Genomic DNA, 45274 nt, shown 5'->3' on the forward strand with positions numbered 1-45274 from the left:
GCGCCGGCCGCCCTGCAGCTCCTGGATGCCTTGCTCAAGAACGAGCCCGCGCTGGCTGAAGCCTGGCGGCTCAAGGGCGATATCGTCTTGGGTGGCATCAAATCGGCGGTCGAAGGCGTCAAGGACATGGACGCCGCAGAGGGCGTGGCAGCCTATCGGCAGGCGCTGGTCTTGAATCCCAAGGATCTGGGAGCGCATGCGGGGCTGATCAATCATTGGATCGAGGCCGGTGAGCTTGACAAGGCTGCTGCCGATCTCGAGGGGTTGAAGAAGGCGGTGCCCAAAGACCCGCAGGCTTTTTACTTCGAGGCGCTGCTGGCATATTCCCGCAAAGACTACGCGGCCGGACATGGCCCGGCCCAGGAGCTGGTCAAGCTCGCGCCTGAAAGCCCATTGGCATTGCAACTGGCCGGGGCGATCGAGTACGAGCTGAAGTCTTTTGGCCCGGCCGAGGAAATGCTGGCCAAGGCGTTGAAGCTGGCGCCTAACTTGTCGGCGCCGCGGCGCATGCTGACGCAAATTTATCTGCTGACGTCCAGCCCTGCCAAGGCCGTGACGGCGATCCAGCCCCTGCTTTTGAACGGCACGCCCGATGCGCAAGTCTATTCGCTGGCCGGCGAAGCCTATCTGCAAAACGGCGATCCGAAGAAGGCCGAAACCTACTTCGCGCAAGCCGCCAAATTGAACCCCAAGGACAGCCGCAGCCGCACCCAGCTGGTCTTGGGCAAGGCGGCCACCGCAAAGCCCGAGGACATCTTGGCCGATCTGAAGGCAATTTCGGACAGCGACCCCAGCTCGGTCGCCGATATCGCCATCATCCGCGCGCACCTTCAGCGCCGTGATCTGGACAAGGCCTTGGCCGCCATTGATGTGCTGGAGCGCAAGAGCCCGAAGCGCCCGATCGCTGCCAATCTGCGCGGCTTGGTGCAGCTGGCCCGCAAGGATGTGGCCGGCGCGCGCGTCAACTTCGAGAAGGCCTTGGCCTTGGACCCGAGTTTCTATCCGGCGGCCGCCTTGCTGGCGTCTTTGGATATGGCCGACAAAAAGCCCGATGCCGCCAAGCTGCGGTTCGAGACCTTGCTGAAGGCAGCGCCCGATAACGTCAAAGCCCACCTGGCTTTGGCCGAGCTGAAGGAGATCGGCGGGGCAAGCAAAGAGGAAGTCCTTGCGCTGATCGAGAAAGCCGTGTTGATCAAGCCCACCGACGCCGCGCCGCGTGTGGCCCTGGTCGATCATCATCTGAAAAACCGGGACCTGAAGGCGGCCCAGATTGCGGCGCAAAAAGGCATCGCCGCGCTGCCCGAGGCGCCCGAATTGCTGGAGGTGCAGGGCCGCGTGCGCATGCTCGCGGGTGAGTACAACCAGGCGACCGAATCATTCAATGCGCTGGCCCGGGTGATGCCGCGCTCGCCGATGCCGCATATGCGCTTGGCCGAGGCCTATGTGTCCTTGAGGAATTTTCCTAACGCCACGGCCAGTCTGAAGCGGGCTTTGGATTTGGCGCCCGACTATCTGGTCGCCCGCAAGCGACTGGGCGAGGTGCAGTTGGCAGCGGCCGACTACAAGGGCGCCCTGGCCAGCGCCGCTTTGATGCAAAAGCAAGAGGCCGGCAAGCCGGCAGGCTTGAGTCTGCAGGGTGATGTGTTGGCGGCCCAGAAGGACTGGGCCGGTGCAGCATCAGCTTATCGGCAAAGCTTGGCGGCCGGCGCGGAGGCGAATGCCGATGTGGCGGCCGGCGTGGCCAGCAAATTGCATCATGCGCTGGTGCTGACTCCAAACAAGGCCGAGGCCGAGAAATTTGCCGCCGGCTGGATCAAAGACCACCCCAAGGATGCGGTGTTTCAGTTCTATCTGGGCGGAGAGGAATTGCTGCAAGGCCAGTTGGCCCTGGCCGAAACCCGCTTTGCCGCAGTGTTGAAGTTGCAGCCCGAGAATGCCCCGGCACTGAACAACATGGCTTGGTTGCTGATGAAGCAGGGCAAACCGGGTGCCTTGCCTTTGATCGAGAAAGCCAATCAGCTGCTGCCCAAGCAAGCCGAGTTCCTGGATACCCTGTCCTTGGTGCTGGAGGCCGAAAAGCAATTGCCCAAGGCGATTGAGGTGCAGAGCCAGGCGCTGGATTTGCAGCCTGACAACCATGAAATGCGCATGCGTTTGGCCAAGCTCTACTTGGCCAGCGGCGACAAGACCAAGGCCAGCGCCGAGTTGCAACGGCTGGCCAAGGCCGGCAAACAGTACGGCGGCCAAGCCGAGGTGCAGCAGTTGCTGCGTGCGCTCTGATTCAGAACGTCCTCAGGTCTTGGCGATTTTGGCTGGTTTCAACCAGTCCAGCATTTGCTGAGTCAGCAAGGGGCTGCTGAGCAACTCCATATGGTTCATGCGGTAACAGACCAGTTGCTCTGACTTGGCAAAGCCCAGATCACGGCGCGGGTCACTGTGTTCGCCCAAGGCGCTGTGCAAGGGCACCAGGCCGTCGCCGATCAGCCGGTTGGCGAGCGCGCCTCGTTTGGCTGCCATCGTGGCCGCAACCGCAAAGCAGTTGACGCTGGCCGGCAGCGGCGTGATCAGGCGTTGATCGGGCAGGCGGTGGAAGCGATTGTCGCCCTGCCAGTCTTCGTCGCGCACATGACCATGGCGCAGGTCGGTGATGCCGGCGCTGCGCAAATGACCGAGCTTGGCCAGCGGCGCGGTGTAGGGTGTGCTGCCCAAGAGCACATCGATCCAGTTGCCGGCCCGCTCCAGTGGTGCGCCGTGATGCGGTGTGCCCAGGAAGACGATGTTCTTCAACAAAGGCAACCAGTTCGATCCCTGTTCAGACGCCAGATGGCAGGCACTGCGCGTCAAGAGGCCGCCCATGCTGTGGGCGACGATGCTGATTTCTTCGAGCGGAGTCGGCCAATGCCGCGCCAGCAATTCCAATTGAGCCGCCAACTCGCGGCCGTTTTGTGAGGTGTGCAGGCCCGAGTTGTAGCGCAGATAGATGGGGGTGTAGCCCAGCGCCAAGGCCAGTGCCTGGCCGTGATCGACCGGCTGCCCCTTGTTGTCGGCTTGCCATTGCAGATCATTCATACACAGGCCGTGGATCAGCAGCAAGACCTTGCCGCTCGGGGCGAACTTTGGCGGCAGGTCTTGCCAGTCCAAGACCTTCCCTTGCCAGCGCAGGCTCATCGCCGTGGCCAGGGGGTTGTGGGTCGCCAGCAAGTGGTCGCCCATCACGCCATTCAAGGCCGCCAGCAGGGCGGCTCGCTGCGGGCTTTCTGTTGAGCTGTCGGTGCCGGACGCCAACATGGGTTCGAGTCGCTTCAACAGTGCTTGCAGGCCAAGCCCAACCAGGCGATTGACGCCGTGCACGCTTTTGTAGGCCAGGCCGGTGATGCCGCGCGTTTGCCCGGCCACCTGCCCGCCCGGAACGCCGAGGCGATCCCAAATCGATTGATGCACGCCTTCAACAATGCGTGCAATGCCCTCGGTTGCTTGGTTGCCCAGTTGGGCGATGCCACGCAGATCCGAAGGCAATAAATGTTTGGCGGTGCGCTTGGGAGTCTTTGAGTTCATGCTCGCTGGGCCGGCGATAAAAAGTCGCAAGGAGGCTCGATTGTGCGGCCACCCACCTAGACGCGCCGCTCTATTCAACTCACCAGGGTCAACACCGCGAAGCTGGAAAACACAAAAACGATGCTGCTGAAGTTGAGTACAAGGAGTGCAAAGGCGCGCGGCAAGGTGCTCCACCAGCGGCAGCGGTAGACGCGCTGCAGGGCAATGACGGGATAGACCAGGGCGGCCGTGCCGGCGATTGCCGACAAGGGCTCCCATTGAATCAACAGCAGCATCACCATCACAAACCAGAAGGCGTGCAGGTGCAGCGCGAACGTCAGATGCTCGGTGTAGCGCATGCGCTTGTCCCAAAAAATCAATTTCAACCAGAGCGCAAAGCAGGGCAGCAGTACAAACATGGTGGTGCCGATATTGCCCAGGGCCCGCTCGGACAACTGCACCATCTCCTTGGCCATGCCGGCGTGATCCAGCGTTAGGCGGTGTTCCAGGCGTTTGCACATTGATTCGGGCAATTTGTCGCAGAAGAACACGCCGTCTTTCAAGCCGGCCTTGAAGCCGCCCAGCCCGCCGATTTGGATGTTCTTGGTGTCGCCGTCTTCCAACTGAATGACCTTGGACGAGCTTGGGCCCTTGATCTCCGGGGCATTGGCTTCGATTTTGCTGCTGGCTACCAGGCGCAACGACAATAAAGCCAGCACGCTGATGGTCAGGTATAGGCGCAGTGGCAGCACATAGCGGCGCCGCCTTCCGGCCAGGTATTCCAATGTCAACTGGCCCGGCAACAAAAGCAGGCGCCACAGCGTGCGCCACAGCGCCCCTTCGGTCGAGATATAGGCGCCGCCGAATTGCTGCATGAACTCCAGCAGCGTCGGCGCACGCAGGTTCGATTCTTGACCACAGGCACCGCAGAACTTGGGCCGCGGAGCGGGGAAGGGTGTGCTGCAGTTCGCGCAGCAATCCTGTGTGGGGGTTGGTTGGCCATTGTGGCCCGGCAAGATAGTCATCGCATGATTGTCTGAGCAAACGCAACGTCATATCGAGTGTCCGGGTTCATACCGCCTACACACTATTCAGTTAGGCTGAGGGATCGCCAATCAAGGCGCACCTTGGCTGCTTGTTCCGCATTTCCAGCTTGACCGCAGGCGCTACCATTGCGCTACAAAATTGAAAGGTTTGAAGAATGAAAGTAACTGCCATTGGCACCGGCTATGTCGGCCTCGTGACCGGCGCGTGTTTGGCCGAGATGGGCAATCATGTGGTCTGCCTGGACGTCAATGCTGAAAAGATCCGGGTGCTCAACGCGGGGGAGATCCCGATCCATGAGCCGGGCTTGTTGGAGATCGTGCGCCGCAACGTGGCGGCGGGGCGTTTGCAGTTCACCACCGATGTAGATTTGGCCGTCAACCACGGCACCATTATGTTCATCGGTGTGGGCACGCCGCCGGACGAAGACGGCTCGGCCGATCTGCAATATGTGCTGGCGGCGGCGCGCTCGATAGGTGCGCGCATGACCGACTACAAGGTGATCGTGGACAAAAGCACGGTGCCCGTGGGTACGGCGGACAAGGTGCGGGCTGCGGTGGCCGAGGAATTGGCAAAACGCGGTTCCACATTGGCCTTTTCGGTCGTGTCCAACCCCGAGTTTCTGAAGGAAGGCGCGGCGGTCGAGGACTTCATGAAGCCCGACCGCATCATCATCGGCTCTGACGACGAGCAGGCAACGCTGTTCATGCGAGCCTTGTACTCGCCCTTTACCCGCAACCATGACCGCATGATAGTGATGGACCTGCGCAGTGCTGAGTTCACCAAATATGCGGCCAATGCGATGCTCGCCACGCGCATCAGCTTCATGAATGAAATGGCGTTGTTGGCCGAGAAGGTCGGCGCAGATATCGAGTTAGTCCGTCGGGGCATTGGATCCGATCCGCGGATCGGCTACAGCTTTTTGTATGCGGGCGCCGGTTATGGCGGTTCCTGCTTCCCCAAGGATGTGAAGGCCTTGGTGCAAGCTGCGCAGAGCGAGGGCATTCCATTGCAGGTTTTGACAGCCGTGGAGGCCGCCAACGAGCGTCAGAAGCTGTTGTTGGTGGACAAGGTGGTGGCGCGCTTCGGTGCCGATCTGAGTGGCCGGCATTTCGCCATCTGGGGGCTGGCATTCAAGCCCAATACCGACGATATGCGCGAAGCGCCTGCCTTGGTGATCCTGCGCGAACTGCTTCGCCTAGGCGCTACGGTCGCAGCCTACGACCCGGTGGCCATGACCGAGGCCAAGCGACAGTTGGGCGAGCTGCCGGCCTTGAGTTATTGCCAAAGCGCGGAGCAGGCGCTGGAGGGCGCCGATGCTTTGTTGCTGGTGACCGAGTGGAAGGAATTCAAAAGCCCGGACTTTGACGTCATCAAATCGGCCTTGAAGCAGCCGGTCGTGTTTGACGGCCGCAATCAGTACGAGCCTTCATTGATGAAGGTCTTGGGCATTGAGCACCACGGCATCGGCCGTGGCACGGCCTAGTCAAACAGCCTTGGGGCATCGGCCAGCAAAGGCGCTTTGGCGTCTTTGTCGGCCAGCAAAGCCGGTACGCCAGTGGCGGGCCAGTTGATGCCGATGGCGGGATCATCCCAGCGCACCGCGCCCTCGCATTGCGGGGCGTAGTAGTCGGTGGTTTTGTAGAGGAAGTCTGCTGTTTCGCTCAAGACCAAAAAGCCATGTGCAAAACCTGGCGGCACCCAGAGCTGACGTTGGTTCTCTGCACTCAGCTCGACGCCTTCCCAGCGACCGAAGTTGGGGCTGGAGCGGCGGATATCGACCGCCACATCAAACACCGCGCCGCTGACCACGCGCACCAGCTTGCCTTGTGTGTGCGGCGGCAACTGGAAATGCAGACCGCGCAGCACGCCGCGTGCCGAGCGGGAATGGTTGTCTTGTACGAAGCGGACCTCATGTCCGACCGCCTTGTTGAAGCTCGCCTCGTTCCAGCTCTCGGTGAAAAATCCGCGTGCGTCGCCGAACACGCGCGGCTCGACGATCAGGACCTCGGGCAGGCTGGTAGGGGTAATTTTCATTGTCAGAATGCTTTTTCGCTTAGCAACTTTTGCAGGTATTGGCCGTAGCCATTCTTGGCCAAGGGTTTGGCCAGTGCGGCCAGTTGATCGGCCGTGATCCAGCCCGAGCGGAAGGCGATTTCCTCGGGGCAGGCCACCTTCAGGCCTTGGCGTTTTTCCAGCGTGGCGATGAACTGGCCGGCTTCCAGCAAGCTGTCGTGGGTGCCGGTGTCCAGCCATGCATAGCCGCGCCCCATGATTTCGACCTGCAATTGCTGCTGCTTCAGGTACTGGGCGTTGACATCGGTGATTTCCAACTCACCGCGCGGGCTGGGCTTGATGGCAGCGGCAATATCGCAGACCTGCTCGTCGTAAAAATACAGGCCGGTGACGGCGTAATTGCTCTTTGGTTGCAGCGGTTTCTCGGCCACCGAGAGGGCCTTCTTTTGCGCATCGAACTCGACCACGCCGTAGCGCTCGGGGTCGGTCACATGGTAGGCAAACACGGTCGCGCCGGTTTGATTGGCATTGGCATTGGCGAGCAGACCTTGGAAGTCATGGCCGTAAAAGATGTTGTCTCCCAGTACCAAGGCGCTGGGGCTGCCATTGATGAAATCGCGGCCGAGGATGAAGGCCTGCGCCAAGCCGTCCGGGCTGGGCTGCACACAATAGCTGATGTTCAGGCCCCAGCGCGCACCGTCGCCCAGCAAGGCTTCGAAGCGCGGGATGTCCTGCGGGGTGCTGATCAAGAGAATGTCACGGATGCCGGCTAGCATCAAAGTCGCCAGCGGGTAGTACACCATCGGCTTGTCATAGACCGGCAGCAACTGTTTGCTCATGGCCAGGGTGGCGGGATGCAGGCGGGTGCCGGAACCACCGGCGAGGATGATGCCCTTGCGATTTGTGGTCATGAAGTCTTCCTCAGAGGATTTCGGTCAGCATGCGCTCAACGCCCACTTGCCAAGCTGGCAGCTTGAGGCCGAAGGCGGCTTGCAGCTTGATGGTGGACAGGCGGGAGTTCAAGGGGCGTTGCGCGGGTGTGGGGTAGTCGCATGTTGGGATCGCCAGCACTTGGTCTGGGCTGACCTTGATCGGCGTGCCCCGGGCTCTGGCGAACTCGATCACATGCTGTGCATAGGCATGCCAGCTGGTTTCGCCATTGGCCACCGCATGGTAGGTGCCGCTCAGGGCGGGATTGGCCCGCGTGGCCCTGAGCATATGGGCCGTCAGGTCGGCCAGCAGATCCGCGCCGGTAGGGGCGCCGATCTGGTCGGCAATGACTTTCAGTTGCTCGCGCTCGGCAGCCAGGCGCAGCATCGTCTTGGCGAAATTGCCGCCGCGTGCCGCATAAACCCAGCTGGTGCGCAGGATCAGGTGTTCACATCCGCTGGCACGAATCGCGTCCTCGCCGGCCAGCTTGCTGGCACCGTAGACGCTCAAGGGCGCAGTGGACGCGGCTTCAGCGCGCGCTTGCTCGCCGCTGCCGTCGAACACGTAGTCCGTGCTGTAGTGGATCAGCAAGGCACCCAGGGCCTTGGCCTCCAGTGCCAGCAGACCGGGCGCAGTGGCGTTGATCTGGTGGGCCAGTCCAGACTCGGTTTCAGCCTTGTCGACGGCGGTGTAGGCGGCGGCGTTGACAATCACTTGCGGCGAGATGGCCTGAACAGTCGCCAGCAATGATGCGCTGTCGGCCAGATCGCCTCCGCTAGCCCTATCCAGCGAAATCAGCTCGCCCAGCGGCGCCAAGGCTCGCTGCAGCTCCCAGCCGACTTGGCCGTTCTTGCCCAGTAGCAGAATTTTCATGCCGTGTACTGTTGTGCTACCCAGTCCCGGTAAGCGCCGCTTTGCACCCGTGCCACCCATTCGGGGTGGTCCAGATACCACTGCACGGTCTTTCGGATGCCGGTCGCGAAGGTTTCGGCCGGGCGCCAGCCGAGCTCGCGCTCGATCTTGCGGGCGTCGATGGCATAGCGCCTGTCATGGCCGGGTCTGTCCTTCACGTAGCTGATCAAGCGCGCGTAACTGCCGGCAGCATCGGGCCGCAACTCGTCCAGCAATGCGCAAACGGTGTGCACGATGTCCAAATTGGTCATCTCGTTCCAGCCGCCGATGTTGTAGACCTCGCCTACCTTTCCACCGGCCAGCACAGCCCGGATCGCCGAGGCATGGTCGGTCACATACAACCAGTCCCGTACATTCTTGCCGTCACCATAGATGGGCAGCGCTTTGCCGGCCAGCGCGTTGACGATCATCAGCGGGATCAGCTTCTCGGGGAAGTGCAGCGGCCCGTAGTTGTTCGAGCAGTTGGTGGTCAGCACCGGCAGACCATAGGTATGGTGCCAGGCCCGCACCAGATGATCGCTGGCAGCCTTGCTGGCCGAGTAGGGGCTGTTGGGCTCGTAGGTTTTGGTTTCGGCGAAAGGGGCGTCGTCCAGGCTCAAAGAGCCGTAGACCTCATCGGTCGAGACATGATGAAACCTGAACGCAGCCTTGTCCGTCTCGCCCAGCTCGCTCCAGTAGCCGCGCGCCGCTTCGAGCAGGGTGTAGGTGCCCTCGATATTGGTGCGCATAAAGGCGCCGGGGCCGCTGATCGAGCGGTCTACATGGCTTTCGGCGGCGAAGTGAACCAAGGCTCTTGGCTTGTGTTCGGCCAAGAGCTTGGCCACCAGCGCGCCGTCACAAATATCGCCTTTGACGAACACATGGCGTGCATCGCCGTCCAGCGCAGCCAGGTTTTCCAGATTGCCGGCATAGGTCAGCGCGTCCAGTGTCACCACCGGCTCGTCTGACTGAGACAGCCAATCCAAGACAAAATTGCTGCCGATAAAGCCGGCGCCGCCGGTGACGAGAATGGTCATATCAATCCAGAATTACAGACGCCAGACGCGCAGGCCGGCTGCTTGCAAGGCTTGCTGGTCAAAGGCCGCCTTGACGTCGATGAAAGCGCCGCCCGGCAGCAGTTTAGCGGCCAGGTCGGCGGCGCTCAGGGCTTTGTAGCTCTTGTGCGCTACGGCCGCGACGATGGCGTCGGCCCGGGGCAGTTCCGCCCAAGTCACCGGCCGCACGCCGTACTCATGTACAGCCTCGTCAGCGTCGGCATCCGGGTCGGTGACGATCACCTCGACCCCGTAGGTCTTCAGCTCGGTGATGATGTCGATCACCTTGGAGTTGCGCAGGTCGGCGCAGTCTTCCTTGAAGGTCAGACCCAGGACGTTGACCTTGGCGCCCTTGATGGCGCTGCCGGCCGCAATCATTTGCTTGATGGTCTGCTCGGCGATGAACTTGCCCATGCCGTCATTGATGCGCCGGCCGGCCAGAATCACCTGCGGGTGATAGCCCAGCATATCGGCTTTGTGGGTCAGGTAGTAAGGATCGACGCCGATGCAATGGCCACCGACCAGGCCCGGCTTGAACTTCAAGAAGTTCCACTTGGTGCCGGCCGCTTCGAGCACTTCGGAGGTGTCGATACCGATCTTGTCGAAAATGATGGACAACTCATTCATCAGCGCGATGTTCAGATCCCGCTGGGTATTTTCGATCACCTTGGCGGCCTCGGCGACCTTGATGCTGGCGGCACGGTGGACGCCGGGGATGATGATTTTTTCGTAGACCTTGGCAACGGTGTCCAGCGTCGCGGGCGTGTCGCCGGAGACGATCTTGAGGATCTTGGTCAAGGTGTGCTCTTTGTCACCCGGGTTGATGCGCTCGGGTGAATAACCGATGAAAAAGTCCTGCTTCCACTTCAGACCGGACTCGCGTTCCAACACGGGAATGCAAACCTCTTCGGTGGCACCCGGGTAGACGGTGGATTCATAGACCACGATCGCACCCTTCTTGAGGTTGCGGCCCACACTGGTGCTGGCGCCAATGAGTGGGCGGAAGTCGGGAATATGGGCGCCGTCAACCGGCGTGGGTACGGCCACGATGATGACGTCGGCTTCACGCAGGCAGGCCGGATCAAAGCTGTATTCGGCATGCGGCGACTGGCTCATTTCCTCGTCGCTCAACTCGCGCGAAGGGTCCACACCAGCCTGACATTTGGCGACCTTGTCCTTGGCGATGTCGAAACCAATGGTGCGGCCATGCTTGCCGAACTCGATCACCAGTGGCAAGCCCACATAACCCAAACCCACCACGGCAATCACGCTCTTTTCGCTCATTTCCTATTCCCCAAAATTGAAAGTTCTCAGAACTTAACTGCGGCCGTACGTGTCTTCAAAACGCACGATATCGTCCTCGCCCAGGTAGGAGCCGGACTGCACCTCGATAATTTCCAGCGGCACCTTACCCGGATTGGCCAGCCTGTGCGTTTGGCCCAGGGGGATATATGTGCTTTGGTTCTCGCTCAGCAGCAAAACCTTGTCGCCATTGGTGATCTCCGCGGTGCCGGAAACAACAATCCAGTGCTCGGCGCGGTGGTGGTGCATCTGCAGGCTCAAGGTCGCACCCGGCTTGACCATGATGCGTTTGACCTGAAAGCGCTCACCCGAGTCCACGCTGTCATACCAGCCCCAGGGGCGGTGGACTTTGCGATGCAGAGTTTGCTCACCGCGTTTCTCGGCGTCCAGTCGGGCGACGATTTTCTTCACCTCTTGGCTGCGGGAACGGTCGCTGACCAAGATGGCATCGGGGGTTTCCACCACGACCACATCGCTCAGGCCCACCACGCTGACCAAGCGGCTGGTGGCGTGCACCAAGGTGTTGTGGCTGTCGCTGAAGATCGCGTCCCCAATGGCTGCGTTGCCGTTGGCGTCTTTGTCCGCCACTTGCCAGACGGCATCCCAGGCACCGAGATCGTTCCAGCCGGCGTCCAGGGCCAACATGCGCAAGGCAATGTCGCTGCCGGGGCAGCGTTCCATGACCGCATAGTCGACCGACTCCGACGGCACGGCGGCGAATTCGGCCTTGCCGGGACGAATGAATTTGGCATCGACCGAGCGCGCGGCCCAAGCGGTGCGGGTGGCTGCTGCAATATCGGGCCGGAAACGCTCCAGTGCTTTTATCCAGACGCTGGCGCGCAGCACGAACATGCCGCTGTTCCAGAAGTAGTTGCCCTCCGCGACATAGCGCTCAGCCGTCGCGGCATCGGGCTTCTCAACGAACTGGGCCACGGCCAAGCCTGACCCGTCTGCCTCGGTGCGGATATAGCCGAACCCGGTCTCGGCGCGATCGGGCGTGATGCCCAAAATCACGATCGATCCTTCGGCCGCTTGCCGGATCGCTTGTTGCAGGGCGGCTGTGAAAGCCGGGCCGTTGGTGACGGTTTGGTCAGATGGCGTCACGACCAAGACCGGGTCAGCGCCATTCTCCAAGGCGTGCAGCGCGGCCAGCGTCAGCGCAGGCGCGGTGTTACGGCCCATGGGTTCGAGCAAGACGCCGCTGGTTTCCAAGCCGGTTTCGCGCAGTTGATCCAGCACCAGAAAGCGGTGCTCTTCATTGCCGATGATGGCTGGACCTGCCAGCGCGATGTCGGCCGCGGCGAGAGCGCCCAAGCGTTCGGCGGCTTGCTGAAACAGGCTGGTATTGCCGGACAAGACCAGAAACTGCTTGGGGAAACCAGCGCGCGAGAGGGGCCACAAGCGGGTGCCGCTGCCGCCGGCCATGATGACCGGTTGAACTTGGATCAGGGACATTTGAGGATTCCAAAAAAATTTAAAACTTACGCAAAACCCTGCGGATTCATGCTCTGCCAGCGCCAACTGTCCTGGCACATTTGCGCCAGGTCATGGCGGGCCTGCCAGCCCAGGCGCTCGCGGGCGAGTTGGGGGTCGGCATAGCAGGCCGCTACATCGCCAGCACGTCTGGGCACGACGGCGTAGGGCACGCTGCGCCCGCTGGCCACTTCATATGCCTTGACCAGATCGAGCACGCTATAGCCTTGACCGGTGCCGAGATTGGCGGTGATTGATTCTTGGCCGCCCAGCAGGAAACGCAGCGCCGCCACATGACCCTCGGCCAGGTCAACCACATGGATGTAGTCGCGCACGCCGGTGCCGTCAGGTGTTGCATAGTCATTGCCGAAGACCTGCAGGCGCTCGCGCCGCCCGACGGCGACCTGCGCCACATAGGGCATCAAATTGTTCGGTGTGCCGCGTGGGTCTTCCCCGATCAGCCCGCTGGCGTGGGCGCCTACCGGGTTGAAGTAACGCAGCGCGGCGGTCTGCCAGGCCGCATCAGCCGCACCCAGGTCGCGCAAAATTGTTTCACCCATCAGCTTGGTCGCGCCGTAGGGGTTGACGGCCGACAGCGCCGCGTCTTCACGCAGGGGCAGGCTTTCTGGTACACCGTAGACGGTAGCACTCGAGCTGAAGACCATGCGCTTGCAGCCAAAGCGGAGCATGGTCTCGCAGGTGTTGATCAGGCCCCCGAGGTTGTTGCGGTAGTAGCTGAGTGGCTGAGTGGTTGATTCGCCGACTGCCTTGAAGGCGGCGAAGTGCACGACCGCGTCTGGCCGATGGCGCTCAAAGACGGCGTTCATCGCAGCAGCGTCGCAAACATCGGCACGCTCGAACACGGGCTCTTGGCCACTCAGGGTCTTCAGGCGGTTCAACACCTCGGGTGAACTGTTGGAGAAATTGTCGATACCGACCACCTCAAAGCCGGCCGCCTGCAGGGCCAACCAAGTGTGCGAGGCAATATAGCCGGCAGCGCCGGTCAGCAAGATGCGTGCAGTCATGATGTGGGCTCAATCAGTACAGCAGGATTTGGCCGTAGCAGCCGTAGCTGTTGGCATCAAAGGTGTAAATTTCTTGCGAGCTGTTGCGCGATGACTTGTTGTATTGGCAGCCCATGGTGATGCCGCGCGAATATTGCCAGCGCGCACCCAGATTGAAGGCGTTGTCGCGATCGGTGTCTTCGGAGCGCCGTCCCGCAGCATCATTGATGCGGCGGCTTTTGGAAGTGCTCAGGCCACTGGTGAGAAAGACCTTGCCGGTCAACTCGTAAGTCGCATTAACTTGCAGGCCATTGGTAATGCGGTCCTGCTCGGAGCTGGTATTGGCGTTGCTGAATGAGGATTCCAGGCCCGTGTCGCGGCTGACGCTGCTGGAAATATTCCATTTAGCGCTAGGCTGCCAACCCCAGGTGATTTGGCCGGTCACGCCCGAGAAATCATTCCCGACGCCTTGCTTGATCTTGGAACGGCCAGTGCTGATGCGGCCCTCCAAAGTGCTGGCCCCGCTGGCAACCCAGCGGCCGGTGAAGTCGATGTCTTTGCGTTCGAACTCGCGGGCTTCAACGGGCTTGGAGATGGGCACCCCGTTGAAGGTCGGCGTATAGGTTGGGTAATTGTCGGTCGTAACGCGGCCGGCGACGCCCAGCCGCAAATCGGTGCTGGGCTGCCACACAGCGCCGAGTGAAAAGCGATTCTGATCAAACTCGAATTGCGCATATTCATCGGCACTGAAGCGACGCGTACGGTGTCCCGCCCCGACTTCAAGCGAATACTGCGTCACCAAGCCAACCCGCACCACACCGTTCAAATTGGTGTTGTTCTCGGTGTTCTTTTTGCGTATTGCCAGTGCCGTACGCTCGGTATAGGTGCTCAGCGCCTGACTGTTATCGATGTTGATGGTGCCGGACAGCCGCTCCAGCGTCGACCAGTCCAAACCGCCCTTGACGCTGTAGCCGACGTTGTTGAGGTCGGTGTTCTTGCTGTAGCGGTTGGTGTTGACGTTGACGTCCGCATAGACGCGCTGGCGACCTATGGGTTGATTGACGCCGGCCAACAGACTCGCGGTGGCGACGGTATCGTCGTTAGGGCTGTAGACCGAGCGGTAAATGTTCGAAACCCGGTTGATGCCGAGTGAACCGCCATAGTAATAGGGATTTGACTCGGCCCAGGCCGGTACGGCGCCAGCCCAGGCAGCTAAGCAGGCTGTGGCCAGAAACAATCGACGTTGCGCGTGAGGCATGAATATCCTAAAGAGAATGGGGTCAGCGAAACTGAGCTGATCGAATCAATATGCGTTGCGATCAAACAGCATCAAACGGGCGGTGCGAGCGATGATTTGCAAATCCAGGCCCAGCGACCAATTGCGCAGGTATTCCAGATCATATTCAACGCGGGCTTCCATTTTATCGATGGTATCGGTCTCGCCCCGCAGGCCATTGACCTGTGCCCAGCCGGTGATACCGGGTTTGACCTTGTGCCTGACCATATAGGCCTTGATCAGCTTTCGATACTCTTCGTTGTGCGCGACGGCATGGGGCCGAGGACCGACGATACTCATTTGACCCTGCAAGACGTTGACGAACTGAGGCAACTCGTCCAGCGAGGTGCGCCGAATGAAGGCGCCGAACTTGGTAATGCGTGGGTCTTCCTTGGTCGCTTGCTTGACGACCTTGCCATTGTCCTGGGTGCGCATGGAGCGGAACTTGTAGACAATGATTTCCTCGCCGTCCAGACCGTTGCGGCGCTGCTTGAAGATGATGGGGCCGGGAGAGCTGTACTTCACCCCTATAGCCACCGCCAGCAAGATCGGCGAGATCAATACCAGAATCAAACTGGCCAGAACAATATCGCTGATGCGTTTGACCAACTCATTGGTGCCGGTAAACGGGGTTTCGCAAATTCCCACCACTGGCACGCCATTCATGTCTTGCAAACGGCCTTGGATGATGCTGATGCCGAACACATCGGGCACAAAAAACAAAGAAGCCGTCGTGCCTTGCACTTGCTCCAACAATTGCACGATGCGGGGCTGAGAACCCAAAGGCAAGGTGATATAGACCTCGCGAATATTGTGGGTGCGCACATACTCGCTCAGTTCGCTGAGGCGACCCAAGAGCTTGTTGCGAGAGTCCTCATGCAGGCGGTCGTCTTGCCGGTCTTCGAAATAGCCGAGGAAATCAATGCCTTGGTCCGCGCCCGCATTCAAGGCTCTGGCGACCTTGGCGCCGAGCGGTCCGGCACCGACGATGACGGCGCCGCGCCTTGCACTACTGGCCCGGCGGGCCCGCTCCCAGCGACCGGCTTGGATGGCCAAGACCTGTAAAACCGGCGTCAAGCCCGCCCACCAATACAGCACACGATCTTCGAAATAGCCCATGCTGTTGGTGGCGTACCCGCACAGCGCAAGAATCACCAACAAGGCGCCCCAGGAACTCAGGACGTCAACGGTCGCGCTGACGCTGCTGCTGCCGGAGAAACGGTTGCGTCCGGGAAAGGTCAAGGCGAACACCAGCAAACACAGCGTCAGCCCGGACCGGAGAATCGGTTCGCCAAAAAAAGCACTGACGGCCAAAAAGCACAGCACGATGATGCTGGGCTCCATGAAGGCAGCGATCAATGATTCGACGGACTGCGGCGCGCTGTAGAACGTTCTCTTGTAACTTCGGTCCTCGAACATCGATCTCCCTTGTTCCTTACTGCCGCATCGGCGTTGTTCTGCATGGCATAGCAAATTGCACTGAGTCGCTGCTGGCGGGCAGGACAGTCCGGCTGACCATTGTTTCCTTTCCCAACCAAATTCCCGCGACGGGATTTTGGCGTGGATTCTCTCTCAATTCGATGTGGGTTTTGAATCGCCCCCCTGATTCGAACTTTCACCGCGACTGCCTACAATCCGCTCATGCTGAAATATTGGATGAACTTGGCAACGCCGGCCGCACAGGATCGCATGATCCTGTTACTGAATCATGTCCTGAGCCGCGAATCCCACGCCATGGCTCGTTTGCTGCCTTTTGCAGGCAGGGCTGTTGTTTTGCATCTGCAGAATTGGCCTGCGCTGCTGCCGGCAGCGCCCGACTTGGGATTGCTCGTCACGCCTGCGGGCCTGTTTGAGCGCCAGGCCTTGCAGGAAGCTGCGCCGGCCTTGCGAATCGAACTGGATGCGGCCAATCCGGCCCTGGTGGCGCTGGGTGCGCTATTGGGTGAGCGCCCCAGCGTGTCGGTGCAGGGGGACGCGGCCTTTGCCGGCGAGATCAGCTGGCTGATGGAGAACCTGCGCTGGGACATCGAGGATGACTTGGCCAGCATCGTTGGGCCGGTTGCTGCGCATCAGCTGTCTGTTTGGGGGCGTTCTGCTGCCTCGGCCGTAGCCGCCCTGGCCCGCAGTGCGGCGGCGTTCAAGCCGTCCGGCAGCAAAGCCGCATGAGGTACTTTGCGCGCCTGTTCGTCATTGTCTGGACGATTCTGCGTTTTGGCCTTGATGAGCTGGCGCTGTCGGGCTTTCGGCGCAAGCGTTTTCGGCTCTTGCGCCGAGCGGTCTCTTTAGGTCGCAGTTGGGAGCAGCCGCGCGGCGTGCGACTGCGCCTGGCGCTGGAGCATCTCGGCCCCATCTTCGTCAAATTCGGTCAGGTTTTGTCGACCCGGCGTGATCTTGTGCCTGAGGATATGGTGGAGGAGTTGGCCAAGCTGCAGGACCGGGTGCCGCCATTTCCGGCCGCCGAGTCGCGCGCCCTGGTCGAGAAGGCCTTTGGTCGTCCGGTCGCTGAGCTGTTCGGCAGCTTTGATGCCGAACCGGTCGCCAGCGCCTCGATCGCTCAAGTGCATTTCGCCACCCTCAAAGACGGTCGCGAGGTCGCCGTCAAGGTCCTGCGCCCCGGCATGCTGGACACCATCGACGACGATCTGGCTCTGCTGCGGACCATCGCGGTCTGGGTCGAGCGCTTGTCGGCCGATGGCCGGCGCTTGAAGCCGCGCGAAGTGGTGGCCGAATTCAGCACCTATTTGCACGATGAGCTTGACTTGGTGCGCGAAGCGGCAAATGCGGCGCAGCTGCGCCGCAATATGACCGGCCTGGATCTGGTCATGGTGCCCGAGATGATGTGGGATATGTGCAGCTCCGAGGTCATCGTGATGGAACGCATGCATGGCGTGCCGATTTCGCAGCTGGAGCGTTTGAAGGCCGCCGGCATCGACATCCCCAAGCTGGCGCGCGACGGTGTCACGATCTTTTTCACGCAAGTTTTTCGCGACGGCTTTTTCCATGCCGACATGCACCCTGGCAATATCCAGGTCAGCTTGAATCCGGCCACCTTTGGCCGCTATATCGCGCTGGATTTCGGCATCATCGGCACGCTGACCGAGGTCGATAAAGAGTATTTGGCGCAGAACTTCATTGCCTTTTTCCGGCGCGACTACAAGCGCGTGGCCGAGTTGCACATCGCCTCGGGCTGGGTGCCGGCGGGCACGCGGGTGGATGAGTTGGAAAGCGCGGTGCGGGCGGTCTGTGAGCCGCATTTCGATCGGCCTTTGAAGGATATTTCGCTCGGCCAGGTCTTGATGCGCTTGTTCCAGACCTCGCGCCGTTTCAATGTCGAAATCCAACCGCAGCTGGTATTGCTGCAAAAGACGCTGCTCAATATCGAGGGTCTGGGCCGTCAGCTCGACCCCAATTTGGACCTCTGGGCCACGGCCAAGCCTTTTCTTGAACGCTGGATGAACGAGCAGGTCGGTTGGCGCGCACTGCTCAACCAGATTCAGAAGGAGGCGCCGCGCTACGCCCAGCTGTTCCCCGAGCTGCCGCGTCTTTTGCATGATGCCTTGAAGCGTCAAGCCTCGCCCTACGAGGAACAGGCCATCACGGCCTTGCTGCAGGAGCAAAAACGAACCAATCAACTGCTCAAAGCTTTGCTTTATGGCGGCTTGGGCTTTGTATTCGGCTTGGTCGGCGCTCATGTATTGCTGCGCGCCGGGCTGATTTTTGGGGGCTGATGTTTTGGCGATAATCCGCCACGTTCTGTTGCCACTAAACGACGCGCCGCCATGCTTTTGACCCTGGTTTTTGCCTATCTCCTCGTCACCATCGCGATCGGCCTATGGGCTGCGCGGCGGGTCAAAAATACCGCCGACTTCGCGATTGCCGGGCGGCATTTGCCCTTGGTGATGATCGTCACCACCACCTTTGCGACCTGGTTTGGCTCGGAGACGGTCCTGGGCATCCCGGCCAAGTTCGTGCAAAGCGGCTTGAACGGCGTGGTGGAAGACCCGTTCGGCGCCGGCACCTGTTTGATCCTGGTTGGCATCTTCTTTGCCGCCCGGCTCTACAAAATGAGCCTGCTGACCATCAGCGACTATTACCGCGAGCGCTATGGCCGGGTGGTCGAGGTGGTTTGCTCCTTCATCATCATCCTGTCCTACCTGGGTTGGGTGGCGGCGCAGGTCACCGCGCTGGGCCTGGTCTTCAATCTGCTGTCGGGCGGCGCCATCAGCATTCCCGTCGGTATGTTGATCGGCACCGCGTCCATCCTGGCCTACACGCTGTTCGGCGGCATGTGGTCGGTGGCGGTGACCGACTTTATCCAGATGATCATCCTGGTCGTAGGCCTGAGCATCATTGCCTATTTCGCGGCCGATATGGCGGGCGGTGCCGACAAAGTGATCGCCTTGGCGAGCAGCAAGGAGTTGTTCAGATTCCTGCCCGAGCCGAGTTTTCACGACACCGTGTTTTTCATCGCCGCTGCGATCACGATGATGTTGGGCTCGATCCCGCAGCAAGACGTGTTTCAGCGCGTGATGTCGGCCAAGAATGAATATGCGGCCACGCGGGGCCCGGTGATAGGCGGCATCTGCTACATCTTGTTTGCTTTTGTGCCGATGTTTTTGGTCACCAGCGCCTTGATCATCATGCCCGAGCAGGCCGCGCGGCTGATTGCCGATGACCCGCAAAAAGTGATCCCGACCTTGGTGATGGAGCGCATGCCATTTGTGATGCAGGTGATCTTCTTCGGCGCGCTCTTGTCGGCCTTGAAGTCCACCGCCTCGGCCACCTTGCTGGCCCCATCGGTGACCTTTGTCGAGAACATCTGGCGGCAGTTCTACCCTCGCATCAGTGACAAGCAAGAACTGCGCACCATGCGCATCGCGGTGCTGATTTTTAGCGTCTGCGTCTGCGTCTACGCGATTGCGCTGGAGGGCACGCCCATTTACGAAATGGTCTCGGCTGCCTATCAAGTCACCTTGGTCGGCGCATTTGTGCCGCTGGTTTTCGGTCTCTATTGGCGGCGTGCCAGCACCCAGGGTGCGATCTTTTCTATCGTGCTGGGCTTGCTGGCCTGGGGTTTGTTCAAGCTGACTCCGGCCGGCGAGGCGTTTCCAGCCCAATTGGCGGGCTTGTTGTCCGGTGTTGTTGGCATGTTGGTCGGCAGCTTGGGGCCGCAGGCGATCAAGAATGTGCATGCTTCGCACCACAAATTGGCGCATGGCGCCGCCGCGTGAAGGCCTAGGCGGGCGTGGGTTCGCGCCGGGCCTTTATAATTTGCGGTTTTGAATCAACGGTTTAGACCATGCCTATCTACGCTTACCGCTGCGCCGAATGCGGTCACGCCAAAGACGCCTTGCAAAGGCTTTCCGATGCACCGTTGACGACCTGCCCGGCCTGTGGCGCCGAGGCCTTTCAAAAGCAAGTCACCGCCGCCGGCTTTCAGCTCAAGGGCTCGGGCTGGTATGTGACCGATTTCAAGGATGGTGGCGCCAAGGCGGCCACCGCCGTTGCCCCCGCTGCGCCGGCCGAAACCGCCGCGCCTGCTGCGGCTTCAGCGCCGGTTTCTGCCCCAACATCGGCCCCGGCTGCTGCGCCGGTATCTGCGCCCAGCCCGTCCGCCTCGTCCTAGGACTGCCTTGAAAAAATACATCATCACCGGCCTGTTGGTCTGGTTGCCACTGGCTATCACCATCTGGGTGTTGCTGTGGGTGCTGGGCGTTATCAACGGCGTGTTCACCTCGCTGCTGGCCGCTTCGCAGGCCGTGTTGCCGGCCTCGATGGCGCAAAACATCGATGAGCTGCGCCATATTCCCGGCCTGGGACTGCTGATTTTGGTAGGCGGCATGGCGCTGACCGGCATGTTTGTCGCCAATATCTTTGGCCAATGGTGGTTCAAGCAATGGGACCGGTTGCTCTCCAACATCCCCATCGTTAAGAGCATTTACAGCTCGGTGAAACAGGTGTCGGACACCTTGTTCTCCAGCAGCGGCAATGCCTTTCGTGAGGCGGTGCTGGTGCAGTATCCGCATCAGGGTAGTTGGACGATTGCTTTCGTCACTGGCAAGCCCGGCGGTGAAGTGGCGCACGCCTTGGGTGAACAAGAGCATGTCAGCTTGTATGTGCCGACGACGCCGAACCCGACCTCGGGTTTCTTCTTGATGATGCCGCGCAGCTCGGTTCGGCCCTTGAAGATGAGCGTCGATGCGGCGCTCAAGCACATCATCTCGATGGGGGTGGTGGCGCCTGAAGGTGATCATCAGGTGCACCCTCCTCAAAACGGCGAACCGCGAAATCTACCGGGCTGAGCACCTCGGCAGGTGCTCAGCCCTGTTGGCTTAGATAGAGCCGCCAGCGCCACCCCTTACAAACAACCCGCCGGCCGCTGACGCACGTCTTCAGTGGCGGCCTTGAAGAACTTTGGAGTATTCCCATGAGAACTTGTTATGCCGGCCAAGTCAGCGAAAAGCTGCAGGACCAAACCGTGACCTTGATGGGCTGGGCCCATCGCCGCCGTGACCATGGCGGCGTGATTTTTATCGACCTGCGCGACCGTGAAGGTCTGGTGCAAGTCGTCTGTGACCCAGACCGCGCCGATATGTTTGCCATCGCCTCCGATGTGCGCAATGAGTTCTGCCTGAAGATTGTTGGCAAGGTGCGTCTGCGCCCGGCCGGCACCGAGAACGCCAACCTGACCAGCGGCAAGGTCGAGGTCCTGTGCCACCAGTTGGAAGTCCTGAACGCCAGCGTCACGCCCCCGTTCCAGATGGACGATGAGAACTTGTCCGAAACGACACGCTTGACGCACCGCGTGCTGGACCTGCGCCGCCCCTATATGCAAAACAACCTGATGCTGCGCTACCGCGTCGCGATGGAAGTGCGCAAATATCTGGACGAGCGCGGCTTTGTCGACATCGAAACACCGATGCTGACCAAGAGCACGCCGGAAGGCGCGCGCGACTATCTGGTGCCTTCGCGCGTGCATGACGGCATGTTCTTTGCGCTGCCGCAAAGCCCTCAGTTGTTCAAGCAGTTGCTGATGGTGGCCGGTTTCGATCGCTACTACCAAATCACCAAATGCTTCCGTGACGAAGACCTGCGCGCCGACCGCCAGCCTGAATTCACGCAGATCGATATCGAGACCTCCTTCCTCGGCGAAGAAGAGATCCGCTCGATGTTCGAGGGCATGATCCGTCACGTCTTCAGCAAGAACCTCAATGTCGACCTGGGTGACTACCCGGTCATGACTTACGCCGATGCGATGCACCGCTTCGGTTCGGACAAGCCCGACCTGCGCGTCAAACTCGAGTTCACCGAGTTGACCGATGTGATGGGCACGGTGGACTTCAAGGTCTTCTCGACACCGGCCACGACCAAGGGTGGCCGCGTCGTTGCCTTGCGCGTACCCGGTGGCGCTTCGATCAGCCGCGGCGAGATCGACAGCTACACCGAGTTCGTCAAGATCTACGGCGCCAAGGGCCTGGCCTGGATCAAGGTCAATGAGGTCGCCAAGGGTCGCGAGGGCTTGCAGTCGCCCATCGTCAAGAACCTGCATGATCAGGCCGTGGCCGATATCCTGGCCCGCACCGGCGCGCAAGACGGCGACCTGATCTTCTTCGGCGCTGACCGCGCCAAGGTCGTCAATGACGCCATTGGCGCGCTGCGCTTGAAGGTCGGTCACAGCGAGTTCGGCAAGGCGAACGGCTTGTTCAATGACGTCTGGGCCCCGCTGTGGGTGGTGGATTTCCCGATGTTCGAGCAAGACGAAGAGGGCGGCCGCTGGAATGCGGTGCACCATCCGTTCACGGCGCCCAAGGATGGCCATGAGGACTTGATGGTCACCGACCCGGGCGCTTGCATTGCCAAGGCCTACGACATGGTCTTGAACGGCTGGGAGCTGGGTGGCGGATCGGTGCGTATCCACAAGGCCGATGTGCAGAGCAAGGTCTTCAGCGCGCTCAATATCGGCCCCGAAGATGCGCAGGAGAAGTTCGGCTTCCTGCTCGACGCGCTGCAATATGGCGCGCCGCCGCACGGTGGCTTGGCTTTCGGCCTGGACCGCATCGTCACGATGATGACCAAGGCCGAGTCGATCCGCGACGTGATCGCCTTCCCCAAGACTCAGCGCGCGCAATGCCTGCTGACCGGCGCGCCGAGCAATGTTGACGACAAGCAACTCAAGGAGTTGCATATCCGTCTGCGCAATGCCGTGGCGCCCACAAGCGCCTGAGCTCGCTCATCGCGCAAAAAAAGGGCAGCTTGGCTGCCCTTTTTTGTTTCAACTCTGCTCTTGCGGTGCACAGCGCGGCAACTCGATGCTGATTTGGGTGCCCTGGCCGAGTTCACTGCGCAGGCTGACCTTGCCGCCCAACAGGCCGGTGACCAGGTTGTAGACAATGTGCAAGCCCAGGCCGGAGCCACCTTGGCCGAGCTTGGTGGTGAAGAAGGGGTCAAAAGCCCGCTGCAAATGTTCGCTCGACATGCCGCAGCCATCGTCAGCGACCTTGATCACGACGCTGTCCTCGCCAAGGGCGCGTGCGGCGATCGTCACGCAGCCCGACCGGCCAGGCTCGAAGGCATGCAGCACGGCGTTGTTGACGATATTCATGAAGACCTGGATCAGGGGGCCAGGGTAGCTGTCCATCAGCAGGCCGGCCGGCACATCTTCGAGTAGACGAGTGCCACAGAGCTTGAGGCTGGGGCCCAGACTGAGCGCGGTTTCATGCAGCACTTCGCGCAAATCAAAGCTGCGCCGCTGGTAGCTGGATTGGTCCACCGCGACTTGCTTGAAGCTGCTGATCAACTCGGCCGCCCGGCTCAGACTGGCCTCCAGCATCGTGCTGGCCTCGCGCAGGCCGTCGAGGAAATTCTGCAGGGTTGAGCGTCGCAAGCCGTCGGCGACAGCGGCTTCGAAGGCCTTCTGGCGCGCCGCCAAGGTCGTAGCCATCAGCATGGCATTGCCAATCGGGGTGTTCAACTCATGCGCGATACCGGCCACCAAGCTGCCCAAGGAGGCCAATTTTTCGGCCCGCACCAGCTCAGTCTGTGCATGTTTGAGTACGCTGAGCGCCGCGTCCAGCTCCTGGTTGCGGCGGGCCAGCTCCTCTGTGCGTTCGGCCACCCGGGCCTCTAAGCTGAGATTGAGATGATTCAACTCGGCTGCAATGCGGAGCTTGTCGGTGACGTCCAAATAACTGGCTATCACCGTGCGCTCGCCATGCACATCGATATAGCGGCCCGACACCTCGCACTGCCGCACCGAGCCATCGGCATGGCGCAAAAGCGCTTGGCGGCTGATCGCCGATTCATGCCTCACCATTTCATCAACAAAGCGATTTCGCTCTGCGGGGTCGATCCAAAAGTCGAACTGCGTACTGGCCTTGTTGTCGCAACTCCCGGGCGCGTAGCCAAAGGCCTGGTACCAAGCCCGGTTCCAGAAGGTCGGTGAGCTGCTGCCGGTCACCAAGCGAGTGCGTGCCATCGGCAGCGGAGCAAATTCAAACAAGGCCGTCAGGCTTTGCTCGCTTTGTCGCAGCTGCGCTTCGACGGTTTTTTGCTCGGTGATGTCGGTGGCCACAGCCAGCACCAGCCTGGCCCGGCCGCGCCCGATCAAGCGGCTGGAGTAGGTCAGCCAGAGTGTTTCACCTTGGGCATTTTTGGTCTGCACCAAGACCGCCGGCAGGCAACCGTTTTGCTCCAGTTCGCGCCCTTTGGCCAGCATGTCTTGCATCGATGCGACCAAGCCAAACTCGATCGGGCTGCGGCCGATCGCTGCTTGTGCCGAGACACCCAGCGCCTGCGCGAACGCCGGGTTGACGTCCACATAGTTGCCGTCTTGGAAACTGGCCAATGTGATCGGATGCGGAAAGGCGTCAAAAATCATCCGAAAGCGCTGTTCGGTGGCGTCAAGGGTTTCGGCCATCAAATTGAAGGAACGCGCCAGGTCGCTGATCTCGTCGTTGCCGGCAATCGGTGCTCTGGCTTGCCGGTCGCCCGCTTGCAATCGCTGCTGCGCCAAGCTCAGCTGCCGCAGTGGGCGCAATACAAATTGGCGCAGCAGCAGCGCTCCGATCCAGGCCAAGACGGCGCACAGGGCCAAACCGAGAAGGCCACGTCGCTGCAGATTGCTGGCCCGCTCAAACAAGCTCGCCTCCGGCAGCGCGTAAATGACTTGCCAGCCCAGCTCCGGCAGGGGCTTGGCCAGCACATGCCAGGTCTGGTCCCCAATCTCCACCCGCCGCAGGCTTGTCGGGGCATGCGTTTGAGTCGCCAATGCGGCCGTCACAGCGAAGGCTTGCGGCTGGCTGGCCGCTGTGGCTGGCGTCAGCGCTTGCCCTTGCTCGCCCAGGCCGCCGGCCAACAAGCGAGCCTGGGCGTCCAGGACCATCAAGTGAGCATCCCGCTGCACGGCATTGCCGATTGCAAAACTCAGCAATTGCCCCAGCTTCAGATTCGCCAACAAGGCACCGACCTGGCGCCCGCGCGCGTCAAACACCGGCGTGGCGATGTTCAGGATCAGTTCGCCCGAGTTTTCATTGATGGAGGGGGCAGCCGCCGCCTCTTGGCCGGCCAGCAGCGCGGCCAATTGCCTCGCCTGCGCGAGCGGTGCCACGGCAAGCGAGTTTGCTGCGGGCTCGGCGGCCGCTGCGGCCAAACGATCCTGTGCCAGGAACTGGAAGGATTCAAAGCGATCGCTGGCCCCCTCCCAGCCGCGCAAGGCGGGTCCGATCTGTGCCGTGTTTGCTTCGACCAAGACGGTGGAGCGGGCCAGCATGCGCAGGGCATCTCGCGCGTCGCCCAGTTCCAAGGCCAAGCGGCTGATACTTTGCGCCAAGTTGGCCTGCGCGCGCTCTTGCTGTTCGTCCAGCAGCGAGCTTTGCATCAGCAGGCTGCCACCATAGAGCGCCACGCCCGCCAGCGCCAGCATTGGCGCTATCACGCTGACAACAATTCTGGGAAGCAGCTTCATGAATCCATTGGGCCTATAAACAATGGGCTTGCGGCTTGACTATAGATGCAGGCCTGTGGGGGCGCCGTTCACAACTCTCCGCTATGCTTTGGCTATGACTCCAAGCTACAAAATCCCGGAATCCGTGTTGGTGGTGATTCACACGCCCGAGCTGCAAGTGCTGATGTTGGAGCGGGCCGATCAGCCCGGCTTTTGGCAAAGCGTGACCGGTTCCAAAGACCTGCCGGATGAGCCGCTGCTTGAAACCGCCCGGCGCGAGGTGCTGGAGGAGACCGGCATCGTGGCCGCGCCCGAGTTTTTGCGCGACTGGGTGTTGGTGAATCGCTACGAGATCTACCCCGTCTGGCGCCATCGTTATGCACCCGGTGTGACCCACAACAGCGAGCATGTGTATGGGCTGCAGGTGCCGGCGGGCACGCGCGTCAGCTTGGCACCGCGCGAGCATCTGCAATATCGCTGGCTGCCTTGGCGCGAAGCGGCCGATCTGTGCTTCTCGCCGTCCAATGCCGAGGCGATTTTGCATTTGCCCAAGCTGCTGGAGACTTCGGCATGACGCATATGACGCATGGCAACGCCTTCAGCAATTCGGTCCAGCCCTCGCAAAGCCAGTTCACGCGCCCCCATCTGCGCGTCGCCACCTACAACATCCACAAGGGCGTGCGCGGCATGGGGCCGCAAAAGCGGCTGGAGATTCACAATCTGGGCATGGGGGTCGAGGCACTCAATGCCGACCTGGTGTTTTTGCAAGAGGTGCGCCACTTTCACCATCAAGAGGCGAAAGAATTCCAGCGCACCTGGTTTGGCTGGCCCGATCAGGGGCAGGCGGAGTTTCTGGCGCCCGACGGTTACGAGGTCGCCTACCGCACCAACGCGGTGACCAAACATGGCGAACATGGCAACGCGCTGCTGTCGCGCTTTCCGTTGGGAGATGTGGGTCATCACGACGTTTCGGACCACCGCTTTGAGCAGCGCGGCTTATTGCATGTGCCGGTGCGCTGGCAAGGCCTGGAAATCCACACCGTGGTCGCGCATCTGGGGCTGTTCCACAGCGGCCGGGTGCGCCAGATCGAACGCTTGGCCGACTTTATTGGCAAACATATTCCGCCCGATGCCTTGTTGTTGATTGCCGGTGACTTCAATGATTGGGGCGAGCGGCTGGACGCGCCAATGCGCGAATATGGCTTGCAGCGGGCGGTGTCGCCGCTGGGCCGTTCGCGCCATGCGACCTTTCCTTCGCGGCTGCCTTTTTTCTCGCTTGACCGGATCTATATGCGCGGCCTGCGCTGCGTCTCGATGCAGGTGCCCAAGGGGCCGGCTTGGGCTCGCATGTCCGATCATTTGCCGCTCTTGGCGGAGCTGGAATTGGCTGAGGGCTGATGGGGATTCAGCTTGAATCGGAGGCGCCTGGCACCTGGGGCCACAGGGCGCAGCCGGAGTTTGTCGGCGGCAATGAGCTGCGCTTGCTGCGCGGAGGTGACGAGTTATTTCCCGCCCAAGCGGCAGCGATTGCCAGTGCTCGCCATGAAATCTGGCTAGCCACCTATATTTTCCATTTTGACGCGGCCGGCGCGGCGTTGGCGGCGCAATTGGCGGCGGCCGCCAGACGCGGCTTGCGGGTGCGGGTGGTGGTTGACGGCTTCGGCTCGCGCGCCAGCCTGCCCTGGCTGCGCCAGCAGTTCGAAGGCTCGGGCGTGGCGATGGCGGTGTTCCGGCCGATCGACCGCTGGTACAGCTGGCTGCAGCCCGGGCAGCTGCGTCGCCTGCATCAAAAGCTCTGTGTGGTCGATGCCGATCACGCCTTTGTCGGCGGCATCAACATCATTGGCGACCGCGTGGATCTCAACCATGGCGCCACCGAGCAACCCCGCCTGGACTTTGCCGTCGGCTTGCGCGGCCCCTTGGTTCAGTCGGTAGCGCAGGCGGCGCGCGCGGTCTGGACGCGTGCCTATCTCGGCGCCGATTTCGGCCAGGAGTTGCTCGCCTTGGCGCGCAGCAGCGAGCCGCGTGCAAGGCTGAGGCGGATCTGGCGGGGTGTGCGCATGCCCAGGTCTACTGCCAAGCTATGGCGGCGCAGCGCTCATTCGGCGCAGGACCAGACTCCGCGCCGCGGGCCCAATCCTGTCTATGCCGCCTTCGTTTTGCGCGACAACCTGCGGCGGCGCCGCACCATCGAGCATGCCTATGTGGCCGCGATCCGCTCGGCGCAAACGCGGGTCGATCTGATCACGCCTTATTTCTACCCCGGTCATGCGTTTCGCAAGGCCTTGCGCGATGCGGCAAGGCGCGGCGTGCGGGTGCGCCTGCTCTTGCAGGGCAAGCTCGATTACCGCATCGCCGGCATGGCCGCACAGGCGCTGTATGCCGAGTTGCTTGGCCATGGCGTCAGCATTTATGAGTACATGCCCGCTTATTTGCACGCCAAGATTTGTGTGGTGGACGAACATTGGGCCACGGTCGGCAGCTCCAATATCGACCCGCTCTCGCTGCTGCTCAATCTGGAGGCCAATGTGATCGTGCGTGACGCCGAGTTCGCACGGGCCGTGGCCGGGCAGTTCGATGTGGCGGCGGCGCTATCACGCCAGGTCGATAGGCATTATCTGGACGGCGGGGTGCGCGGCGTGGTGCGGCGCGCCTTGGTGGCCTGGGCTGCCTATGTGTACTTGCGCGTGGCCGGGGCGACAGGGCGGTATTGAAGCCCCGGCTGCTGATGGATCAAGAGACCGATCAATCAGCTCAAGACCACCAAGCCTCCGACCCCCTCGACCAATGCCGTCAACTCGCCGCTACCGACCAGCTCGAATGCATGAGCAATGTCCGGCGCCATATAGTGGTCAGTGGGCATGGCCGGGCAGGTCTTGCGCACCAAAGCGTGCACCTGCTCAAGTGCTGCCGAGCTTTGCAGCGGACGCAGGAACTCGAAGCCTTGGGCGGCGGCCAGCAGCTCGATGCCGATGATGTGGGCGGTGTTGTCCAGCATCTGCCCCAAGCGGCGCGCGCCGAAGGTGGCCATGGACACATGATCTTCCTGGTTGGCGCTGGTCGGCAGGCTGTCGACGCTGGCCGGGTGGGCCAGCGATTTATTCTCGCTGGCCAAGGCCGCGGCGGTTACATGCGCAATCATGAAGCCGGAGTTGAGGCCGGCATTGGCGGTCAAGAAGGCCGGCAGGCGCGAGACGCTGGTGTCGATCAGCATCGCGATGCGGCGCTCGGCGATCGCGCCGACTTCGGCGATCGCGCAGGCCAGCGCGTCGGCGGCCAAGGCCACCGGTTCGGCGTGGAAGTTGCCGCCGCTGACCATCGCGCTGCTGCCATCGGCATTGGCAAAGACGAGCGGGTTGTCGGTGACGGCGTTCGCTTCGCGCAAAAGCACATCGCGCACATAACGGCTTTGATCCAGGCATGCGCCCATCACCTGGGGCTGGCAACGCAGGCAATACGGGTCTTGCACGCGCTCGTCACCCTCTTGGTGCGAGGCGCGGATGGCGCTGCCGGCGAGCAACTGGCGGTAGGCGGCTGCTGTTTCGATCTGACCGGGCTGGCCGCGCACCGCATGGATGCGGGCGTCAAACGGGCCGTCGCTGCCGCGCGCAGCGTCGAGCGACAGCGCGCCGCTGACAATGGCCGCCGCAAAGACGATCTCGTAACGCAACAGGCCTTCAAGCGCCAAGGCCGTGCTGGTCTGCGTGCCATTGATCAAGGCCAGGCCTTCCTTGGCCTGCAAGACCAGCGGCGCGATGCCGTGTTTTTGCAGCTCGGCCAGCGCGGGCATGCGTTGGCCATCGACCAACATCTCGCCTTCGCCCAACAGGGCCAGCGTCATGTGCGCGAGCGGTGCCAGGTCGCCCGAAGCGCCGACCGAACCTTGTGCCGGCACATAAGGGACCAGTCCGGCATTGAAGACCGCCAGCAAGCTTTGCACGACTTCTTCGCGCACGCCGGAATGGCCGCGCGCCAGCGATGCCGCCTTGGTGGCCAACATCATGCGCACGACGCCGGGCTGCAGCGGTGCGCCGACGCCGACGCAGTGCGAGCGGATCAGGTTGAACTGCAGCGTGGCCAGGTCTTCCTTGCTGATGCGGGTGGAGGCCAGCTTGCCGAAGCCAGTGTTGACGCCGTAAACCGGCGCATCGCCGGCGGCGGCGGCTTGCACCACGGCGGCGGCGCGGCGGATGATCTCGGTGCTGCTGGCGTGCAGGCTCAGCTGGACATTGCCGTTACGGATCTGGCGCAGTTGGTCCAGCGTGATTTGGCCAGGGGTGATTTCGATTGCGATCGACATATTTTGGTCCGGTTTTTGGGGTCGGTTCAGCGATTCAGCATGGGCATATTCAGTCCACGCTCGGCGGCGGTTTTCTTGGCAATTTCGTAGCCGGCATCGGCATGGCGCATCACGCCGGTGCCGGGGTCGTTGTAGAGCACGCGTTCCAGGCGCTTGGCCGCAGCAATCGTGCCGTCGGCGACGATCACCACGCCGCTGTGCTGGCTGAAGCCCATGCCGACACCGCCGCCGTGGTGCAGGCTGACCCAGGTCGCGCCGCCGGCGGTGTTGAGCAGCGCGTTGAGCAGCGGCCAATCGGAGACCGCGTCCGAGCCGTCCTGCATGCTTTCGGTTTCGCGGTTCGGGCTGGCGACCGAGCCGCTGTCGAGGTGGTCGCGGCCGATCACGATCGGTGCCTTCAACTCACCCGACTTGACCATTTCATTGAAGGCCAGGCCGGCGATATGGCGCTCGCCCAGGCCCAGCCAGCAGATGCGCGCCGGCAAGCCCTGGAAGGCGATGCGCTCGCGCGCCATGTCCAGCCAGCGGTGCACATGGGCATGCTGCGGGAACAATTCCTTGATCTTGGCGTCGGTTTTGTAAATGTCTTCTGGGTCGCCGGACAGCGCCACCCAGCGGAAGGGGCCGCGGCCTTCGCAGAATTGCGGGCGTACATATGCGGGCACAAAGCCGGGGAAGTCGAAGGCGTTCTTGACGCCTTGCTCTAGTGCTACCTGGCGGATGTTGTTGCCGTAGTCGACGGTCGGGATGCCCATGGCCTGGAATAGCAGCATCGCCTTGACATGTACCGCGCAGCTGGCTGCCGCTGCGGCCTTCAGCTCGGCATGCTGGGCCGGGTCAGCGGCTGCCGCCTTCCATTGCTCAACCGACCAGCCGGCCGGCAAATAGCCATTGATCAGGTCATGCGCGCTGGTTTGATCGGTGACCAAGTCTGGCTTGACGCTTGCGTCAGTCTTGCAGCGTTCGGCCAGCGCCGGCAGGATGGTGGCCGCATTGCCGAGCAGCGCGATCGAGATCGCCTTGCCTTCGGCCGTGTATTTCTTCAGCCGAGCTAACGCGTCGTCGAGGTCGGTGGCTTGCTCGTCGACATAGCGGGTCTTGAGGCGGAAGTCGATGCGGCTTTGCTGGCATTCGATGTTCAAGGAGCAGGCGCCGGCAAAGGTTGCGGCCAGCGGTTGCGCGCCGCCCATGCCGCCCAAACCAGCGGTCAGTACCCAACGGCCCTTCAGCGAGCCGCTGTAATGTTGACGGCCGGCTTCGGCAAAGGTCTCGTAAGTGCCTTGCACGATGCCTTGGGTGCCGATATAGATCCAGCTGCCGGCCGTCATCTGGCCGTACATCATCAAGCCCTTGCGGTCGAGCTCGTTGAAATGCTCCCAGGTCGCCCAATGCGGCACCAGATTGCTGTTGGCGATCAAAACGCGTGGCGCGTCTGCGTGGGTGCGAAAGACGCCAACCGGCTTGCCCGACTGCACCAGCAGCGTTTCTTCGTCGCCGAGCTTTTTGAGTGCTTCAAGAATGGCCTCAAAGCAGTCCCAGTTGCGGGCCGCCTTGCCGATGCCGCCATAGACAACCAGCGCGTCCGGGTTCTCGGCCACCTCGGGGTCCAGATTGTTTTGCAGCATCCGGAAGGCGGCTTCGGTCAGCCAGCTTTTGCAGCTCAAGGCAGTGCCGGTGGGGGCGCGCACGACGCGTGGCTGGGCTTTGGCGGGTGAGTTGGACATCTGGGTCTCCTGCGGTGCAATAGGTGTTTGCGAAGTCGAAATCTTGGGGCGAAGCGAAATGTACTTGTCTATACAAGTACAGTCAAGTAGCATGCAGCCATGCCAAGAAAAACGAGTTCCGTACCGGCGCCGCAGTACCTGAAGGTCAAGAACCATCTGCGTGAGCGCATCGCTTCCGGCCATTGGGTGGCCGGCGACTTGCTACCGTCTGAGGCTGAATTGGTGGCCTTGTTCGAGGTCAGCCGCATGACCGTCAACCGAGCACTGCGGGAGCTGAGTCAGGAGGGTTTGATCGAGCGCTTGCAGGGAGTGGGCACCTTTGTGGCGCAGCTGCACCGCATTTCTTCGACGCTGAATGTGCGCGACGTGCATGACGAAATCTTGCAGCGCGGCCACCAACACCAGGCCAAGCTGCACAGTCTTGCGACGCTGAAAGCGGATAGGCCCCAAGCAGCTGACTTTGGCTTGGAGCTTGGGGCTGCGTTGTTTCATAGCGTGATCGTGCATTTCGAGAATGGCGTGGCGATCCAGTGCGAAGACCGCCTGGTCAATCCGGCCTGTGCGCCCGCCTATCTTGGCTTGGATTTTGCGCAAACCACACCGACCAACTACTTACTCGAAGTTGCCCCCTTGTCGGAAGCGCGTTACACGATAGAGTCACTGCTGCCTTCGGCCTTGGAGGCCAAGTTGCTGGGCATTTCCAAGCGCGAGCCCTGCTTGGTGGTCAAGCGCCGCACCTTCAGTCGCGGTCAGACCGTCACCACGGTTCGGCTTACCCACCCGGGTTCGCTTTATGTTCTTGAGGGGAGTTTTCAAGCATGAGTTGGAGTCAGATCAAAGCGTCCGATGTTGCTCCTCAGGCTTGGCGCAATGGCGGCGGGCAAACCCGAGAATTGCTGGCCTGGCCGCATCCGGCTGATTGGGCGCTGCGCATCAGCGTGGCAGATATCGAGCGCGATGGGCCGTTTTCGGCTTTTGACGGCGTGCAGCGTTGGTTCGGCGTGCTGCAGGGCGATGGCGTGCGCCTGGCGGATTGGGAGTTACGGGCCGGCGATGAATTGATCAGTTTCGACGGCGGCTTGGCGCCGCCCTGCGAGTTGATCGGCGGCAGCACCCGCGACTTCAATCTGATGCATCGCCGTGGCCGCGGCCAGATGCAGGTGAAGGCCGCCGCCAGCATGCCGACGAACTGGCAGCCGCAAGGGCGCTGGGTCGGCGTGTTCACGTCCGCAGGCGGGCGCTTGCTGCACGGCGGCCGTGCGATGAACTTAGCCGCGATGAGTCTGGCTTGGTGTGAAGATCCCGCACCTCAGGCTTGCAGTTTTGAAGGGCCAGGTGCTGCCTGGTGGATGACCTGGAGTGAGAACAAGATATGAGCAGCAGCAGCGTTTTTAAACTCTGGATCAATGCCCGTTTGGCCACCTTGGTCGGCGACCCTAAGGACAATCCTTGGGGCTGGGTCGAGAACGGTGCGATGCTGTCGCAGGGCGAACATTTGCTCTGGGCCGGCGACATCGTCGATCTCGATGCCGAGTTCCGCAATGGTCTGGCGCAGGAGATCGATCTTGGCGGCGCGGTCGTCACGCCGGGCTTGATCGACTGCCACACCCATCTGGTTTATGGCGGGCAAAGGGCGGCTGAGTTCGAGCAGCGCCTGCTTGGCGCCAGTTACGAGGAAATAGCCCGCGCCGGTGGCGGCATACGCTCAAGCGTTGCCGCTACCCGCGCCGCCAGCGAGCATCAGCTCTATGCGCAAGCGGCACACCGCGTCTTGAATCTGCTCAAGGAAGGCGTGACCACCATTGAGGTCAAATCGGGCTATGGCCTGAGCCAGGCTTCCGAGGCCAAGATGCTGCGCGCGGCGCGCCGGCTCAAGGGCTTGGGTGTCGACGTGCGGACCAGTTACTTGGGCGCGCACGCCGTGCCGCCCGAGTTTGAAGGCCGCCAGGAGGACTATGTGACGGCCTTGATTGAATGGATGACACCGCTGCACCGCGAAGGCTTAATCGACGCAGTGGATGCCTTTTGCGAAGGCATCGGCTTCACGCCAGCGCAAACCAGGCGCGTTTTCGAAGCGGCGCAAGCTTTGGGCCTGCCGGTCAAGCTGCATGCCGAGCAACTCAGCGACCAGGGCGGCAGCCAAGTGGCGGCCGAGTTCAAGGCGCTTTCTTGTGACCATCTTGAATACCTGAGCGAGGCCGGCGTGCAGGCCATGGCGACAAGCGGCACAGTGGCCGTGCTGTTGCCGGGCGCTTATTACTTTTTGCGTGAAACGAAGTTGCCACCGGTACAAGCGCTGCGCGATGCCGGCGTGCCCATCGCCATTGCCACCGATCACAACCCCGGCACTGCGCCGACGCTGTCCTTGCTTTTGATGCTCAATATGGCTTGCACCTTGTTCCGCCTGACGCCGGAGGAAGCGCTGCGCGGTGTCACCGTCAATGCGGCGCGCGCGCTGGGCCTGAGCGACCGCGGCCAGTTGACGGCCGGCCAGCGCGCCGATTTTTGCATTTGGGAGGTGGAGCATCCCAATGAGTTGGCCTATTACTTCGGCCGCAACCCTTTGCGCAGGGTCGTGCGCGGCGGGGTGGAGCGAGCATGAAAGCCGTCATGGATAGCGCTGTTTTTAAACTGCGCCAAGGCAGTACGCCGCTGTTGATCAGCATGCCGCACGTGGGCTCGGCCATTCCGGCCGATCAAGCACGCCGTTATCAGCCCCGAGCGCTGCTCAGCGAGGATACCGACTGGCACCTGGAGCAGTTGTACGGCGGCATTGCCGGCGAGCTGAGCGCCGGGCTGATCGTGCCGCATTACTCGCGGTTTTTGATCGACTTGAATCGCCCACCCGAGGACACGCCGATGTACCCGGGAGCGGCCAATACCGAGCTTTGCCCGACGCGATTCTTCAGCGGCGAGCCACTCTACCTGCCCGGTCAGGAACCCAGCCGCGCCGAGCAACTGCGTCGCCGAGAGCTTTATTGGCTGCCTTATCACCGCGCCCTGAATGCCGAGTTGCAGCGACTCAAGGCGCTGTTTGGTTATGCCTTGTTGTTCGACGCGCACAGCATCTGCTCTGAGTTGCCCTGGTTGTTTGAGGGGCGCCTACCGGACTTGAATCTGGGCACGGTGGAGGGGCGCTCTTGCGCAGCCGGCCTCAGGACTAAGTTGAGCGCGGTGCTGGAGGGTCAAATTGGCTACACCCAGGTTGTGGACGGCCGCTTCAAGGGCGGCTTCATCACCCGTCACTACGGTCAGCCCGAGCAGCATCAGCATGCGGTGCAACTGGAGATGTGCTGGCGCTGCTATATGGAAGAAGAGGCGGCGCCGTTTCTGTTTGACGCGCAGCGAGCGGCAGCGGTACAGCCGCTGCTCAAGCAATTGTTGAGTGAGATGAGCGCCTGGAGGCCAAAAGCATGAGCGCAGCTGGCGTTTTTTGGGCCGCGCAAGCCTGGGTCGATGGGCGCTGGCAGCGCGATGTGCGTCTGGTGGTCTCCGCCGGGGGCTGTTGGCAAAGCATCACGGCGGGTGTGCCGCAGGCCGAGGGGATGCAGGCCCTGGCAGGCCCGGTCATGCCCAGCTTGGTCGACACCCACAGCCATGCGTTTCAGCGCGCTTTTGCCGGAATGGCGGAGCGTCGTGACAGCGGTGATGATGATTTTTGGTCCTGGCGTGATCGCATGTACGGGCTGGCTTTGGTGCTTAAGCCCGCGCAGATGCAGGCGATTGCCACGCAGCTCTATGTGGAACTGCTGGCCGGTGGCTACACCCAGGTCTGCGAGTTCCACTACTTGCATCACCAAGAGGACGGCCGCCCTTATCCGGATGAGTTGGCCATGAGCTGGGCGCTGGCCGATGCTGCGGCAGCGGCCGGTATCGGCTTGACGCTGTTGCCGGTGCTGTATGCGCGTTCGGGTTTTGGTGCTGTAGGCCTGCGCGACGATCAGCGGCGCTTCAAGACCGACGCCGACTGGGTCTGGCGCGCCAGCCAGAGAGTCAACTCGGCAGGGCGGCCCTTGCTGAATGCCGGCGTGGCGCTGCACTCTTTGCGCGCCGCCAATACCGATGACATTCGCAGTTTGCAAGCCCTGATCGGGGACACCGACATTCCCATCCATATTCACATCGCTGAGCAGAGCCAAGAAGTGCGCGACTGCCTGGCTGCCACCGGCCAGCGGCCTATGCAGTGGCTGTGCAACGCGCTCAAGCCCGATGCTCGCTGGCATTTGGTACATGCCACGCACAGCACGCCGGAGGAGATCGAGCAAGTCGCCAACTGCGGCGCCAGTGTCGTCATTTGCCCCGGCACCGAAAGCAATTTGGGCGATGGCTTGATCGACTTGCCCGGCTGGCTGGCGGCTGGCGTGCCGATCAGCATCGGCTCGGACAGCCATGTCACGCGCGCCTGGGGCGAGGAGTTGCGCTGGCTGGAATATGGCCAGCGTTTGGGCCTGCAGCGGCGCAATGTGGCGGCGCAGCCGGGTACTCAGCCGAGCACTGCGGCGCGCTTGTTTGAGGCGGCAAGAGCCGGCAGTGCGGCGCCGGCCGGTTTCAAGCAATGGGGCTTGGAAGTCGGTGCGCGGGCCGACTTTTTGGTGATCGACGGCGCAGCGAGTGGCTTGCTGGGGCTGCCCGCAGACTATTTGTTGGACGGCCTGGTTTTCTCTGCGCAGGGTCAGGTCTTGCGTGAAGTCTATGTGGCGGGCCAACTTCGTCTCAAGCAAGGCCGGCATGTGGCACAGGATGCGATCGCCGGCGGTTTTAAATCAGCCTTAGCGGTCTTGCGTTGACGATTGCCCCAGGCAACAAAAAAGCGACCCGTCACCGAAGGGTCGCTTTTTTTTCCGCATTTGGCGGAAGCTGTGAGAACAAAACTCACTTCCATCAAAGCCCAGTAAAATCGGGGGTTCTGGGTGGTTTTCGCTTGTCAGTTTGTCATACCTTTTTGGCAGAGTCAAACTGGTGTCAGCGAAAACATTATGGCCCAAAAAGGAGCCGCTCCGCACGTTGTTTTTGGGCAGCTTGAACTGCCCTTGAAGTGATGTCCATAGGTAGGAGGCAGATGTGGTCCACGTGGGTCATGCTGGCGGGCGCACGGTGTCAAAAGCTAGGGGAGGCTGCAATTCATATCGTTTGAGCAGGTACATGTTTTGCAATTGACTCAGGTCAGTTTTCAATTTGTGCCAGCCGCAGAGATGATTTGGACCTAAGCAATTTTCGGAGAGCAAGATTTGTGGCTGCTTCGTCGCAGGCAAAACTGAAGCTTCAAAAAATGTCCCGCCAACCAAAGCCGGCGGGACAGAAATCATTCAATCATTCGAGGCAGTGAGCACTTGCCCTCCCTCTTGCCATCAATCCCCAGCCCCCTCGTTCTGACCCCCAGCCTCACCTGGGTCCGTTTCATCGAACTTTGGTGGCAACAGCAACGCCAGGCACATATTTGATGCCAACGGCAGCCCATCAATTGGCTTAGAGTTCAGCTCTTCAAATTGCCTCGACGCGTAAGCGACTGCCTCATTCATGAAGTCATTGATTTCAACTTTTGAAGGCATGTCGCTCCAGTCTTCTGCTCGAACGTCACCCTTTTTGATTTCAACAATCAAAGTGATGTCGTCCTCGAAGTCCTTGCAGGTTAGATTGAGCCTGAGCTGGGCACCTGCCTGCACATCTTCTAAGATTTTCCGCATGGTTTTGCCAACAAGCGGAATGGTTAGCCGATGCTGCCAATCGTTACCTACATCGTGAGCGAGACACAAATAGGCGCGGCCAGATGCTTGGCGGTCAATGAACACGGTGCCAAAAGTCTCGGTTTCTGCATATCCCGCCTCCGCCCACATTTGAGTGGGGATGTTTGCAAATATCGACCAACACGCTCTCTGCGGTTGCTCCATGCCGAGACTCCGGGTTGGCGTCTCGATGTCCGCTTCACGGACCATGTACGCGAGTTGAAAGCGAGTCTGCCCTTTGACGATTGATGCCGGAACCAAATTCCCGCTTTGAAAACTACTCCACTCGCTCATTGCCTTGAGTCCTCTTGCCTGTGCTTTTGTCAGCTTGTCCATTGATTTCATACTGGTCCTTTTTGTCGCGCCAACATTGACGCGTTCAACGTGTAGCGACTGGGGACAAAGTCAGTGGGCGGACGGGTGCGCAGCGGGCCTCATCGGCGTACTACGGTGCTAATGGTGAGGGGAGGGGGCCTGCTGCCACCAAAGCGCAGGCTACTGTTGGTTGAAGTAGGGCGCTTTTGTGGTCAAGGGGCAGCAAAGGGCAGCTAGCCGGATGAGCAAGCCCTTGATGTGAATTCCGTCTGAGGATTCGAATTCGCGGTGAGCTTTTGCGTTGGTGGACAGTGCCACGCCGAATACGCGAAGGGCCTGCTTCGTCCTTTCCTTCTTTGGAGTGCGGCTATACGTTGCGTGCGTATTCCAATGAATTTGGCCAACTGGCTCGATTCAAATCAGCCAAGCATTGCGATGTAGCCGAACAAGACGATAGTCGTTGACGGCTGTTTGATTCAAGTGGATATTGATGGACCTTTGTGTCTTTCCCAGTCACACAGGCCTTGGCGCGCGCAGGACAAAAAGCCGGGGACTGCACCGCTTTCCAAGCTTAATCAGCCGGCGGCTTTGTAAATGAAGGGAGCTTAGGTTTTTTACACCTACCCCCCCATGTAGTAGGGGTAACTGAGGCGTTATGCCGAACCTACACTGTGGACGCCCCGTCGCATGGTTGACCTGTTGAGGAGCAAGTGATTGGGCTAATAACTTATATCCATACACAGGGAAAAGACAATGCAGAACTTGATGATTAAACCTTTGAATATGGCCGTACTGCTGGGCGCATTGACTCTGGCGGGGGCGGCGAGTGCAACAGGGGTGCCGGGCCAAGGCACATGGGAAACAACGCTGCAAGCGCGTGACCTAGACGGCAACCTTGCTAATGGCCCGGAGGCTTTTTACGACACGGCCCTCAATGTCACCTGGTTGCGTGCCGGTAGCACCAGCGTCATGGACTGGGCCGCCTCAAAAGCCTGGGCCGAGCAAGACCGTTTCGGCCTGAACGGCTGGCGCTTACCGACGACCCATGTTACTACTGCAGATGGCAGTTGTAATTGGTCTGCAACCGGCGGCACTAGTTGCGGCTTCAACCCCGACAGCAGCGTTGCTACTGGCAGCGAAATGGCGCACCTGTTTTTTCAGAGCCTGGGAAACAAGAGTTTCTACGTACCAGGAACGACAAATGTTCAAGCGGGCTATGGCCTGACAAATATTGGTGATTTCCAGAATCTGCAGAGCAGCTCCTACTGGTCCGGTACGGAGTACGCGCTGTCTTCCAATGGCGCCTGGGGCTTCACTATGGCCAGTGGCGGACAGTTCGTCGACGGCATGGTCAGTAGTCGGTACGCGCTAGCTGTCCGTCCCGGAGATGTGGCGGCGGTGCCAGAGCCACAAACATTGGCCTTGACACTGATTGGCTTGACTGGCCTGCTGCTGTCACTTCGGCAGCGGAGGCATTGAGGCATTGAGGCTTTGACGCTTCGGTTCCTTTTGCTCGCTGATTGTTCGTTAGGAATGGTTGCCAGTTAGCGGCGGCTGGACGCCCGGAATAGACACTTTGTAGTCGGCCATCGCGGACTGGAACGTGCCTGCAGCAGTCATTCGGAATTTGGCACGCACATGAGGCAAAACGTAAGGGCTAGCTCGGGTCCCAATCTGAATATGCATGCGGATTTGAAAAAAGGAAACTAGGTTTTTGCACCTCCCCCCCCATGTAGTAGGGGTAACTGAGACGTTATGCCGCACCTACACTGCTGGTGCCCCGTCGCATGGTTGACCTGTCGAGGAGCAAGTGATTGGGTTTCAAAACTTGTATCCATACACAGGGAAAAGACAATGCATACCTCGATGATGAAGAAGTTCTTAAAGACGGGCGCAATGCTGGTCGTATTGACCTTGGCAGGTGCGGCGAATGCAACCGGCGTGTCGGGTCAAGGCACATGGGAAACCACGCTGCTAGCGCGAGACTTGGACGGTAACCTTGCCAACGGCCCGGAGGGCTTTTACGACACCGCCCTTAACGTTACTTGGTTGCGTAACGCTAGCGCTAATGGCATGGCCTGGTCCGTCGCCAAAGCCTGGGCCGAGCAAGACCACTTCGGCCTGAGCGGCTGGCGATTACCGACGACCCATGTCACTACTGCAGATGGCAGTTGTGATTTGTCTGAAACCGGCGGAACTAGCTGCGGCTACAACCCCGACAGCAGCGTTGCCACGGGCAGCGAAATGTCGCACCTGTATTTTCAGAGCCTGGGTAACAAGAGCTTTTACGCTCCTGGTACGACGAATGTTCAAGCCGGTTATGGCCTGACAAATACCGGCAATTTCCGAATGCAGTCCGCCGACTACTGGTCCAGTACGGAGTCCGCGCTGTATTCCGGTAGCGCATGGTTCTTCGGTACCCCCGACGGTTTCCAGGGCTACAGCGACAAGAGCGAAACTTTGTACGCGCTGGCTGTGCGCTCTGGAGATGTGGCCGCAGTGCCAGAGCAACAAACATGGGCCTTGCTACTGATTGGGTTGACTTGCCTGTTGCTGGTACGTCGTTGGCGGGCATCTTGAGACTTTGACGCTTCGGCCCATTTGACTTTTTCAGCGGGATTGGGGGTGCAAGCCCCAATCATGATTTTGCAAACCGATTTCTCGTGATGAGTGTCTACCTTTTAACAGTGGGCAGATGTTCGGTATGGGCTTGAAAAGTCGCTCAAAATATCGGGCCGGCTAAGCATTGCGCCCTGCCAGCCTTGGTGAAATAAAACTGGATTTGGCGTCTCGGCATTGGAGTCCAGTTTGAATCGAAATAGGCGTTTTCTTAACTTGGAATATGCCTTTCTCGAACTGAGCTATGAAACGCCAAGTCGCTGCTGCACTGGCTAGTTTCGTACGAGCACCAGCGCATTCTTTGTCGTCAAATGCCTGGGTCTCCTTTCATTCTTTCTGCGTAGAAAGAATTCTATTTTCTTCCAAGCGCTCTTCAACTACGCACTTTCCGAATGCTGGCCTGCTGCTCGGTTCCTACCTTGGAGCGCATCAATTCGTGCTGTGCGTATTCCGAACAATGTTGCCACCTGTTCTGATTCAAATCAGCCAAGTATTGCTATGTAGACAAGTAAGACGAGAGTCGGTGTCAGAAATATTTTTTTCACGGTTCTGAATAGCCCACTGTGTTCAAAGCCGTCGCAAAGAACTGACGGCTCGAGATTGAAATGCAAGGGCTGACCCTCAAGCTTTCCAAGTCAAATCAAGTTCGTGAAGGTTGATTCCATAACCCCCAATAGGGGGGGGTGCGGGTAAGTTAAGTCGAAGCTAGACTGCGCTGCGCGTTCGCTTGCCGTACTTGCTAGTGCAGTCAACGCCGGGGCTCTCAACACTGCTGAAACAGGGACAAGACTATGCAGAATTTGATGAAGAAGGCTTTGAAGACCGCTGCGCTTGTGGGCACATTGCACTTGGTGGGTGTTGTTCAAGCGGCCGGCGTGCCGGGCCAAGGAACATGGGAAACCACGCTGCAAGCGCGTGACTTAGATGGCAACCTTGCCAATGGACCAGAGGCTTTTTACGACACGGCCCTCAATGTCACCTGGCTGCGTGCCGCTAACACTAGCGCAATGGACTGGTCTGCCGCAAAAGCCTGGGCCGAGCAAGACTGTTTTGGCCTGAGCGGCTGGCGCCTGCCCACTACAGTAGATAAAGGGAGCGATGGTTGCAACTGGAGTTACACCGGTGGCACCGATTGCGGCTATAACCCCGACAGCTCGGTGGCCACTGGCAGCGAGATGGCGCATCTGTTCTTCCAGAGCCTGGGTAACAAGAGCGCCTACGTACCGGGCACAACAACCCCTCAACCGGGCTATGGTCTGACAAACTCCGGCGACTTTCAGAATCTGCAGTCCAACGTCTATTGGTCTGGGACGGAGTCGGCGCCGAATTCAAATATCGCATTTAGCTTCGTAACAGTCAGCGGCTACCAAGACGTCTACTACAACTACAATTATTTGTACTCGCTGGCTGTGCGCCCCGGTGATGTGACCTCTGCGGTGCCGGAGCCACAAACACTTGCCTTGACGCTGTGTGGATTGACAGGATTGCTGCTGGCACGTCGTCATCAGCGGGCACTTTGAGGCTTTGACGCTTCGGTCCCTCCGGGACTTTTTTTGGGGGGCGGTAGCCCCCATTCTTCATTTCGCATACCGAGTGTTTGTTATGTGTAGCCGATATTTTTGCGGTGAGCAGATGTTCGGAACAGGCATATGCGGTAGGAAAAAATAGCTTGCCGGCGAAAGCTTTCTCTCTTTAAAACTTGGCGAAATAGAACATGATTGGGTCGCTGTTTTAAATCGGATTTAGTGGCCAGTTTGATTCGGAATATGCGTCTTCTTGACCTGGAATACGACTTGCTTTAACAGAACCCTGAAACACCAAGTCGCTACTTCACTGACTAACATCGGCGACTGACCAGCTCATTCTTTGTCATCAAGCGGCTAGGCCCCTTTCCATTCTTTCTACACTGAAAGAACGCCCTTGTTACCAAGCGCTCATGAGCTACGCACGGCTCTGAATGCTTGCCTGCTGCCAGGTTCCAACGCAAAAAAGCCCGCACGTGGCGGGCTGGTGTTGAAGTCAATGCGCTGTTCTCAATACAGCGCATTGAGCGTCCACGGGGCGGGTCCCGCAGGTGATGCGCCGAGTGTCTTGGCCATTTCTCTCATGTTCTCCGGCGTCGTGTAGCCGGTAATATCGATGACCATGTCCTCGATTTGCTCCCATGTCCACTCGCTTTGCGCCGCGGCCTTTGCTTTCATATTTTTGCGACGCAATGCGATATCGGCGGCAGTAACCTTTTTGGTCGACTTTGCAATCGTTGCTGCCAACTTCAGCAGTTTCTCGCGGGCATCTTCGTGCAGTGAGTGAGCGGCGACAGTAAATGTTCTTGCTTTGCTGTTGTAGGTAGTCAGGCGTGCCAGCGCTTTAAAGTGCGTAACAGGAAGCAGGTCCTTGCAGGTGAGTGAAAATTCTGGTTGCCGTGGCTTTTGCTGCAAACGCCCGTCGCTGCGCTTTTCTATCAGCATTCCAAATTCAAGGGGCGTGAGCCCAAGGGTACGCTGCCGGTCCTGCTCCTGCTCTGCCGCCTTCTGCGCTTCTAGCGTGATTTCGGCAAGCTCAGCCCTGAGCAGGGTGGCGAACTCAGGGGCATCCAAGAACGCTAGAGCTTTTTCTCCCTGCGCCCTGCTCAAACGAGCTTCGAAGGTCGGCCCTCCAATTTCGTTCCTCGTTCTGAACTGCCCAAAAGCGGGAAGTCGAACAATCAGCCGCACCACCGCTTCAAGCGCGTTCGGCTCAGCGTCGCTCGTCTTGGTCAAGAGAGCGCCAGTCGCCCCAAAGGTAACCACGAACGTGGGAGTAGTACTTTCGGCAGTGAAGGAATTACAGTCTGTCATCAATATATCCACTTTTGTTATCAGTTGCATTGGGTTCAATGGCGCCCCACGGCGAAAGCGAGGCAGTCTTGAGTCAAGGTTCATTGGCGTTCTGTGCGCTCAATCTCGTACTCTGCAAACAGCTTTACTACTGTCCTCGCCGCAGGGCGTGCGTAGAAAATAGGGCGGTCCTCGCATTCCCACGCAGAGCGATATCCCTCCAATGCATTCTTGAACTGTTCAAGCGACATGTGCGCTTGGTAGTGCGCTCGGCTCGAGTCGAAAATTTCGTCAAAAAATTCAGCCTTGAGTTCAGTTACGGTTCTGGTCTTCATTGAGAAATTCCTGTAGCTAGTGAAGGTAAGTGGCTGGGCTCTAGTCCCGCACAGTGGCGTGTTGCACGGCATTGAGTTGCTCTTCAATCAGTGCCGTCCTACCGAATAGCTATCGTTTTTAAATTCCCTACCTCCTCAATGATTTGGCTTCGAACTACCTGCATCCCGACTTCAAGGGGCCTATATCGTTAGACTCTTGAGACTCTGTTTTGTGTCAAGCGAATTGGAGGCGGACGTGACTAAGTTCACGCCAATAGCGCTATTGTTTTTTGAGGCCAAGAAAATCCCGGCTTTCGAAGCGTTGATTCCAAAGAAAAATCCCGCCAGCTTTTCAGTGGCGGGATGTGAATCATGAGAAAGCGGGTAATTGGCGGGGCCTCTGTTTCTCAGCCCTCAGCATTGACAATGAGCGTGACGGGTCAATTCGACGGTGATGGCTTAACAGCTCCCAACTCTGAAGCCGGGGTGTCTGATTCGAGCGAAACCGCCACGACTTGCCTCATGCACTCATCGACGTCCATTCCGACCGTTAGGACGAGCACATCGTGAACGTCAATTCCTGGAATCAAAGAATCCAACGAATTTGGAGCCACCTGTGCCAAGGTCATGTTGACCAGCATCGCTGCGCTCAAGGGCGTTAAAGCTGCGGTCCTGAGAATGTGTTGCAGCTCAGTGTCGGGCGCAAATTTAACGTTCAGTTCAATCAAGGTCGCCAGCTTTGCGTGCTCGCGGAAAAAGAGGAGTTGAATTGTTTCGTTAGCATTTGCGTCATTTACGAGTTGCTTCACCCTTGGGTCGCTTGCGAGCATGACGCAACGCACTTGAGTAGTCCCGGTCTGATAGGCGAGTATCAGCATTGCATCAAGCTGGTCCTCGGTAGTCATCACGGTGAGTCCGGAGTGGACCGTTTCGCTTTTATGCGATTGATTTGCTGCTTCGAACTTTGCGGCTATCCAATTTGGAACATGCGCTGCGATACATCGCCGGTGGAAGTGCCCGGTGTCCGAGCTCGGGCCATCGACACTTTTAGCGTCGAGAATTTCTGCAGTTCGAGCTCGGCTGAGCATCTTTATGTGGGTAAGCCAATCCATAGAGGTGTCCTGTTGAATAAATGTTCTTGGGACCTCGTATAGCGACCTCTATAAATGGGCTGAGGGCTACTGGGGTATTCCGAGTTTCGCGCCACACCACGGTTGTGCGGAATCACGTGGAAAAACAGGGCTTATGTCCATTGAATTTCATCGGTGCGGCGGCGCGTCCCGAGGCCCAGGTGCTGCAAGCAACACGCCTGGTGCATTGAAAATTTCCGTTAGGTTTTAAGCCCACCGCTTTGCCTGTTCGTTGGTTGACTCATACAACTTCTGAGCAACAGGCCTCGTTTCAGTTCAGGAGTCTTCAAAGACTTGCTCTGATAGGCGACTGGAAGGCGGCGGTGGTTGGTACCGAAAGTCCGGCAGGGCTGCTGCCGCACCCCCTATTCAGGGGGTTATGTATTTTTGACACCAAGAAAGGGTCATATAGGCCGCAGAATCCAGCACACAAAAAATTCAGGGAGAACGGTTATGAACAGTGCAACTCGTCCATATCATTTGTTGCGCGCGGTAGCCGTTGCGGCCGCACTTGTTGGCAGCGTTGGAGGGGCCAGCTCTGTCCCGGTAAGTTGGGTAGGACCCAACAATGGTTACTGGGATGTTGCTGGCAATTGGAGCTCGGGTCTTCCTAGCTTCGCAGATGAAGTGACCCTGTCATCCTTTGACACCATATTCAACACGGGTGTTCTCAGTCTGCGTTCCTATGTCGGAAGTGGCCGACTCACGATTACAGGCGGCACGCTGCAGAACTCTGAAGCGTCTATGGTTGGTGCTTTGGCTCTTTCTGGTGGCGTCATCAGCGGCACTGGAGCGCTGACCGTCGGCGGCCCAAGTACTTGGAGCAGCGGCGCCATGACCGGTGCGGGCTCGACCACTTTCAGTGG

General features: G+C 60.0%; 38 protein-coding genes (1 of these 38 only partly in view). 20 read left to right on the plus strand and 18 right to left on the minus strand.

Annotated elements, in window-relative coordinates; genetic code table 11:
• Positions 1–2280, plus strand: the 3' portion of a protein-coding gene (gene prsT / locus LNV09_RS23820; RefSeq protein WP_263559559.1) for an XrtA/PEP-CTERM system TPR-repeat protein PrsT. 537 nt of this gene lie to the left of the window's left edge; 2280 of the gene's 2817 nt are visible here — the last part of the coding sequence; the start codon falls outside the window, past its left edge; it ends in the stop codon at positions 2278–2280.
• A 12-nt stretch (positions 2281–2292) separates the two neighbouring features.
• On the opposite strand, the gene LNV09_RS23825 is transcribed toward prsT, so the two are convergent.
• Complete coding sequence (locus tag LNV09_RS23825; RefSeq protein ID WP_263559560.1) at positions 2293–3555, minus strand: esterase/lipase family protein; 1263 nt, start codon at positions 3553–3555, stop codon at positions 2293–2295.
• 74 nt (positions 3556–3629) lie between these two features.
• Positions 3630–4559, minus strand: coding sequence for a DUF3667 domain-containing protein (locus LNV09_RS23830; protein ID WP_263559561.1), 930 nt, complete (start codon positions 4557–4559; stop codon positions 3630–3632).
• A gap of 176 nt (positions 4560–4735) precedes the next feature.
• Between LNV09_RS23830 and LNV09_RS23835 the strand changes: the two genes are divergently transcribed.
• Positions 4736–6064 (plus strand): UDP-glucose dehydrogenase family protein, encoded by a 1329-nt coding sequence (locus LNV09_RS23835; RefSeq protein WP_263559562.1) that lies wholly within the window; start codon positions 4736–4738, stop codon positions 6062–6064.
• Here the strand turns inward: LNV09_RS23835 and rfbC are convergent.
• Genes rfbC through LNV09_RS23880 form a run of 9 tightly spaced genes read right to left on the minus strand, consistent with a single transcriptional unit; the run spans position 6061 to position 15944 of the window.
• Positions 6061–6615 carry a dTDP-4-dehydrorhamnose 3,5-epimerase gene (rfbC, locus tag LNV09_RS23840; protein WP_263559563.1) on the minus strand — a complete coding sequence of 185 codons (555 nt, stop codon included), beginning with the start codon at positions 6613–6615 and terminating at the stop codon, positions 6061–6063. The two genes, LNV09_RS23835 and rfbC, sit on opposite strands and share 4 nt — an antisense overlap.
• A 2-nt stretch (positions 6616–6617) precedes the next feature.
• Entirely contained in the window at positions 6618–7505 is an 888-nt protein-coding gene (rfbA, locus tag LNV09_RS23845) for a glucose-1-phosphate thymidylyltransferase RfbA (protein WP_263559564.1), read from the minus strand.
• Between the two features lie 10 nt (positions 7506–7515).
• Positions 7516–8397, minus strand: a complete 882-nt coding sequence (gene rfbD / locus LNV09_RS23850) for a dTDP-4-dehydrorhamnose reductase (RefSeq protein ID WP_263559565.1) — start codon at positions 8395–8397, stop codon at positions 7516–7518.
• On the minus strand, positions 8394–9452 hold the full coding sequence (gene rfbB, locus LNV09_RS23855) for a dTDP-glucose 4,6-dehydratase (protein ID WP_263559566.1): 1059 nt from the start codon (positions 9450–9452) through the stop codon (positions 8394–8396). The genes rfbD and rfbB overlap by 4 nt, the downstream gene beginning before the upstream one ends.
• Positions 9453–9464: 12 nt before the next feature.
• Positions 9465–10754: a nucleotide sugar dehydrogenase gene (locus LNV09_RS23860; protein WP_263559567.1), complete on the minus strand. Its 1290-nt coding sequence runs from the start codon at positions 10752–10754 to the stop codon at positions 9465–9467.
• A gap of 33 nt (positions 10755–10787) precedes the next feature.
• Complete coding sequence (locus tag LNV09_RS23865) at positions 10788–12227, minus strand: mannose-1-phosphate guanylyltransferase/mannose-6-phosphate isomerase (protein ID WP_263559568.1); 1440 nt, start codon at positions 12225–12227, stop codon at positions 10788–10790.
• Positions 12228–12253: 26 nt separating this feature from the next.
• On the minus strand, positions 12254–13270 hold the full coding sequence (gene galE, locus LNV09_RS23870; protein WP_263559569.1) for a UDP-glucose 4-epimerase GalE: 1017 nt from the start codon (positions 13268–13270) through the stop codon (positions 12254–12256).
• A 13-nt stretch (positions 13271–13283) separates the two neighbouring features.
• Positions 13284–14507: a porin family protein gene (locus LNV09_RS23875; protein ID WP_263559570.1), complete on the minus strand. Its 1224-nt coding sequence runs from the start codon at positions 14505–14507 to the stop codon at positions 13284–13286.
• A 45-nt stretch (positions 14508–14552) separates the two neighbouring features.
• Positions 14553–15944: an undecaprenyl-phosphate glucose phosphotransferase gene (locus LNV09_RS23880; protein WP_263559571.1), complete on the minus strand. Its 1392-nt coding sequence runs from the start codon at positions 15942–15944 to the stop codon at positions 14553–14555.
• 222 nt (positions 15945–16166) lie between these two features.
• Between LNV09_RS23880 and LNV09_RS23885 the strand changes: the two genes are divergently transcribed.
• The 6 genes from LNV09_RS23885 to aspS all read left to right on the plus strand — a co-directional run bounded on the left by LNV09_RS23885 (position 16167) and on the right by aspS (position 22749).
• The gene (locus LNV09_RS23885) at positions 16167–16691 is read left to right on the plus strand and encodes a hypothetical protein (protein WP_263559572.1); all 525 of its coding nucleotides are present in this window, start codon (positions 16167–16169) and stop codon (positions 16689–16691) included.
• Positions 16688–18253 carry a ubiquinone biosynthesis regulatory protein kinase UbiB gene (gene ubiB, locus LNV09_RS23890; RefSeq protein WP_263559573.1) on the plus strand — a complete coding sequence of 522 codons (1566 nt, stop codon included), beginning with the start codon at positions 16688–16690 and terminating at the stop codon, positions 18251–18253. Before LNV09_RS23885 ends, ubiB begins: the two co-directional genes overlap by 4 nt.
• 51 nt (positions 18254–18304) lie before the next feature.
• Positions 18305–19756 (plus strand): high affinity choline transporter 1, encoded by a 1452-nt coding sequence (locus LNV09_RS23895; RefSeq protein ID WP_263559574.1) that lies wholly within the window; start codon positions 18305–18307, stop codon positions 19754–19756.
• A 68-nt stretch (positions 19757–19824) separates the two neighbouring features.
• On the plus strand, positions 19825–20151 hold the full coding sequence (locus LNV09_RS23900; RefSeq protein WP_263559575.1) for an FmdB family zinc ribbon protein: 327 nt from the start codon (positions 19825–19827) through the stop codon (positions 20149–20151).
• Positions 20152–20158: 7 nt separating this feature from the next.
• Positions 20159–20827 (plus strand): DUF502 domain-containing protein, encoded by a 669-nt coding sequence (locus tag LNV09_RS23905; RefSeq protein ID WP_263559576.1) that lies wholly within the window; start codon positions 20159–20161, stop codon positions 20825–20827.
• 125 nt (positions 20828–20952) lie between these two features.
• Entirely contained in the window at positions 20953–22749 is a 1797-nt protein-coding gene (gene aspS, locus LNV09_RS23910) for an aspartate--tRNA ligase (RefSeq protein WP_263559577.1), read from the plus strand.
• Between the two features lie 48 nt (positions 22750–22797).
• Here the strand turns inward: aspS and LNV09_RS23915 are convergent, their stop codons facing one another.
• Positions 22798–25488, minus strand: coding sequence for an ATP-binding protein (locus LNV09_RS23915; protein WP_263559578.1), 2691 nt, complete (start codon positions 25486–25488; stop codon positions 22798–22800).
• A 94-nt stretch (positions 25489–25582) separates the two neighbouring features.
• Between LNV09_RS23915 and nudB the strand changes: the two genes are divergently transcribed.
• Genes nudB through clsB form a run of 3 tightly spaced genes read left to right on the plus strand, consistent with a single transcriptional unit; the run spans position 25583 to position 28181 of the window.
• On the plus strand, positions 25583–26041 hold the full coding sequence (gene nudB, locus LNV09_RS23920; protein ID WP_263559579.1) for a dihydroneopterin triphosphate diphosphatase: 459 nt from the start codon (positions 25583–25585) through the stop codon (positions 26039–26041).
• Between the two features lie 5 nt (positions 26042–26046).
• Complete coding sequence (locus LNV09_RS23925) at positions 26047–26865, plus strand: endonuclease/exonuclease/phosphatase family protein (protein WP_411969344.1); 819 nt, start codon at positions 26047–26049, stop codon at positions 26863–26865.
• Positions 26865–28181 carry a cardiolipin synthase ClsB gene (clsB, locus tag LNV09_RS23930; protein WP_263559580.1) on the plus strand — a complete coding sequence of 439 codons (1317 nt, stop codon included), beginning with the start codon at positions 26865–26867 and terminating at the stop codon, positions 28179–28181. The genes LNV09_RS23925 and clsB overlap by 1 nt, the downstream gene beginning before the upstream one ends.
• A gap of 35 nt (positions 28182–28216) precedes the next feature.
• Here clsB and hutH read toward each other — a convergent pair whose 3' ends face one another.
• Positions 28217–29767, minus strand: a complete 1551-nt coding sequence (hutH, locus tag LNV09_RS23935) for a histidine ammonia-lyase (protein WP_263559581.1) — start codon at positions 29765–29767, stop codon at positions 28217–28219.
• Between the two features lie 26 nt (positions 29768–29793).
• On the minus strand, positions 29794–31491 hold the full coding sequence (hutU, locus tag LNV09_RS23940) for a urocanate hydratase (RefSeq protein WP_263559582.1): 1698 nt from the start codon (positions 31489–31491) through the stop codon (positions 29794–29796).
• 99 nt (positions 31492–31590) lie between these two features.
• On the opposite strand from hutU, the gene hutC reads away from it, so the two are divergent.
• Genes hutC through LNV09_RS23965 form a run of 5 tightly spaced genes read left to right on the plus strand, consistent with a single transcriptional unit; the run spans position 31591 to position 36278 of the window.
• Entirely contained in the window at positions 31591–32313 is a 723-nt protein-coding gene (gene hutC, locus LNV09_RS23945; RefSeq protein WP_263559583.1) for a histidine utilization transcriptional repressor HutC, read from the plus strand.
• Positions 32310–32867: a HutD/Ves family protein gene (locus LNV09_RS23950; RefSeq protein ID WP_263559584.1), complete on the plus strand. Its 558-nt coding sequence runs from the start codon at positions 32310–32312 to the stop codon at positions 32865–32867. The genes hutC and LNV09_RS23950 overlap by 4 nt, the downstream gene beginning before the upstream one ends.
• A complete protein-coding gene (gene hutI / locus LNV09_RS23955; protein ID WP_263559585.1) occupies positions 32864–34093 on the plus strand; it encodes an imidazolonepropionase in 1230 nt (409 codons plus the stop codon). The genes LNV09_RS23950 and hutI overlap by 4 nt, the downstream gene beginning before the upstream one ends.
• Positions 34094–34101: 8 nt before the next feature.
• On the plus strand, positions 34102–34908 hold the full coding sequence (gene hutG / locus LNV09_RS23960; protein WP_263559586.1) for an N-formylglutamate deformylase: 807 nt from the start codon (positions 34102–34104) through the stop codon (positions 34906–34908).
• A complete protein-coding gene (locus LNV09_RS23965; protein ID WP_263559587.1) occupies positions 34905–36278 on the plus strand; it encodes a formimidoylglutamate deiminase in 1374 nt (457 codons plus the stop codon). Before hutG ends, LNV09_RS23965 begins: the two co-directional genes overlap by 4 nt.
• A gap of 561 nt (positions 36279–36839) precedes the next feature.
• Here the strand turns inward: LNV09_RS23965 and LNV09_RS23970 are convergent.
• Positions 36840–37559 carry a hypothetical protein gene (locus tag LNV09_RS23970; RefSeq protein ID WP_263559588.1) on the minus strand — a complete coding sequence of 240 codons (720 nt, stop codon included), beginning with the start codon at positions 37557–37559 and terminating at the stop codon, positions 36840–36842.
• 723 nt (positions 37560–38282) lie between these two features.
• On the opposite strand from LNV09_RS23970, the gene LNV09_RS23975 reads away from it, so the two are divergent.
• The 3 genes from LNV09_RS23975 to LNV09_RS23985 all read left to right on the plus strand — a co-directional run bounded on the left by LNV09_RS23975 (position 38283) and on the right by LNV09_RS23985 (position 41668).
• A complete protein-coding gene (locus LNV09_RS23975; protein ID WP_263559589.1) occupies positions 38283–39008 on the plus strand; it encodes a PEP-CTERM sorting domain-containing protein in 726 nt (241 codons plus the stop codon).
• Positions 39009–39383: 375 nt separating this feature from the next.
• Positions 39384–40109 carry an Lcl C-terminal domain-containing protein gene (locus LNV09_RS23980; protein ID WP_263559590.1) on the plus strand — a complete coding sequence of 242 codons (726 nt, stop codon included), beginning with the start codon at positions 39384–39386 and terminating at the stop codon, positions 40107–40109.
• Positions 40110–40939: 830 nt separating this feature from the next.
• A complete protein-coding gene (locus tag LNV09_RS23985; RefSeq protein ID WP_263559591.1) occupies positions 40940–41668 on the plus strand; it encodes a PEP-CTERM sorting domain-containing protein in 729 nt (242 codons plus the stop codon).
• A 513-nt stretch (positions 41669–42181) separates the two neighbouring features.
• On the opposite strand, the gene LNV09_RS23990 is transcribed toward LNV09_RS23985, so the two are convergent.
• The 3 genes from LNV09_RS23990 to LNV09_RS24000 all read right to left on the minus strand — a co-directional run bounded on the left by LNV09_RS23990 (position 42182) and on the right by LNV09_RS24000 (position 44390).
• On the minus strand, positions 42182–42907 hold the full coding sequence (locus tag LNV09_RS23990; protein ID WP_263559592.1) for a hypothetical protein: 726 nt from the start codon (positions 42905–42907) through the stop codon (positions 42182–42184).
• A gap of 158 nt (positions 42908–43065) precedes the next feature.
• Positions 43066–43299 carry a hypothetical protein gene (locus tag LNV09_RS23995; protein ID WP_263559593.1) on the minus strand — a complete coding sequence of 78 codons (234 nt, stop codon included), beginning with the start codon at positions 43297–43299 and terminating at the stop codon, positions 43066–43068.
• A 419-nt stretch (positions 43300–43718) separates the two neighbouring features.
• Complete coding sequence (locus LNV09_RS24000; protein WP_263559594.1) at positions 43719–44390, minus strand: hypothetical protein; 672 nt, start codon at positions 44388–44390, stop codon at positions 43719–43721.
• A 471-nt stretch (positions 44391–44861) separates the two neighbouring features.
• On the opposite strand from LNV09_RS24000, the gene LNV09_RS24005 reads away from it, so the two are divergent.
• The coding region (locus tag LNV09_RS24005) for a hypothetical protein (RefSeq protein ID WP_263559595.1) at positions 44862–45274 on the plus strand (413 nt) is incomplete at its 3' end.

Source organism: Paucibacter sp. B2R-40 (assembly GCF_025717555.1).
Taxonomy (GTDB): Bacteria; Pseudomonadota; Gammaproteobacteria; order Burkholderiales; family Burkholderiaceae_C; genus Paucibacter_A.

Bases quoted from the DNA above. Each gene is read 5' to 3' on its own strand.
- hutG (WP_263559586.1), top strand. From the start codon at position 34,102: ATGGATAGCGCTGTTTTTAAACTGCGCCAAGGCAGTACGCCGCTGTTG.
- clsB (WP_263559580.1), top strand. From the start codon at position 26,865: ATGGGGATTCAGCTTGAATCGGAGGCGCCTGGCACCTGGGGCCACAGG.
- LNV09_RS23950 (WP_263559584.1), top strand. From the start codon at position 32,310: ATGAGTTGGAGTCAGATCAAAGCGTCCGATGTTGCTCCTCAGGCTTGG.
- LNV09_RS23825 (WP_263559560.1), bottom strand. From the start codon at position 3,555: ATGAACTCAAAGACTCCCAAGCGCACCGCCAAACATTTATTGCCTTCG.
- LNV09_RS23835 (WP_263559562.1), top strand. From the start codon at position 4,736: ATGAAAGTAACTGCCATTGGCACCGGCTATGTCGGCCTCGTGACCGGC.
- rfbA (WP_263559564.1), bottom strand. From the start codon at position 7,505: ATGACCACAAATCGCAAGGGCATCATCCTCGCCGGTGGTTCCGGCACC.
- hutU (WP_263559582.1), bottom strand. From the start codon at position 31,491: ATGTCCAACTCACCCGCCAAAGCCCAGCCACGCGTCGTGCGCGCCCCC.
- LNV09_RS23830 (WP_263559561.1), bottom strand. From the start codon at position 4,559: ATGACTATCTTGCCGGGCCACAATGGCCAACCAACCCCCACACAGGAT.
- galE (WP_263559569.1), bottom strand. From the start codon at position 13,270: ATGACTGCACGCATCTTGCTGACCGGCGCTGCCGGCTATATTGCCTCG.
- LNV09_RS23970 (WP_263559588.1), bottom strand. From the start codon at position 37,559: ATGAAATCAATGGACAAGCTGACAAAAGCACAGGCAAGAGGACTCAAG.
- hutH (WP_263559581.1), bottom strand. From the start codon at position 29,767: ATGTCGATCGCAATCGAAATCACCCCTGGCCAAATCACGCTGGACCAA.
- rfbD (WP_263559565.1), bottom strand. From the start codon at position 8,397: ATGAAAATTCTGCTACTGGGCAAGAACGGCCAAGTCGGCTGGGAGCTG.
- hutI (WP_263559585.1), top strand. From the start codon at position 32,864: ATGAGCAGCAGCAGCGTTTTTAAACTCTGGATCAATGCCCGTTTGGCC.
- LNV09_RS23985 (WP_263559591.1), top strand. From the start codon at position 40,940: ATGCAGAATTTGATGAAGAAGGCTTTGAAGACCGCTGCGCTTGTGGGC.
- hutC (WP_263559583.1), top strand. From the start codon at position 31,591: ATGCCAAGAAAAACGAGTTCCGTACCGGCGCCGCAGTACCTGAAGGTC.
- LNV09_RS23895 (WP_263559574.1), top strand. From the start codon at position 18,305: ATGCTTTTGACCCTGGTTTTTGCCTATCTCCTCGTCACCATCGCGATC.
- LNV09_RS24000 (WP_263559594.1), bottom strand. From the start codon at position 44,390: ATGGATTGGCTTACCCACATAAAGATGCTCAGCCGAGCTCGAACTGCA.
- LNV09_RS23885 (WP_263559572.1), top strand. From the start codon at position 16,167: ATGCTGAAATATTGGATGAACTTGGCAACGCCGGCCGCACAGGATCGC.
- LNV09_RS23865 (WP_263559568.1), bottom strand. From the start codon at position 12,227: ATGTCCCTGATCCAAGTTCAACCGGTCATCATGGCCGGCGGCAGCGGC.
- LNV09_RS23965 (WP_263559587.1), top strand. From the start codon at position 34,905: ATGAGCGCAGCTGGCGTTTTTTGGGCCGCGCAAGCCTGGGTCGATGGG.
- nudB (WP_263559579.1), top strand. From the start codon at position 25,583: ATGACTCCAAGCTACAAAATCCCGGAATCCGTGTTGGTGGTGATTCAC.
- rfbB (WP_263559566.1), bottom strand. From the start codon at position 9,452: ATGACCATTCTCGTCACCGGCGGCGCCGGCTTTATCGGCAGCAATTTT.
- LNV09_RS23925 (WP_411969344.1), top strand. From the start codon at position 26,047: ATGACGCATGGCAACGCCTTCAGCAATTCGGTCCAGCCCTCGCAAAGC.
- LNV09_RS23880 (WP_263559571.1), bottom strand. From the start codon at position 15,944: ATGTTCGAGGACCGAAGTTACAAGAGAACGTTCTACAGCGCGCCGCAG.
- LNV09_RS23975 (WP_263559589.1), top strand. From the start codon at position 38,283: ATGCAGAACTTGATGATTAAACCTTTGAATATGGCCGTACTGCTGGGC.
- LNV09_RS23860 (WP_263559567.1), bottom strand. From the start codon at position 10,754: ATGAGCGAAAAGAGCGTGATTGCCGTGGTGGGTTTGGGTTATGTGGGC.
- LNV09_RS23915 (WP_263559578.1), bottom strand. From the start codon at position 25,488: ATGAAGCTGCTTCCCAGAATTGTTGTCAGCGTGATAGCGCCAATGCTG.
- LNV09_RS23980 (WP_263559590.1), top strand. From the start codon at position 39,384: ATGCATACCTCGATGATGAAGAAGTTCTTAAAGACGGGCGCAATGCTG.
- aspS (WP_263559577.1), top strand. From the start codon at position 20,953: ATGAGAACTTGTTATGCCGGCCAAGTCAGCGAAAAGCTGCAGGACCAA.
- rfbC (WP_263559563.1), bottom strand. From the start codon at position 6,615: ATGAAAATTACCCCTACCAGCCTGCCCGAGGTCCTGATCGTCGAGCCG.
- LNV09_RS23875 (WP_263559570.1), bottom strand. From the start codon at position 14,507: ATGCCTCACGCGCAACGTCGATTGTTTCTGGCCACAGCCTGCTTAGCT.
- ubiB (WP_263559573.1), top strand. From the start codon at position 16,688: ATGAGGTACTTTGCGCGCCTGTTCGTCATTGTCTGGACGATTCTGCGT.
- LNV09_RS23900 (WP_263559575.1), top strand. From the start codon at position 19,825: ATGCCTATCTACGCTTACCGCTGCGCCGAATGCGGTCACGCCAAAGAC.
- LNV09_RS23995 (WP_263559593.1), bottom strand. From the start codon at position 43,299: ATGAAGACCAGAACCGTAACTGAACTCAAGGCTGAATTTTTTGACGAA.